At 59.6% G+C, this 54,238-nt stretch carries 60 protein-coding genes (1 of these 60 cut by a window edge); 24 read left to right on the top strand and 36 right to left on the bottom strand.

Annotation, left to right across the window (positions count from 1 at the left end; translation table 11 throughout):
- A protein-coding gene (locus ACWR1S_RS21140; RefSeq protein ID WP_454564839.1) for a homoserine kinase crosses the window boundary here: on the top strand, positions 1 to 365 show its final stretch. The gene continues 589 nt to the left of window position 1, outside the view; the window shows 365 of its 954 coding nt (coding positions 590-954); its start codon lies off the left edge, out of view; its stop codon occupies positions 363 to 365.
- 103 nt (positions 366 to 468) lie between these two features.
- On the opposite strand, the gene ACWR1S_RS21135 is transcribed toward ACWR1S_RS21140, so the two are convergent.
- Positions 469 to 1,389, bottom strand: coding sequence for a zinc ABC transporter substrate-binding protein (locus ACWR1S_RS21135; RefSeq protein WP_449122503.1), 921 nt, complete (start codon positions 1,387 to 1,389; stop codon positions 469 to 471).
- Between the two features lie 66 nt (positions 1,390 to 1,455).
- Between ACWR1S_RS21135 and ACWR1S_RS21130 the strand changes: the two genes are divergently transcribed.
- Genes ACWR1S_RS21130 through ACWR1S_RS21115 form a run of 4 tightly spaced genes read left to right on the top strand, consistent with a single transcriptional unit; the run spans position 1,456 to position 4,255 of the window.
- The gene (locus ACWR1S_RS21130) at positions 1,456 to 1,938 is read left to right on the top strand and encodes a Fur family transcriptional regulator (protein WP_007911760.1); all 483 of its coding nucleotides are present in this window, start codon (positions 1,456 to 1,458) and stop codon (positions 1,936 to 1,938) included.
- Positions 1,938 to 2,723, top strand: a complete 786-nt coding sequence (gene znuC / locus ACWR1S_RS21125) for a zinc ABC transporter ATP-binding protein ZnuC (protein ID WP_008081224.1) — start codon at positions 1,938 to 1,940, stop codon at positions 2,721 to 2,723. The genes ACWR1S_RS21130 and znuC overlap by 1 nt, the downstream gene beginning before the upstream one ends.
- Positions 2,716 to 3,504, top strand: coding sequence for a zinc ABC transporter permease subunit ZnuB (gene znuB, locus ACWR1S_RS21120; protein ID WP_007911758.1), 789 nt, complete (start codon positions 2,716 to 2,718; stop codon positions 3,502 to 3,504). The genes znuC and znuB overlap by 8 nt, the downstream gene beginning before the upstream one ends.
- A gap of 37 nt (positions 3,505 to 3,541) precedes the next feature.
- Entirely contained in the window at positions 3,542 to 4,255 is a 714-nt protein-coding gene (locus tag ACWR1S_RS21115) for a PA5502 family lipoprotein (RefSeq protein ID WP_454564838.1), read from the top strand.
- Between the two features lie 123 nt (positions 4,256 to 4,378).
- Here the strand turns inward: ACWR1S_RS21115 and katE are convergent, their stop codons facing one another.
- Positions 4,379 to 6,520 carry a catalase HPII gene (katE, locus tag ACWR1S_RS21110; RefSeq protein ID WP_454564846.1) on the bottom strand — a complete coding sequence of 714 codons (2,142 nt, stop codon included), beginning with the start codon at positions 6,518 to 6,520 and terminating at the stop codon, positions 4,379 to 4,381.
- Between the two features lie 260 nt (positions 6,521 to 6,780).
- Between katE and ACWR1S_RS21105 the strand changes: the two genes are divergently transcribed.
- The 3 genes from ACWR1S_RS21105 to ACWR1S_RS21095 all read left to right on the top strand — a co-directional run bounded on the left by ACWR1S_RS21105 (position 6,781) and on the right by ACWR1S_RS21095 (position 9,310).
- Positions 6,781 to 7,788 (top strand): methionine ABC transporter ATP-binding protein, encoded by a 1,008-nt coding sequence (locus ACWR1S_RS21105; RefSeq protein WP_454564837.1) that lies wholly within the window; start codon positions 6,781 to 6,783, stop codon positions 7,786 to 7,788.
- Positions 7,788 to 8,462 (top strand): methionine ABC transporter permease, encoded by a 675-nt coding sequence (locus ACWR1S_RS21100; RefSeq protein WP_454564836.1) that lies wholly within the window; start codon positions 7,788 to 7,790, stop codon positions 8,460 to 8,462. The genes ACWR1S_RS21105 and ACWR1S_RS21100 overlap by 1 nt, the downstream gene beginning before the upstream one ends.
- A gap of 77 nt (positions 8,463 to 8,539) precedes the next feature.
- Positions 8,540 to 9,310, top strand: a complete 771-nt coding sequence (locus tag ACWR1S_RS21095) for a MetQ/NlpA family ABC transporter substrate-binding protein (protein ID WP_454564835.1) — start codon at positions 8,540 to 8,542, stop codon at positions 9,308 to 9,310.
- 251 nt (positions 9,311 to 9,561) lie between these two features.
- Here the strand turns inward: ACWR1S_RS21095 and ACWR1S_RS21090 are convergent, their stop codons facing one another.
- From ACWR1S_RS21090 to ACWR1S_RS21070, 5 genes are read right to left on the bottom strand one after another with little or no spacing between them, the layout of a single operon-like run.
- The gene (locus ACWR1S_RS21090; protein ID WP_007911741.1) at positions 9,562 to 10,197 is read right to left on the bottom strand and encodes an SCO family protein; all 636 of its coding nucleotides are present in this window, start codon (positions 10,195 to 10,197) and stop codon (positions 9,562 to 9,564) included.
- Complete coding sequence (gene cyoE / locus ACWR1S_RS21085; RefSeq protein ID WP_454564834.1) at positions 10,194 to 11,093, bottom strand: heme o synthase; 900 nt, start codon at positions 11,091 to 11,093, stop codon at positions 10,194 to 10,196. The genes ACWR1S_RS21090 and cyoE overlap by 4 nt, the downstream gene beginning before the upstream one ends.
- Complete coding sequence (locus ACWR1S_RS21080) at positions 11,081 to 12,160, bottom strand: COX15/CtaA family protein (RefSeq protein ID WP_159813365.1); 1,080 nt, start codon at positions 12,158 to 12,160, stop codon at positions 11,081 to 11,083. The genes cyoE and ACWR1S_RS21080 overlap by 13 nt, the downstream gene beginning before the upstream one ends.
- 10 nt (positions 12,161 to 12,170) lie before the next feature.
- A complete protein-coding gene (locus ACWR1S_RS21075; protein WP_454564833.1) occupies positions 12,171 to 12,764 on the bottom strand; it encodes a hypothetical protein in 594 nt (197 codons plus the stop codon).
- Positions 12,730 to 13,470, bottom strand: coding sequence for an SURF1 family protein (locus ACWR1S_RS21070; RefSeq protein ID WP_454564832.1), 741 nt, complete (start codon positions 13,468 to 13,470; stop codon positions 12,730 to 12,732). The genes ACWR1S_RS21075 and ACWR1S_RS21070 overlap by 35 nt, the downstream gene beginning before the upstream one ends.
- A gap of 71 nt (positions 13,471 to 13,541) precedes the next feature.
- Between ACWR1S_RS21070 and ACWR1S_RS21065 the strand changes: the two genes are divergently transcribed.
- The gene (locus ACWR1S_RS21065) at positions 13,542 to 13,745 is read left to right on the top strand and encodes a twin transmembrane helix small protein (protein WP_007911731.1); all 204 of its coding nucleotides are present in this window, start codon (positions 13,542 to 13,544) and stop codon (positions 13,743 to 13,745) included.
- 9 nt (positions 13,746 to 13,754) lie between these two features.
- On the opposite strand, the gene ACWR1S_RS21060 is transcribed toward ACWR1S_RS21065, so the two are convergent.
- The 4 genes from ACWR1S_RS21060 to coxB all read right to left on the bottom strand — a co-directional run bounded on the left by ACWR1S_RS21060 (position 13,755) and on the right by coxB (position 18,135).
- Positions 13,755 to 14,642, bottom strand: a complete 888-nt coding sequence (locus ACWR1S_RS21060; RefSeq protein WP_454564831.1) for a cytochrome c oxidase subunit 3 — start codon at positions 14,640 to 14,642, stop codon at positions 13,755 to 13,757.
- Positions 14,643 to 14,667: 25 nt separating this feature from the next.
- The gene (locus ACWR1S_RS21055) at positions 14,668 to 15,219 is read right to left on the bottom strand and encodes a cytochrome c oxidase assembly protein (protein ID WP_016986464.1); all 552 of its coding nucleotides are present in this window, start codon (positions 15,217 to 15,219) and stop codon (positions 14,668 to 14,670) included.
- A gap of 116 nt (positions 15,220 to 15,335) precedes the next feature.
- Positions 15,336 to 16,922 carry a cytochrome c oxidase subunit I gene (ctaD, locus tag ACWR1S_RS21050; RefSeq protein WP_016986466.1) on the bottom strand — a complete coding sequence of 529 codons (1,587 nt, stop codon included), beginning with the start codon at positions 16,920 to 16,922 and terminating at the stop codon, positions 15,336 to 15,338.
- An 82-nt stretch (positions 16,923 to 17,004) separates the two neighbouring features.
- A complete protein-coding gene (coxB, locus tag ACWR1S_RS21045) occupies positions 17,005 to 18,135 on the bottom strand; it encodes a cytochrome c oxidase subunit II (protein ID WP_454564830.1) in 1,131 nt (376 codons plus the stop codon).
- Between the two features lie 369 nt (positions 18,136 to 18,504).
- Between coxB and ACWR1S_RS21040 the strand changes: the two genes are divergently transcribed.
- Positions 18,505 to 19,137 (top strand): hypothetical protein, encoded by a 633-nt coding sequence (locus tag ACWR1S_RS21040; protein ID WP_454564829.1) that lies wholly within the window; start codon positions 18,505 to 18,507, stop codon positions 19,135 to 19,137.
- A gap of 127 nt (positions 19,138 to 19,264) precedes the next feature.
- On the opposite strand, the gene ACWR1S_RS21035 is transcribed toward ACWR1S_RS21040, so the two are convergent.
- The 3 genes from ACWR1S_RS21035 to ACWR1S_RS21025 form a co-directional block, all read right to left on the bottom strand.
- Complete coding sequence (locus ACWR1S_RS21035) at positions 19,265 to 20,791, bottom strand: SulP family inorganic anion transporter (protein ID WP_454564828.1); 1,527 nt, start codon at positions 20,789 to 20,791, stop codon at positions 19,265 to 19,267.
- A gap of 90 nt (positions 20,792 to 20,881) precedes the next feature.
- On the bottom strand, positions 20,882 to 21,610 hold the full coding sequence (locus ACWR1S_RS21030) for a carbonic anhydrase (protein WP_007911720.1): 729 nt from the start codon (positions 21,608 to 21,610) through the stop codon (positions 20,882 to 20,884).
- Positions 21,611 to 21,847: 237 nt separating this feature from the next.
- On the bottom strand, positions 21,848 to 22,906 hold the full coding sequence (locus ACWR1S_RS21025; RefSeq protein ID WP_454564827.1) for a PA0069 family radical SAM protein: 1,059 nt from the start codon (positions 22,904 to 22,906) through the stop codon (positions 21,848 to 21,850).
- A gap of 223 nt (positions 22,907 to 23,129) precedes the next feature.
- Here ACWR1S_RS21025 and ACWR1S_RS21020 point away from each other — a divergent pair, with 223 nt between their 5' ends.
- Positions 23,130 to 23,432, top strand: a complete 303-nt coding sequence (locus ACWR1S_RS21020) for a hypothetical protein (protein ID WP_322845432.1) — start codon at positions 23,130 to 23,132, stop codon at positions 23,430 to 23,432.
- Positions 23,433 to 23,501: 69 nt separating this feature from the next.
- Here the strand turns inward: ACWR1S_RS21020 and ACWR1S_RS21015 are convergent, their stop codons facing one another.
- From ACWR1S_RS21015 to ACWR1S_RS21005, 3 genes are read right to left on the bottom strand one after another with little or no spacing between them, the layout of a single operon-like run.
- Positions 23,502 to 24,803 carry a c-type cytochrome gene (locus tag ACWR1S_RS21015; protein ID WP_454564826.1) on the bottom strand — a complete coding sequence of 434 codons (1,302 nt, stop codon included), beginning with the start codon at positions 24,801 to 24,803 and terminating at the stop codon, positions 23,502 to 23,504.
- A 12-nt stretch (positions 24,804 to 24,815) separates the two neighbouring features.
- A complete protein-coding gene (locus ACWR1S_RS21010) occupies positions 24,816 to 26,600 on the bottom strand; it encodes a GMC family oxidoreductase (RefSeq protein ID WP_454564825.1) in 1,785 nt (594 codons plus the stop codon).
- A 2-nt stretch (positions 26,601 to 26,602) separates the two neighbouring features.
- On the bottom strand, positions 26,603 to 27,349 hold the full coding sequence (locus tag ACWR1S_RS21005; protein ID WP_454564824.1) for a gluconate 2-dehydrogenase subunit 3 family protein: 747 nt from the start codon (positions 27,347 to 27,349) through the stop codon (positions 26,603 to 26,605).
- A 303-nt stretch (positions 27,350 to 27,652) separates the two neighbouring features.
- Between ACWR1S_RS21005 and ACWR1S_RS21000 the strand changes: the two genes are divergently transcribed.
- Positions 27,653 to 28,297 (top strand): dual specificity protein phosphatase family protein, encoded by a 645-nt coding sequence (locus ACWR1S_RS21000; RefSeq protein ID WP_454564823.1) that lies wholly within the window; start codon positions 27,653 to 27,655, stop codon positions 28,295 to 28,297.
- A gap of 49 nt (positions 28,298 to 28,346) precedes the next feature.
- Here the strand turns inward: ACWR1S_RS21000 and ACWR1S_RS20995 are convergent, their stop codons facing one another.
- Together ACWR1S_RS20995 and prlC are read right to left on the bottom strand one after the other, a co-directional pair.
- Entirely contained in the window at positions 28,347 to 28,634 is a 288-nt protein-coding gene (locus ACWR1S_RS20995; RefSeq protein ID WP_454564822.1) for a YheV family putative zinc ribbon protein, read from the bottom strand.
- Positions 28,631 to 30,682: an oligopeptidase A gene (gene prlC / locus ACWR1S_RS20990; RefSeq protein ID WP_454564821.1), complete on the bottom strand. Its 2,052-nt coding sequence runs from the start codon at positions 30,680 to 30,682 to the stop codon at positions 28,631 to 28,633. The genes ACWR1S_RS20995 and prlC overlap by 4 nt, the downstream gene beginning before the upstream one ends.
- Before the next feature lie 88 nt (positions 30,683 to 30,770).
- Between prlC and ACWR1S_RS20985 the strand changes: the two genes are divergently transcribed.
- Positions 30,771 to 31,316, top strand: coding sequence for a gamma carbonic anhydrase family protein (locus ACWR1S_RS20985; RefSeq protein WP_454564820.1), 546 nt, complete (start codon positions 30,771 to 30,773; stop codon positions 31,314 to 31,316).
- Positions 31,317 to 31,345: 29 nt separating this feature from the next.
- On the top strand, positions 31,346 to 31,996 hold the full coding sequence (locus tag ACWR1S_RS20980) for an HAD family hydrolase (protein ID WP_454564819.1): 651 nt from the start codon (positions 31,346 to 31,348) through the stop codon (positions 31,994 to 31,996).
- 100 nt (positions 31,997 to 32,096) lie between these two features.
- On the opposite strand, the gene ACWR1S_RS20975 is transcribed toward ACWR1S_RS20980, so the two are convergent.
- Positions 32,097 to 33,173 (bottom strand): aminopeptidase, encoded by a 1,077-nt coding sequence (locus ACWR1S_RS20975; RefSeq protein ID WP_454564818.1) that lies wholly within the window; start codon positions 33,171 to 33,173, stop codon positions 32,097 to 32,099.
- Positions 33,174 to 33,232: 59 nt separating this feature from the next.
- On the opposite strand from ACWR1S_RS20975, the gene ACWR1S_RS20970 reads away from it, so the two are divergent.
- The gene (locus ACWR1S_RS20970; RefSeq protein WP_116028658.1) at positions 33,233 to 33,655 is read left to right on the top strand and encodes a PA0061/PA0062 family lipoprotein; all 423 of its coding nucleotides are present in this window, start codon (positions 33,233 to 33,235) and stop codon (positions 33,653 to 33,655) included.
- Between the two features lie 40 nt (positions 33,656 to 33,695).
- Positions 33,696 to 34,115, top strand: a complete 420-nt coding sequence (locus ACWR1S_RS20965; protein ID WP_454564817.1) for a PA0061/PA0062 family lipoprotein — start codon at positions 33,696 to 33,698, stop codon at positions 34,113 to 34,115.
- 6 nt (positions 34,116 to 34,121) lie between these two features.
- Here ACWR1S_RS20965 and ACWR1S_RS20960 read toward each other — a convergent pair whose 3' ends face one another.
- Positions 34,122 to 34,361 carry a DUF1161 domain-containing protein gene (locus tag ACWR1S_RS20960; protein WP_034152272.1) on the bottom strand — a complete coding sequence of 80 codons (240 nt, stop codon included), beginning with the start codon at positions 34,359 to 34,361 and terminating at the stop codon, positions 34,122 to 34,124.
- A 242-nt stretch (positions 34,362 to 34,603) separates the two neighbouring features.
- The gene (locus ACWR1S_RS20955; RefSeq protein WP_034152273.1) at positions 34,604 to 35,035 is read right to left on the bottom strand and encodes an OsmC family protein; all 432 of its coding nucleotides are present in this window, start codon (positions 35,033 to 35,035) and stop codon (positions 34,604 to 34,606) included.
- A 242-nt stretch (positions 35,036 to 35,277) separates the two neighbouring features.
- Here ACWR1S_RS20955 and ACWR1S_RS20950 point away from each other — a divergent pair, with 242 nt between their 5' ends.
- Positions 35,278 to 36,279, top strand: a complete 1,002-nt coding sequence (locus ACWR1S_RS20950) for an LLM class flavin-dependent oxidoreductase (RefSeq protein ID WP_454564816.1) — start codon at positions 35,278 to 35,280, stop codon at positions 36,277 to 36,279.
- Positions 36,280 to 36,543: 264 nt separating this feature from the next.
- Here the strand turns inward: ACWR1S_RS20950 and ACWR1S_RS20945 are convergent, their stop codons facing one another.
- On the bottom strand, positions 36,544 to 36,768 hold the full coding sequence (locus tag ACWR1S_RS20945) for a DUF1161 domain-containing protein (RefSeq protein ID WP_435034243.1): 225 nt from the start codon (positions 36,766 to 36,768) through the stop codon (positions 36,544 to 36,546).
- Between the two features lie 127 nt (positions 36,769 to 36,895).
- Positions 36,896 to 37,111: a dodecin gene (locus tag ACWR1S_RS20940; RefSeq protein WP_007911688.1), complete on the bottom strand. Its 216-nt coding sequence runs from the start codon at positions 37,109 to 37,111 to the stop codon at positions 36,896 to 36,898.
- Between the two features lie 157 nt (positions 37,112 to 37,268).
- Here ACWR1S_RS20940 and ACWR1S_RS20935 point away from each other — a divergent pair, with 157 nt between their 5' ends.
- Complete coding sequence (locus ACWR1S_RS20935; protein WP_095190284.1) at positions 37,269 to 37,595, top strand: DUF883 family protein; 327 nt, start codon at positions 37,269 to 37,271, stop codon at positions 37,593 to 37,595.
- On the opposite strand, the gene ACWR1S_RS20930 is transcribed toward ACWR1S_RS20935, so the two are convergent.
- Entirely contained in the window at positions 37,568 to 38,485 is a 918-nt protein-coding gene (locus ACWR1S_RS20930) for a LysR family transcriptional regulator (protein ID WP_454564815.1), read from the bottom strand. The two genes, ACWR1S_RS20935 and ACWR1S_RS20930, sit on opposite strands and share 28 nt — an antisense overlap.
- A gap of 114 nt (positions 38,486 to 38,599) precedes the next feature.
- Here ACWR1S_RS20930 and trpB point away from each other — a divergent pair, with 114 nt between their 5' ends.
- From trpB to ACWR1S_RS20915, 3 genes are all read left to right on the top strand, one after another.
- A complete protein-coding gene (gene trpB / locus ACWR1S_RS20925) occupies positions 38,600 to 39,832 on the top strand; it encodes a tryptophan synthase subunit beta (RefSeq protein ID WP_034152277.1) in 1,233 nt (410 codons plus the stop codon).
- On the top strand, positions 39,832 to 40,644 hold the full coding sequence (gene trpA, locus ACWR1S_RS20920) for a tryptophan synthase subunit alpha (RefSeq protein ID WP_454564814.1): 813 nt from the start codon (positions 39,832 to 39,834) through the stop codon (positions 40,642 to 40,644). The genes trpB and trpA overlap by 1 nt, the downstream gene beginning before the upstream one ends.
- Before the next feature lie 122 nt (positions 40,645 to 40,766).
- On the top strand, positions 40,767 to 41,222 hold the full coding sequence (locus tag ACWR1S_RS20915) for an anti-virulence regulator CigR family protein (protein ID WP_454564813.1): 456 nt from the start codon (positions 40,767 to 40,769) through the stop codon (positions 41,220 to 41,222).
- Between the two features lie 46 nt (positions 41,223 to 41,268).
- Here the strand turns inward: ACWR1S_RS20915 and ACWR1S_RS20910 are convergent, their stop codons facing one another.
- The 11 genes from ACWR1S_RS20910 to ACWR1S_RS20860 form a co-directional block, all read right to left on the bottom strand.
- Positions 41,269 to 43,230, bottom strand: coding sequence for a DUF7844 domain-containing protein (locus ACWR1S_RS20910; protein WP_454564812.1), 1,962 nt, complete (start codon positions 43,228 to 43,230; stop codon positions 41,269 to 41,271).
- Positions 43,227 to 43,547 (bottom strand): DUF2388 domain-containing protein, encoded by a 321-nt coding sequence (locus ACWR1S_RS20905; RefSeq protein ID WP_034152281.1) that lies wholly within the window; start codon positions 43,545 to 43,547, stop codon positions 43,227 to 43,229. The genes ACWR1S_RS20910 and ACWR1S_RS20905 overlap by 4 nt, the downstream gene beginning before the upstream one ends.
- Before the next feature lie 44 nt (positions 43,548 to 43,591).
- On the bottom strand, positions 43,592 to 43,909 hold the full coding sequence (locus ACWR1S_RS20900) for a DUF2388 domain-containing protein (RefSeq protein ID WP_454564811.1): 318 nt from the start codon (positions 43,907 to 43,909) through the stop codon (positions 43,592 to 43,594).
- A gap of 107 nt (positions 43,910 to 44,016) precedes the next feature.
- On the bottom strand, positions 44,017 to 44,334 hold the full coding sequence (locus ACWR1S_RS20895; protein WP_007911658.1) for a DUF2388 domain-containing protein: 318 nt from the start codon (positions 44,332 to 44,334) through the stop codon (positions 44,017 to 44,019).
- 134 nt (positions 44,335 to 44,468) lie between these two features.
- Positions 44,469 to 44,678: a DUF1127 domain-containing protein gene (locus ACWR1S_RS20890; RefSeq protein ID WP_454564810.1), complete on the bottom strand. Its 210-nt coding sequence runs from the start codon at positions 44,676 to 44,678 to the stop codon at positions 44,469 to 44,471.
- Between the two features lie 257 nt (positions 44,679 to 44,935).
- On the bottom strand, positions 44,936 to 45,151 hold the full coding sequence (locus tag ACWR1S_RS20885) for a DUF1127 domain-containing protein (protein ID WP_007911656.1): 216 nt from the start codon (positions 45,149 to 45,151) through the stop codon (positions 44,936 to 44,938).
- A gap of 321 nt (positions 45,152 to 45,472) precedes the next feature.
- Entirely contained in the window at positions 45,473 to 46,966 is a 1,494-nt protein-coding gene (locus tag ACWR1S_RS20880) for an acetyl-CoA hydrolase/transferase family protein (RefSeq protein WP_008081132.1), read from the bottom strand.
- Positions 46,967 to 47,180: 214 nt separating this feature from the next.
- Positions 47,181 to 48,614 carry an NAD(P)(+) transhydrogenase (Re/Si-specific) subunit beta gene (locus tag ACWR1S_RS20875; protein WP_454564809.1) on the bottom strand — a complete coding sequence of 478 codons (1,434 nt, stop codon included), beginning with the start codon at positions 48,612 to 48,614 and terminating at the stop codon, positions 47,181 to 47,183.
- Positions 48,614 to 48,934, bottom strand: coding sequence for an NAD(P) transhydrogenase subunit alpha (locus ACWR1S_RS20870; RefSeq protein ID WP_003187417.1), 321 nt, complete (start codon positions 48,932 to 48,934; stop codon positions 48,614 to 48,616). The genes ACWR1S_RS20875 and ACWR1S_RS20870 overlap by 1 nt, the downstream gene beginning before the upstream one ends.
- 15 nt (positions 48,935 to 48,949) lie before the next feature.
- Positions 48,950 to 50,071: a Re/Si-specific NAD(P)(+) transhydrogenase subunit alpha gene (locus ACWR1S_RS20865; protein ID WP_454564808.1), complete on the bottom strand. Its 1,122-nt coding sequence runs from the start codon at positions 50,069 to 50,071 to the stop codon at positions 48,950 to 48,952.
- Between the two features lie 434 nt (positions 50,072 to 50,505).
- The gene (locus ACWR1S_RS20860; protein WP_454564807.1) at positions 50,506 to 51,405 is read right to left on the bottom strand and encodes a LysR family transcriptional regulator; all 900 of its coding nucleotides are present in this window, start codon (positions 51,403 to 51,405) and stop codon (positions 50,506 to 50,508) included.
- A gap of 158 nt (positions 51,406 to 51,563) precedes the next feature.
- On the opposite strand from ACWR1S_RS20860, the gene ACWR1S_RS20855 reads away from it, so the two are divergent.
- From ACWR1S_RS20855 to ACWR1S_RS20845, 3 genes are all read left to right on the top strand, one after another.
- Positions 51,564 to 52,745, top strand: coding sequence for an acyl-CoA dehydrogenase (locus tag ACWR1S_RS20855; protein ID WP_007953903.1), 1,182 nt, complete (start codon positions 51,564 to 51,566; stop codon positions 52,743 to 52,745).
- Positions 52,746 to 52,758: 13 nt separating this feature from the next.
- Complete coding sequence (locus ACWR1S_RS20850) at positions 52,759 to 53,979, top strand: CaiB/BaiF CoA transferase family protein (RefSeq protein ID WP_454564806.1); 1,221 nt, start codon at positions 52,759 to 52,761, stop codon at positions 53,977 to 53,979.
- A 25-nt stretch (positions 53,980 to 54,004) separates the two neighbouring features.
- Positions 54,005 to 54,238 (top strand): hypothetical protein (locus ACWR1S_RS20845; RefSeq protein WP_454564805.1); only part of this gene is annotated, 234 nt, incomplete at its 3' end.

Below are 54,238 nucleotides of genomic sequence, written 5' to 3'. Positions count from 1 at the left end.
ACGCGATGTTTGAAGGCACGCACCTGACCGGGCTGATCGACTTCTACAACGCCTGCTCGGGGCCGATGCTGTATGACGTGGCGATTGCCTTGAATGACTGGTGTTCGGACGAGGACGGTCTGATTGATGGCCCGCGTGCTCGCGCATTCCTTGGCGCTTATGCGGCGCTGCGACCATTTACGGCGGCGGAGGCTGAGTTGTGGCCGACCATGCTGCGTGTGGCCTGTGTGCGGTTCTGGTTGTCGCGGTTGATCGCGGCGGAGCAGTTTGCCGGGCAGGATGTGTTGATTCACGATCCGCAGGAGTTTGAACAGCGCTTGGCGCAGCGGCAGCAGGTTCACACACCTTTGCCTTTCGCGCTTTAAGATCAAAAGATCGTCCGAACGCGGCCCGAGCCTTCGGCAGCTCCTACATGGGATTGGTGTACATCCTGTAGCTGCCGAAGGCTGCGATCTTTTTTTAGGGGGGCTACAGAGATTCCAGGCACCCGGCCAGATCGTTACCCAGCTTCTCCAACACCTGCTCATAGCCCTGAGCCGTCGCCGGGGTGTACCCGCCCAACGCATCCAGCTCAGCCAGTTTCACCGGCAGGCCAGCCACCAGCGTCTCCGCCAGACGCGGACGCAACGGCGGCTCGCTGAATACACAGGTCTTGCCCACTTCCTGCAAGCGCTTGCGCATCGCCGCGACATGCTGCGCGCCTGGCTGCACTTCCGCAGCCACGCTGAACACGCCGGTGTGCTTCAGGCCATAAGCCTCTTCAAAGTAATCAAACGCCTCGTGGAAGACGAAGTAAGGCTTGCCTTCAACGCTGGCCAGACGCTTTTTCAAACGCTGATCCAATGCATCCAGACGCTCATCAAACGCCTTGGCATTGCTCTGATAACGCTCGGCGTTGGCCGGATCTGCGGCGCTGAGGTCAGCGGCCATCTTGTCGGCGATCACCCGCGCATTGACTGGCGACAACCACAAATGCGCATCCAGCGTGCCCGGACGATGATCGTGATCATGCTCGTCGGCCTCTTCGGCGTGGGAGTGGCTGTCTTCAGCAAAACGACGCAGTTTCATCCCCGGCAAATCCTGCACCGCGACGCTCGGCAGCGTACGACCGTTCAGCACGCGCGGCAGGAAACCTTCCATGTCCGGGCCGATCCAGTACAGCAGATCCACCGATTGCACCTTCCGTACGTCGGATGGGCGCAGCGCGTAATTGTGTGGCGAGGCACCCGGCGGCAACAGCACTTCGGGAATCGCCACACCGTCCTGTACGGCCGCTGCAATCAGCTGCAACGGCTTGATGCTGGTGAGGACTTTGACCTCGGCCTGAGCCGAACCGATCAGCAGAAAACTGGCGACAAAAGCCACAAAAACAGAAAAAAGTCGGGACACGATGACCACTCAAGGAGGCGAGAACGGGTAACATAATAACGTCTCTATCAAAACTCGTCGCCGCCCATGCCTATTACACCGATTGCCAGCCGTCCCCACGACCACTCTCATTGCGTGCACAGCGCTTTGTCCGAGGCCGATACCTTGTGCGCCCAGAAAGGCTTGCGCCTGACCGCGTTGCGCCGCCGGGTGCTGGAATTGGTGTGGCAAAGCCACAAGCCGCTGGGCGCCTACGACATTCTTGCCGTGCTGAGCGAGCAGGACGGCCGCCGCGCCGCGCCGCCGACCGTGTACCGCGCGCTGGATTTCCTGCTGGAAAACGGCCTGGTGCACCGCATCTCCTCGCTCAACGCGTTCGTTGGCTGCGTGCACCCGGAACACGCGCATCAGGGCCAGTTCCTGATTTGCCGCGATTGCCACGCTGCCATCGAACTTGAGCAAAAAGTGATCAGCGACGCGATCATCAACAGCGCCAAGGACGTTGGTTTCATCGTCGAAGCGCAGACCGTCGAAGTCGTCGGCCTGTGCTCCGGTTGCCAGGGGGCTTGATGAGCAATGCGCTGATCCGTCTGGAGCAGGTCGCCGTCACATTTGCCGGGCAGACCGTGCTGGACAACATCGAGCTGAGCGTCGAGCCGGGGCAGATCGTCACCCTGATCGGCCCCAACGGTGCCGGCAAGACCACGCTGGTGCGTGCCGTGCTTGGCCTGTTGAAACCGGACAGCGGCAGCGTCTGGCGCAAGCCGAAACTGCGTGTCGGCTATATGCCGCAAAAACTTCACGTCGATCCGACCTTGCCGCTGTCGGTGCTGCGCTTTCTGCGGCTGGTGCCGGGCGTTGACCGTCCGCGTGCGCTGGCGGCATTGAAAGAAGTCGGCGCCGAACACGTCATCGACAGCCCGGTGCAAAGCGTTTCCGGCGGTGAAATGCAGCGTGTGCTGCTGGCTCGGGCGCTGCTGCGCGAACCGGAATTGCTGGTACTCGATGAGCCGGTGCAAGGCGTCGACGTCGCCGGGCAAGCCGAGTTGTACAGCCTGATCACCCGTCTGCGCGACCGCCATGGCTGCGGCGTGTTGATGGTGTCCCACGATTTGCATCTGGTGATGAGCACCACCGATCAGGTGGTCTGCCTCAACCGTCACGTCTGCTGCTCCGGGCATCCCGAGCAGGTCAGCGGCGATCCGGCGTTCGTCGAACTGTTCGGCAAGAACGCGCAGAGCCTGGCGGTCTATCACCACCATCACGACCACGCGCATGACCTGCACGGTTCGGTGGTCAAAGGGCCGGTTATTGGCCAACCTCACGTTCACGGAGACAACTGCAAGCATGGCTGATTTTCTGTTGTATGCCCTGCTTGCAGGTCTGGCGCTGGCGATCGTTGCAGGTCCGTTGGGTTCGTTTGTGGTCTGGCGGCGCATGGCCTATTTCGGCGACACCTTGTCCCACGCCGCACTGCTCGGCGTGGCGCTGGGCTTTCTGCTGGATGTCAGCCCTACCGTTGCGGTGACCGTAGGCTGTCTGTTGCTGGCGGTGCTGCTGGTCACGCTGCAACAGCGCCAACCGCTGGCGTCCGACACGCTGTTGGGAATTCTCGCACCGAGCACGCTCTCTCTCGGCCTGGTGGTACTAAGCTTCATGCATGAAGTGCGGATCGACCTGATGGCCTATCTGTTCGGCGACCTGCTGGCGATCAGCCCGACCGATCTGGCATGGATCCTCGGCGGCAGCGCGGCGGTGCTGGTGTTGCTGGTGACACTGTGGCGGCCATTGCTGGCGATTACCGTGCACGAAGAGTTGGCCAAGGTCGAAGGCCTGCCGGTCGCCGGTCTGCGCATGGCACTGATGTTGTTGATTGCGGTGGTGATCGCGGTGGCGATGAAAATCGTCGGGGTGTTGCTGATTACCTCGCTGTTGATCATCCCGGCGGCTGCGGCACAGCGTCACGCCCGTTCACCGGAACAGATGGCACTGGGCGCGAGCCTGCTGGGCATGCTCGCCGTGTGTGGCGGGCTGGCGCTGTCGTGGTTCAAGGACACCCCGGCCGGGCCGTCAATCGTTGTGACGGCGGCCGCACTGTTTCTGCTGAGTTTTGTTCTGCCCCGTCGTGGGGTGTAGACTTGGCCGCTTTTTGCGCAAATAGAGAGTCGCAGGAATGAAGCCGTTCGCCTCCCGTTATCTGCTCCTTGTCGCATTTTCAGTGCTGCTGGGCGCCTGCCAAAGCACGCCGCCGGTGGCCGAAGTCCCCGATGCGCGGGCTACGGCCATCGCACAGCTGGAGCAAAGCCTGGCCAGCAGCGAACTGGCCACTGCCGAAGACCAGTTGGCCGCTTTGCAGAAAGAAACCCCCAACGATCAATCCCTTGAGCAATACCAGCGGCAGCTGGCCGAAGCGTATCTGCGTCGCAGCCAGATCGTGCTGCAGAAGGGTGATGTGAATGCCGCCGCCACAGCGTTGAGCCGTGCCCGTGCGTTGATGCCGAAGGCCCCGGCGCTGACCGGTGGCGTGAATGGCGCCATCACTGAAGCGCGCAAGGCTGAGCTGGAAAAGGCTGAAGCCGCGCTGCTGGCCGCCGAAGCCAAGCCGAAAGCCAAGGTGATCGATCCGACCGCCGAGAGCACTACGGTTGCATTGAATATCACCGATAGCCGCAAACTTCGCCGACAACTGGATGCGATCGCCGCTGATGTGGTGAATTATGAGTGTGGGGTGACCATTCAGGCGCCACGCACCAATGACTATCCGTGGTTGGCGACGTTGCTGAGCAAGCGGGTGAAGAAACTGAACCCGGATTTTGATCTGAAGATTGAGAAGCAGATCGTGCGTACCGTGCCGGCGCAGATGGTTTTGAGCCCGCGTAAACCCTAAAAAGCTTCGCGAGCAAGCTCGCTCCCACATTTGATCTCGGTCTGACACAAAATCTGTGTTCACCAGAGATCCCTTGTGGGAGCGAGCTTGCTCGCGAAAGCGTACTTTCAACCAACGAAGATCTTAAGCTGGAATGGCCTTGGCCTTAGGCTCCCGCTCCCAAACCCGATGCTGCCCGATCGCCGCAAAAAACGGTTTGGTCAACGCCGGCACATCCTTGCCTTGCAGCAATCCGTCATCCGCCTCCAGTTTCAGCAGATCCTGCAAATGCCTGGCATCCCCGTGCAACGCAATCGCCTTCAAATGCTTGTAAGCCTCCAGCAGGTAATGCAACGCCACGCCGTCGCCGCTCAACGCCTTGATCGACGCCGCGCCACCCGGGACAAACACCGCATCGAAGATCACCGAAGGCATGCCTTCCATCGAAGCGTCTACCGGCAATGATTTGCCGTCGGCAGTTTTCACCGGTGCCGAAGTCGGACCGAGCAACTTGGCATGCGCACCTTCCGCTGCTAGCGCTTTCTTCATTGCATCAATCGCCGCACCATCGACGCCGTTCGCAGCCAGAATCGCTACTTTTCGCGTCTTGATGTTCTCTGGCAGCAAATTCGCCTGACTCAACGCCGGCGAGTGATCAAACGATACCTTGCGCACATCCACCGTGCCTTTGCTCGGCGCTGGCAAGCCCAGATTGGCCGCCACACGCTTGGCCAGTTCCAGATCGATATTGGCGAGGATTTCGTTCACTTCCCGCGCACGGATGTGCTCGCGCTCAACCTTGCCCAACTCAAAGCTGTAGGCAGCAATGATGTGTTCCTGCTCATGCTTGCTCATGCTCTTGAAGAACAGTCGGGCCTGAGAGAAGTGATCACTGAACGACTCACTGCGCTGGCGGATCTTGTTCGCGTCGATGCGCTCCGGATAGCTCTCGAAACCACCGTCCTGCGCAGCCGGCGGGGTTTCTTTCGGCCAGCCACCATCAATCGAGTTCGGCTCATACGAGGCGCGACCCTTGTCGATCACCGTGCGGTGCTGCGCATCACGCTGGCCGTTATGGAACGGCGCGACCGGGCGGTTGATCGGCAACTCATGAAAGTTCGGCCCACCGAGTCGGCTGATCTGCGTGTCGGTGTAGGAAAACAACCGACCTTGTAGCAACGGATCGTTGGAGAAATCGATGCCTGGCACGATGTGGCCAGGGCAGAACGCGACCTGCTCGGTCTCGGCAAAGAAGTTGTCCGGGTTGCGGTTCAGGGTCATTTTGCCCAGCGGCGTGATCGGCACGATTTCTTCGGGGATCAGCTTGGTCGGGTCGAGGATGTCGAAATCGAAGTCGTGCTCGTTTTCCTCCTCGATGATCTGTACACCCAGCTCCCATTCCGGATAGTCGCCCATCTCGATCGCTTCCCAGAGGTCGCGACGGTGGTAGTCGGTGTCTTTGCCGGCGAGCTTCTGCGCCTCGTCCCAGACCAGCGAGCAAGTGCCGGCAGTGGGGCGCCAGTGGAATTTGACGAAGCGCGATTTGCCCTCGGCATTGATCAGGCGGAAGGTGTGCACGCCGAAGCCCTGCATGCTGCGCAGGCTTTTCGGGATCGCGCGGTCGGACATGGCCCAGATGACCATGTGCGCCGATTCCGGCACCAGCGAAACGAAGTCCCAGAACGTATCGTGCGCCGAACCGCCAGTCGGGATTTCATTGTGCGGCTCGGGTTTCACCGCGTGAACGAAGTCGGGAAACTTGATCGCGTCCTGAATGAAAAACACCGGCATGTTGTTGCCGACCAGGTCGAAGTTGCCTTCATCGGTGAAGAACTTCACCGCGAAACCGCGTACGTCACGCACGGTGTCGCCGGAACCACGCGGCCCCTGCACCGTGGAAAAACGCACAAACACTGGCGTCTTTTTCCCCGGATCCTGTAGGAAACCGGCCTTGGTCAGCGCCGAATGGTTCTCGTAGGCCTGGAAGAAACCATGCGCGCCGGTGCCGCGGGCGTGGACGATGCGTTCCGGAATCCGCTCATGGTCAAAATGCGTGATCTTTTCGCGCATGATGAAGTCTTCAAGCAGCGACGGTCCGCGCGGGCCGGCCTTGAGGGTGTTCTGGTTATCGGCAATCTTCACGCCCTGATTGGTGCGCAGGGCCTGGCCAGTGGCGTCGGAGCGAAATTTTTCCAGGCTGTCGAGCTTGGCATTGGTGTTGGCACGATCCGGGGTATCGGTTCCGGCCATCTGGCTTTTGTCGGACGTAGGCTTCTTGCTCATCAGTCGTAAACTCCTCGGTTGACCCCGTGGTTTGCCGGGGACTCTTGAGTGGTTCCCGGGCACGGCACCCAGGGTTTTCAAGTCGCTTACTTAGTGACTGATGGGCTGCTTTGGACGTTCCTTTTTTATGACCTTTGATCTTGTTATTGCCAAATCGAAGGTTAATTGCGAAATAAATGCTAAGAACCTCTATACGGACAGGCTAAAATGCGCGCCCGGCTAACCGCTGATCCTTTTCTAACGCGCCCCACAAGGTTCGCTACGTGATCGAGTTTCAAAACGTCCACAAGACTTACCGCGTCGCCGGTAAGGACATTCCCGCGCTGCACCCGACCAGTCTCTCCATCGAGAACGGGCAGGTGTTCGGCCTGATCGGCCATTCCGGTGCGGGTAAAAGTACCCTGCTGCGTCTGATCAATCGCCTGGAAGACTCCAGCGGCGGCAAGATCATCGTTGACGGCGAAGAAGTCACCGCACTGGACGCCAACGGCCTGCGCCGTTTCCGTCAGCAAGTCGGGATGATCTTCCAGCACTTCAACCTGCTCGCCTCCAAGACCGTGGCCGACAACGTTGCGTTGCCGCTGACCCTGGCCGGCGAACTGTCGGGCAGCGACATCGACAAGCGTGTGGCCGAGTTGCTGGCGCGGGTTGGCCTGTCCGACCACGCCAAGAAGTACCCGGCGCAATTGTCCGGCGGCCAGAAGCAGCGCGTCGGCATTGCCCGCGCTCTGGCGACCAAGCCGAAGATTCTGCTCTGCGACGAGGCCACCAGCGCCCTCGACCCGCAGACCACCGCGTCGGTTCTGCAACTGCTGGCCGAGATCAACCGTGAACTGAAACTGACCATCGTCCTGATCACCCACGAGATGGACGTGATCCGTCGCGTCTGCGATCAAGTGGCGGTGATGGACGCCGGCGTGATCGTCGAGCAAGGTTCGGTGGCCGATGTGTTCCTGCATCCGCAGCACCCGACCACCAAGCGTTTCGTCCAGGAAAGCGAGCAGATCGACGAAAGCGAGCAGCGTGATGACTTCGCTCACGTGCCGGGCCGCATCGTGCGTCTGACCTTCCAGGGCGAAGCGACCTACGCGCCGCTGCTCGGTACTGTCGCCCGGGAAACCGGCGTCGACTACAGCATCCTCGCCGGTCGCATCGACCGCATCAAAGACATTCCTTACGGGCAATTGACCCTCGCCGTCACCGGTGGCGACATGGAAGCGGCCTTCGCCCGCTTCACCGCCGCTGACGTTCACATGGAGGTATTGCGCTAATGGAAGACCTGATCAGTTTCTTCACCAATATCGACTGGTACGAAATCTGGCTGGCCACTGGCGACACCATGCTGATGCTTGGCGGTTCGCTGCTGTTCACCGTGCTGCTCGGCCTGCCGCTGGGCGTGTTGTTGTTCCTCTGCAGCCCGCGTCAGTTGCTGGAATACCGTGGCCTCTACGCGTTCCTGTCGCTGGCGGTGAACATCCTGCGTTCGCTGCCGTTCATTATTCTGTTGATCGTGATGATCCCGTTCACCGTGCTGATTACCGGCACGTCGTTGGGCGTGGCCGGCGCGATTCCGCCGTTGGTCGTGGGTGCTACACCGTTTTTCGCGCGTCTGGTGGAAACCGCGCTGCGTGAAGTCGATCGCGGCATCATCGAAGCGACTCAGTCGATGGGCGCGACTACCCGGCAGATCATCATGAACGCCCTGCTGCCAGAAGCCCGTCCGGGCATCTTCGCGGCGATTACGGTGACGGCGATTACACTGGTGTCCTACACGGCAATGGCCGGTGTGGTTGGCGCCGGTGGTCTGGGTGACTTGGCGATCCGTTTCGGTTACCAGCGTTTCCAGACTGACGTAATGATCGTCACCGTGGTGTTGCTGCTGATTTTGGTGCAAGTGCTGCAGATGGTCGGTGATCGACTGGTCGTGCATTTCTCGCGCAAATAACCGGTTTTGTAATCAAGAGATGAGCCGGCCATTCGCTGGCAGGCGCCAGACGGGCGCTTTGAAAAGGAGTTAGCTGAATGAAAAAACTGATCGCTGCTTTTGCTGCCGTTGCAGCATTCTCGGCCCACGCCGAAACCCTGACCGTTGCCGCCACCCCGGTGCCGCACGCAGAAATCCTCGAGTTCGTGAAGCCGGCCTTGGCCAAAGAAGGCGTGGAGCTGAAGGTCAAGGTCTTCACCGACTACATTCAGCCGAACGTACAGGTCGCGGAAAAGCGGCTGGACGCCAACTTCTTCCAGCATCAGCCTTATCTCGATGAGTTCAACAAGGCCAAGGGCACCCACCTGGTCGCTGTGGCCGGTGTACACCTGGAGCCACTGGGCGCCTACTCGAGCAAGCTCAAGGATCTGAAGGATCTGCCAAGCGGCGCCAACGTGGTGATCCCGAACGATGCCACCAACGGCGGCCGTGCGCTGTTGCTGCTGGCCAAGGCGGGCGTGATCACGTTGAAGGATCCGACCAACATCCTGTCGACCGTCAAAGACATCGCGACCAACCCGAAAGACCTGAAAATCCGTGAACTGGAAGCCGCGACCATCCCGCGCGTGTTGACCCAGGTTGATCTGGCGCTGATCAACACCAACTACGCGCTGGAAGCCAAGCTCGATCCGTCCAAGGACGCGCTGGTGATTGAAGGTAACGATTCGCCGTACGTGAACATCCTCGTGTCCCGCCCGGACAACAAGGACAGCGACGCGATGCAGAAACTGGCTGCAGCGCTGCACAGCCCGGAAGTGAAGCAATTCATTACCGAGAAGTACAAGGGCGCGGTGTTGCCGGCGTTCTGATTTGGCTGGCTGCAATGAAAAAGGGGACGCCATGTGCGTCCCCTTTTTTGTGTCTGGTGTTTGGCTTTGGACCTGCTGTGACGCTGCCCCTCACCCCAGCCTTCTCCCGAGGGAGAGGGGCCGATCTTCATGCTTTTCGAGCCTGAGTTCGACTCACAATTGCAGGTCGGCGCAACTCGAACAAACACCTCGGTCAGTTCCCTCTCCCTCCGGGAGAGGGTTAGGGTGAGGGGCTTTTCGCTCTTCAGCTTTTATTTGCGGTTAAGCATGACCGGGAGTTGCGCAACCAATTTGGCATTATTCAACGGCGCCCGAATAAACCCACGCTGCGTCCCGTCCGGGCCGATCACCGCGAGATTGCCGCTATGGTCGACGGTGTAATTCGGCTTACTGGTATCCGCCGGAATAAACGGAATACTCACCGCATTCGCCACCTTCTGCAGCTCTTCAATCGAGGTCGGCGTCAGGCCGACAAACTGCGGATCGAAGTAACCCAGGTACTGCTTCAACTGTTTAGGGTTATCGCGGTTCGGATCAACGCTGACCAGCACGATCTGCAACTTGTCCACAGCGTCTTTCGGTAATTCACTCTTGATCTGCCGCAGTTGCGCCAGCGTGGTCGGACAGATGTCCGGGCAGAAGGTATAGCCGAAGAACAACAGACTCCACTTACCTTTCAGCTCATTGATCGCGACCGGTTTGCCGTCCTGATCGGTCATCGTCACGTCCGGCAGATTGCGGCTCTGCGGCAGCAGGATAATGCCGGCGTCGATCAGCGCAGTCGGGTCGCCCTGGCCCTTGCCGCTCAGCACTTTGTTGACGGTAAGTCCCAGGATCAGCGCGATCACGGCGACGAGGATGAAGACGGTTTTCTGGGTTCGAGTCATAGGTTCAACAGTAAGTAGTGGTCTACGAGCAGGGCGATGAACAGCAGAAACAAGTACCAAATAGAGTACTTGAAGGTGTTGATCGCCGCGTGCGGCCGAGTGCCACGGTACAGCACCACGGCCCATAGCAGAAACCTTGCGCCGAGAGCGAGCGCGCAAATCAGGTAGAGCACACCGCTCATGTGGATCACGTACGGCAGCAGGCTCACCGCCAGCAGCGCGAAGGTGTACAGCAGAATGTGCACTTTGGTGTAGTGCTCGCCGTGGGTGACCGGCAGCATCGGGATGTCGGCCTTGGCGTATTCCTCTTTGCGATGAATCGCCAGCGCCCAGAAGTGCGGCGGCGTCCAGGCGAAGATGATCAGCACCAGCAACAACGGTTCGGCGCTGACGTGACCGGTGGCGGCGGTCCAACCCAACAGCGGCGGAGCGGCGCCGGCGAGGCCACCGATGACGATGTTCTGCGGCGTCGCGCGTTTGAGGAAACCGGTGTAGATCACTGCGTAACCGAGCAGCGAGGCCAAGGTCAGCCAAGCGGTCAGCGGATTAGTGAAAGTCAGCAACAAGGCCTGACCGAGCAGCGCCAGTACCAGCGCAAACGTCAGCGCCGCCGCCGGCGAAACCCGGCCCTCGGCCAACGGCCGTTTGTGCGTACGCGCCATCACCGCATCGATGCGCCGATCCACCACATGATTGACCGCCGCCGCGCCACCGGCACACAGCGCAATCCCCAGATTGCCGAACACCAGCACCGTCCACGGCACCCCGGCGCGGGTCGCGAGGAACATGCCGACCAGCGAGGTGATCAGCATCAACACCACGACTTTCGGTTTGGTCAGCTCCAGATAATCACGCCAGATCGCCTGATGCGGGCGTTCGCCAATCAGAATCGCCACGGCGTTTCTCCTTTAATAGTGATGGGCGCGGCAGAGTGTTTGCGCGGGCTCAGGCGCCAGCGTGCGAGCACCGGTTGTTTGACCCGAACCAGACTGGTGCGCGCGTGATAGTTGACCAGCACCATGGTCAGCAACAGCGCCGCACCGCCGGCGTTATGCGCAACCGCCACCGGCAGCGGCAGATGGAACAGCACGTTGCTGATGCCGAGGGTGATTTGTGCGGCGAGGGCAATCAGCACGAGGCCGGCCAGCCGTGTCATGCCGACCACTTTCAGTTGCCACGCCAGACCGAGCAGCACCAACGTCACCAGCAGCGCACCAATGCGATGAGTCAGGTGAATCGCCGTGCGCGCATCACTGTCGAGTTGCCCGCCGAGATAATTCGGGCCGATGTGTTGCGTCAGGTGAAAGCCATTGGCGAAATCTGCCGGTGGCAGCCACTGCCCGTGGCAGGTCGGGAAGTCGATGCAGGCTACCGCCGCGTAGTTGGAACTGACCCAGCCACCGAGGGCGATCTGGCCGATCACCAGCAACAGTCCCGCCGTCGCCCAATACTGCAGACGCTTGGGCACGGTCAGCGCCGGCAGCACGCCGGACAGTCGCAACGTCAGCAAAAACAGCAAACTCAACGTCGCAAAACCGCCGAGCAGATGCCCGGTGACCACTTGCGGCCAGAGCTTGAGCGTCACCGTCCACATGCCGAACGCCGCTTGGGCAAACACCACCGCCAGCAGAAACAGCGGCAGCTTCAACGGTTGCCCCGGATGACGACGGTTAACCCACGCGCGCCCGGCGAGAATCGAAATCAGCAGGCCGAGGGTGCCGGCGAAGTAGCGGTGGATCATCTCGTTCCAGCCCTTGTGCGCCTCCACCGGCGAGTCGGGGTAATGCAGTTCGGCATGGGCCAGTTGCGCTTCGCTTTTCGGCACGCTGATAAAGCCGTAGCAGCCCGGCCAGTCCGGACAACCGAGGCCGGCGTGGGTCAGGCGCGTGTAGGCGCCGAGCAGCACCACAATCAGGGCCAGCAGGGTGGCAAACAGCGCGAGGCGAAATCCAGGTTTGGCCATGACGATGCCCTTATCCGATGTTCGACAGTTTCAGCAGATGACGCAGGTCGTTGAGCAGATCCTTGCCTTTCACATTCGGCTCGTAGCGCAGCACGAGGTTGCCGTGCGGGTCGATGATCCATAGTTGTGGCGTGGCTTTGTCGCCAGTGGTTTTGCTGAACACACCAGCGTCCAGCGGATAGCGTTGCAGCTGTGGATATTCGCGGCTCAGCTTGGCCTCGTAATTGGCGCTCAGCGGTTGCGCAGCGGCGAGGGCATGGCTGGCGCGGCCGGCGTCACGACCGAGGCCGATCTGGATCTGCCGCGCCAGATACACCAGTTGCTGGCAATCCACCGCGCAATCCTTCGGCGCGGTGACCAGCATCTGCCAGCGTTCTTCATCGGCCTGCACGCCGAGGTCGGTGCGGGTCTGGCCGTTGCCGATCAGTTCGCCGTGATAGCTGCGTCCGTCCGGCACCCAGAACTGCAATTTGTACATGCCGGTGGCGAGCACCATCGGGCCGATCACGCCGAGCAAAATCAGCAGCAATTGAATGCGCCCGCGACGACGGGTGGCGGCAGGTTTCGCCTCAGACATGCTGGGTGGATTCATGGCCGTTCCCATGGTGGTTCTCCTTTGCGTTGTGCAAGCCCAAATAGACGTAGAGGCCGAGCAGGGCGGTGGCCATGGCGAACCACTGCACGGCGTAACCGAGGTGTTTTTCCGGGCCCATGGCAACCACCGGCCAATCGGCCTCGTAGCTGGCCGGGCCGGGTTCGGCGCGTAATTCGTAGGCGAAACCGTCGCGGTCGAGGGTTTTCCACAGCTTGGCGGGCTCGACGGCGGTGATGGTTTGCGGCCAGGTGTTGCTGGCAGGGTCGGCGTGCAACTGGAAGGTCGCGCCGGGGGCGACGTAGACCCAGGCATCGATATTCAACGCCGCAGTGGGCGTGGTGAATTGCGGTGGCACGCGGCGATCCGGCCACGGCAACCAGCCGCGATTGACCAGCAGCCATTGGCCGGTGCGTTGATCCTGAAACGGTTGCAGCAGTTCGACGCCGACCTTGCCGTTACGCTGACGGTTATCCAGCAACAGACTGTGCGCCGCATCGAACTGGCCGTGCAGGTGCACGCGGCGATACGCCGGATCGGCGCTGTTCAGCAACTCGCTGCTGGCCATTGGTTCGGCAGCGCGGCGTTCGGCGTAACTGGCGAGCAGGGCGGTTTTCTCAGCGCCCCGGCTCAGTTGCCAGAAACCCAGCGATACCAGCAGCGGCAGCAACAACGCCACCGCCACGGTCGGTATCACGCCCGGACGAAAGCGCTTCATGGCTGGGCCACAAAGTCAGTCGTTGCGATCGCTATACTCAACTGCATCGCCTGTCCCCCGGAGTTCTTCCCATGCTCAAAACAGCCATCGTCCTGATGCTGATTGCCACGGTGATCAGCCTGTTCAGCGGCCTGTTTTTCCTGGTCAAGGACGACAGCAGTTCCAATCGCCTGGTCATCGCCTTGAGTGTTCGGGTGGCATTGGCCGCTGCCACCGTCGGCTTGATCGCCTGGGGCTTTTACAGCGGCCAATTGGTGTCGCATGCGCCTTGGTAGCTCTGGTCCTCAGAGCACGTAAACGAAGATAAACAGGCCGATCCAGACCACGTCGACGAAGTGCCAATACCAGCTTGCCGCTTCGAAGCCGAACTGATGCTCGTTGTCGAAGTGGCCCTTCATGATGCGCATCAGCATCACAAACAGAATGATCGTGCCGATGGTCACGTGGGCGCCGTGGAAACCGGTGAGCATGAAGAACGTCGCGCCATAAATGCCCGAACCGAGGGTCAGGCCCAGTTCGTGATAGGCGTGCATGTATTCCTCAGCCTGGAAACCGAGAAACGCGCAGCCGAGCAGCACGGTGATCGCCAGCCAGATTTTCAGAGCGCCGCGATGGCCCTTTTTCAAGGCATGGTGGGCGATGGTGATGGTCACGCTGGAGCTGACCAGCAGAATCGTGTTGATCAGCGGCAGGCCCCACGGGCTGATGACTTCCTTCGGTGGCGGGAACAGTTTCGGATCCGGCGTGTGCAGCAGCGGCCAGGTGAACTGGAAGTTCGGCCAGAGCATGTGCGCGATGCCCTTGGTGCCTTCACCGCCGAGTGCCGGTCCGGAGACGTGGCGCACATAAAACAGCGCGCCGAAGAAGGCGACGAAGAACATCACTTCGGAGAAGATGAACCAACTCATGCCCCAGCGGAACGAGCGATCCAGCTGCGGGCTGTAGAGTCCCGCGCGGCTTTCCTTGATCACCGTGCCGAACCAGCCGAACAGCATGTACGCCAGCAACAGGCCACCGACGAAAAAGATGTACGGGCCGTGGGATTCCGGGCGCGCCGCCTTCAGATCGTTGAACCAGGTGGCGAGGCCGTACACGGTGATGGCCATGCCGAAGGTGGCGATGATCGGCCATTTGCTCTGGGCCGGAACGTAATAATGCTCATGAGTTGCCATTTATTGTTCTCCTTATCGGGCACGCTCAACCGCCAGTGTTTACAGCCACCGGCGGATGTCGGGCGGTGATATCGAACAGCGTGTAGGACAGCGTCAGGTGCTTCACATCCTTGGGCATGTCGCGGTCAACAATGAAGCGCACTGGCATCTCGATCTGCTGACCGGGCTGCAGCACCTGCTGGGTAAAGCAAAAGCATTCGGTCTTGTGGAAATACGCCGCGGCGTTGCTCGGCGCGATGCTCGGCACGGCTTGCGCACTCATCGGTTTGTCGGTGGGATTGCGCGCGATGAAAATCATCTCGTTGACCGCGCCGGGGTTGGCGGTGAGTTCGTCATGTTTGGGGTAGAAGTCCCACGGCATGTCGACGTTGTTGGTCGACAGAAACTGCACACGCACCTGGCGCGAGGTGTCGACCACTTGCTCACCCTCGTACTGCCCGGCGGTCTTGCCGTTGATGCCGAAGGCTTTGCACATCACGTCGTAGATCGGCACCAAGGCAAAACCGAACACAAACATCGCCACCACCACGCCGAGGAGGCGGGTGACGAGTTTTTTCATCGAGATCGAGTCAGCCATGATTCATGCCTCCCCACCAAACCCTGTAGGAGTGAGCCTGCTCGCGATGGATCCACCGCGGTGTGCCTGACACACCGCCATCGCGAGCAGGCTCACTCCTACAAAAGTCAGGCTTTTCATTTCACTTCCGGCGGTGTGGTGAAGGTGTGATACGGCGCCGGTGACGGCACGCTCCACTCCAGGCCTTCTGCGCCATCCCACGGTTTGGCCGGTGCTGGCGGGCCGCCGCGAATGGTCTTGATCACGATGAACAAGAAGAAAATCTGCGTCGCGCCAAACATGAACGCGCCAATCGAGGAGACCATGTTGAAGTCGGCGAACTGCAGGTTGTAGTCCGGAATCCGTCGCGGCATCCCCGCCAGTCCGACGAAGTGCATCGGGAAGAAGGTCAGGTTCATGCCGACAAACGACAGCCAGAAATGCAGCTTGCCGAGGGTTTCGTCGTACATGTGCCCGGTCCATTTCGGCAGCCAGTAGTAGGTTGAGGCGAAGATCCCGAAGATCGCTCCCGGCACCAGCACGTAGTGGAAGTGCGCGACGACAAAGTAGGTGTCCTGGTACTGGAAGTCCGCCGGGGCGATGGCCAGCATCAGTCCGGAAAAGCCGCCGATGGAGAACAGGATCACGAACGCCACGGCAAACAGCATCGGTGTCTCGAAGGTCAGCGAGCCTTGCCACATGGTGCTGGCCCAGTTGAACACCTTCACCCCGGTCGGCACCGCGATCAGCAGCGTGGCGTACATGAAGAACAACTCGCCCACTAGCGGAATGCCGACCACGAACATGTGGTGCGCCCAGACAATGAACGACAGGAACGCGATGCTCGCCGTCGCGTAGACCATCGAGGTGTAGCCGAACAGCGGCTTGCGCGAGAAGGTCGGGATGATCGAGCTGACGGCGCCGAAGGCCGGCAGGATCATGATGTACACCTCGGGATGGCCGAAGAACCAGAACACATGCTGGAACAACACCGGGTCACCGCCACCGGCGGCACTGAAGAAACTGGTGCCGAAGTGGATGTCCATCAGCATCATCGTCACGCAGCCGGCCAGTACCGGCATCACCGCGATCAGCAGGAACGCGGTGATCAACCAGGTCCAGACGAACAGCGGCATTTTCATCAGCGTCATGCCGGGGGCGCGCAGGTTGAGGATGGTCGCGATCACGTTGATCGCGCCCATGATCGAACTGATCCCCATCAAGTGGATGGCGAAAATGAAGAAAGTCACGCTTTCCGGTGCGTAGGTCGTCGACAGCGGCGCATAGAACGTCCAGCCGAAGTTCGGCCCGCCACCGGGGGTGAACAGGGTCGACACGAGGATCAGGAACGCCGCCGGCAACAGCCAGAAACTGAAGTTGTTCATCCGCGGCAGGGCCATGTCCGGCGCGCCGATCATCAACGGGATCATCCAGTTGGCGAGGCCGACGAAGGCCGGCATCACCGCACCGAAGACCATCACCAAACCATGCATGGTGGTCATCTGGTTGAAGAACGCCGGCTCGACGATCTGCAATCCGGGCTGGAACAGTTCGGCGCGAATCACCATCGCGAACGTACCGCCGAGCAGGAACATGCAGAACGCAAACCACAGGTACAGCGTGCCGATGTCCTTGTGGTTGGTGGTCAGCACCCAGCGCATCAGGCCTTTGGCGGGGCCGTGGGCGTGGTCGGCATGACCGTGGTCATCGATTACAGCGCTCATGGCCGGTCTCCTTTACATGAACAGGCGAGGTGGTTCGGGGCGCCGAGCCGCGAACCGTGGTGGGTAGATGCGATAGGCCGGCTCATTTGTCCCCCGCCTGTTTCATCTCCAGCACTTCTTTTGGCGTGACCATGTCGCCCTTGTTGTTGCCCCAGGCGTTACGTTCGTAGGTCACGACCGCTGCGATATCGACTTCCGACAGCTGCTTGCCGAACGCGGCCATGGCGGTGCCCGGTTTGCCGTAAACCACGCGATGCAGGTGATCGGCCTTGCTGCCTTTCATGATCAGTTCCGAGCCCTTGAGCGCCGGGAACATCGGCGGCAGGCCCTGACCTTCGGCCTGGTGACAGGCAACGCAGGTGGTGTGATAGATCTTGTCGCCGCGTTCCTTGAGTTCGTCGAGGGTCCAGTCCTTGCTGGTCAGCTCTTTGAGCTGCGCGGCCTCGGCTTTGCGCTCGGCGAGCCACTTGTCGTAGTCGGCCTTCTCCTTGACCTCGACGACGATCGGCATGAACCCATGGTCCTTGCCGCACAGTTCGGCGCACTGGCCACGGTAGATGCCGGGCTTGTCGATGCGCGTCCACGCCTCGTTGACGAACCCCGGAATCGCATCGCGTTTCACCGCGAAGGCCGGCACCCACCAGGAGTGAATAACGTCGGCCGAGGTCACGAGGAAGCGCACTTTGGCGCCGGTCGGCAGCACCAACGGCTTGTCGACCTCGAGCAAGTAGTGCTCGCCCTTGGTTTCCTTGTTGTGGATCTGTTCGGCGGGGGTGGCCAGGTTGCTGAAGAATTCGACGTCCTGGCCCAGGTATTTGTAGTGCCACTTCCACTGATAACCGGTGATCTGGATATCGATATCCGGCTCACTGGTGTCGTACATCTTGATCAGGGTGGCGGTCGCCGGCACGGCCATCGCCACCAGAATCAGGAACGGTACGACGGTCCAGAGAATTTCGACGGTGGTGCTTTCGTGGAATTTTGCGGCGACCTGCCCGGTAGAACGGCGGTGCACCATCATCGACCAGAACATGGCGCCGAAGACGATGATCCCGATCACCACACAGATCCAGAAAATGGTCATGTGCAGGTCGAATACTGCGTGACTGATTTCAGTCGCTCCAGGCGCCATATTCACAGTCCATGCGGCGTGCGCCGGACTGAAAATCGACCACAACAGGAGGCCCATCCAGACGTGTGGATGTCGCATCATTGCGGGTTCCCCTTATCGTTCTTGTTATCCCGCCGGCTTTCGCCTGCGGCAAGGGAGCGGCTGCATCAGACTACGAACTTGAATCGCCGGGCCTTGCTGCGGGTGCAGTCGGGCGTCATCAGCTAACTCCATTCACTGGCGAGTATAGACAGCGACGGGAAATTGCAATGTGTGGACGTAAATGATCTGAAACAGCGGGTACTTGCATTCGAGGGCACGAATGGAGAAGGATGCAGACGAGTGGTGGCAAATCGATATAACGCAGGTGCATCAAGGATGAAATAATTATGACAAATGCGTCTTAGCATTTTTCGTAAGCCAGCTAAGTTATGTCTTCCCTATTTCATTGCCTTGTTTCCTGGAGTTTTCATGAACACCGCCGCATTGCGCGAGCAGATCCAAAAAGCCCGACAAACCGAAAACGAAACCGGACGGCTGACCCGTCAGCTGGAAGAACAACTGCCTCACCTGCACCCGTCGATCCAATTGCCGGAGACGGACGCCAAGGCTGTATTGACGCGCTTTGTCGAAGCTTACATCGATGAAGTACCTGACCTGCTGGACGCAGCCAATGAAGTCGCCAGGGAAGCGGGAATCGAGTCACAGATCAAACCGGTGTTGAAAATTGCCGAGCAGTATTTCCTCCAGCCTCCGGTTGGCCTGGAACATCTGCTGGACGAAGCCTATCTGGCGCACCGCTTTGTCGAAGAGGTCAACGACCTGTACATCAAGCATTTCGGCCAGCCACTGATCCCCTTGGACATGACGGTCGCCAATCTGATTGCCCACCAGTTACTCGGTGAGAAATTTGCCAACGAACTGGATGAAGTCGTGCACCACGCGGTGGACAGCATGCTCGACGATGACAGCTTTGCACTGGAATCGGTGGAAGCCTACCGCGAAAAACTCAGCAGCCCGGATACCGGCGCCGCGTGGAAACGCTGGCCGTGCATGGGCCGTCGACTGGGTGTGGGACTGGAGCTGGATCAGCCTGCTGCCTGAGTTACACACAATCCAATGTAGGAGTGAGCCTGCTCGCGATGGCGATAGATCAATCAACCTTTGTTGACTGACCCACCGCCATCGCGAGCAGGCTCACTCCTACAGGGGTTGAGTTCAACCAGCAAATTTAGCCGGCCGCACCGATCCCGGTGGTGGTTCGAATCCGTCCCTCAAGCCTGCGCTTCAGCCCCCGCGACTCAATTAACAGCTTCGAGCCCTTCGCCGCATTTGCCCGGCCCCATTCTTCCAGCAACTCCAGACACGAATGGTCGATGTAGCTCAGATTGTTGAGCGGCACATGCACCGTGGTGCCCTCTGGAATACTGCCGAGTACCTGGGTCAGCGCCGGTACCTTGAGGAATGTCGCTGCGCCGACCAGACGCAACTCCATCTCACCGTCCTGCGGCAGATCGATCAGGCTGATCTTCAACCGCGACGCCTTGAAGGCAAGTTTCAACATCGTCAGACCGAAACCGATCAACACGCCCGTCAGCAGGTCAGTGAAGATGATTGCCAGCGCCGTCGCCGCGTAGGTGAACATCGGCATCCGCCCATAGCGACCCAAGCCTCGAAACGCTTTGAGATCGACCAGTTTGAACCCGGTGTACACCAGCACGCCCGCCAGACTCGCCACCGGAATGCTTTGCAGCACACTCGACAGCAACAGCACGAACGCCAGCAGCCACAGGCCATGGAAGATCGTCGAATACCGCGTGGTCGCGCCGGCCTGGACGTTGGCCGAACTGCGCACGATCACCCCGGTCATCGGCAGTGCCCCGAGCAGACCGCAGAGCATGTTGCCGACACCTTGCGCCGACAGTTCCCGGTCGAAGTCCGAACGTACGCCGCTGTGCATGCGATCCACTGCTGCGGCGGACAGCAGGGTTTCCGCGCTGGCGATAAACGCCACGGCGAACGCGGCGATCAATAGCGTCGGGTCGGCCAGGCTGAGCAGGTCCGCCGGTTTCAGCCAATCGATGGCTTCCGCCAGATTCGCCGGTACTTCAACGCGTTTCACCTGCAACGCCAGCAGCAGACTTGCGCCTGTTGCCAGACCGACACCGAGCAATGCACCCGGAACGAAGCGCAACGAATGTGGGCGGAATTTTTCCCACAGCCACATCACCGCAATCGTCGACAGCCCGAGCAGCCCGGCCTGCCAGCCAAACGACGGCAAGGCCTGGGCTACTGCCGCCGGAAACGCCGTGAGGTTATCCAGGCCAGAGGGCTTCGGCGACGCATCAAGCATTACATGCACCTGCGACAGCACGATCAACACGCCAATCCCCGCCAGCATCCCGTACACCACCGCTGGCGCCGTGACCCGAAACCAGCAACCCAGCTTCAAGCGCCCGGCCACCAGTTGCAGAAAACCGGCGAGCAGCAGAATCGGCCCGAGCATCTCGATACCGTGCTGACGCACCAGTTCAAACCCCAACCCCGCCAGACCCGCCGCCGGCCCGCTGACCTGTAACGGCGATCCCGCCAGCCAGCCGACCACCAGACCACCGATGATCCCGGTGATCAAACCCTTGGCCGGCGGCAATCCCGAGGCGATCGCAATACCCATGCACAGTGGCAGGGCGACCAGAAACACAACCACTGAAGCGAGCAGCTCCCGTGGCAACACCGCTTTCAATTGAGCCGCACGCATGGCGATTCTCCCGAAGTTTTCTTCAGGCATGGCGAGGCCGGGTCGCTGAATCAGCGACCGGCGTCAAACCACACAGATGTTTAGGAGGATTTAGAAGCGCGCTTTGGGCGTCGCCACCGGAATTGGATGGCTGCCGTCGAGCGGCAGGAAACGTCCCTGATCCGCGTCGTAAGCTTTGATTTCGCTGGTTTCGATGTCGTAGACCCAGCCATGGATGAACAGATGACCGTTCGCCATGCGCGAGGCTACCGAAGGATGGGTACGCAAGTGCTGCAGTTGGGCAATGACGTTTTCCTCGGTGAGGATCGGCATGCTTTCTTTTTCGTCGGCGCAGTTACAGTTTTCATGCACCATGGTTTTCGCGACTTCAGCGTGGCGCAGCCAGGCTTTGACCGTGGGCATTTTTTCCAGGCTGTCCGGATTGAGCACCGCACGCATGGCGCCGCAATCGGAGTGGCCGCAGATGATGATGTGCTGCACGCCGAGCGCCAGTACCGCGTATTCGATTGCGGTGGAAACGCCGCCGTTCATCTGCCCGTAAGGCGGTACGACGTTGCCGACGTTACGGGTCACGAACAGATCGCCGGGCGAGCTGTGGGTAATCAGCTCGGGGACGATGCGCGAGTCAGCGCAGGTGATGAACATCGCCTTGGGCGCCTGGGCCGTGGCGAGTTTCTTGAAGAGTTCTTCCTGCTGTGGGAAGACCTCATGATGAAAATGCAAAAAGCCGTCTACGATCTGTCGCAGCGCTGCATCGGCGGATTCCGCTTCAGGGGTTTGCGCCGACGCAGCCAACGGCTGTTTATCCTTGTCACTCATGATTCATCCTCTTTGGCGGATTAGGGGAGTCATTCCCATGTATTCCGGTATGAAGCCAGTGGCTGTTTAAACATCCGGGTCATCCCGACCCGTCAGTCACTCGATGAACAAGGTAGCCGCCGAAACTTAACTCAAACTGAATCAAACGCTCTAGAACGTGTGTTCCAGGTCACAAAAAACGTGACTGAGTGATTTCGGCGGAAGGATTCCAACCCCTCAACCATAGGCCAATTGTCGCTAAATCAAAGACATCTGGCGACCCGGCGGACAGAAGGCGGTGCAATCGAGGTTATAGCCCTCGCGATGATTCAAGCCAAGACGCTTGATGGCTTTGGCAAATCGTTGCGCGAGCAGGTCGGCGAACACCCCTTCGCCGCGCATGCGCGCGCCGAAACGGCTGTCGTAGAGCTCGCCGCCTCGGCTCTGGCGGATCAGGCTCAGCACATGCGCGGCGCGTTGCGGATAGTGCGCGGCGAGCCATTCTTCAAATAGCGGCGCCACTTCCAGCGGCAGGCGCAACATCATGTAGGCCGCGCTTTGTGCACCGGCGGCGTGGGCTTCGTTGAGCAGGTTTTCGATTTCACTGTCATTGATCATTGGAATCATCGGTGAACACAGCACACCAACGGGAATGCCTGCTTCGCGCATCACCCGGATCGCGCGCAATCGTGCCTTGGGTGCAGCGGCGCGCGGTTCGAGGATGCGTTTGAGTTCGTCATCGAGCGTGGTCAGGCTGATCATCACGGCTACTAACCGTTGCTGCGCCAGTTCGGTGAGCAGATCGAGGTCGCGCAGGATCAGCGAACCTTTGGTGACGATGGTCACCGGGTGCTTATAGCGCAGCAGCACTTCGAGGGTCTGGCGGGTGATTTTGTGTTCACGCTCGATTGGCTGGTACGGATCGGTATTGGAACCGAGATTGATCGGCGCGCATTGATAGCCGCGTTTGCTCAACTGTTCTTCCAGCACCTGCGCAGCATTGGTCTTGGCGATCAGCTTCGTTTCGAAATCCAGCCCGGGCGACATGTCCCAATAGGCGTGGCTGGGCCGTGCATAGCAATAGATGCAGCCGTGTTCGCAGCCACGGTAGGGATTGATCGAGCGATCGAAGGGCAGATCTGGCGACGTGTTGCGGGTGATGATGGTTTTTGCGGTTTCGATCATCACCTCGGTGCCTTGCGTCAGTGGCACTTCCTGATACCAGCCGTCATCCTCCGCCACCGAACGGTTCGGCGCGAAGCGGTTGTGCGGGTTGCTGGCGGTGCCGCGACCGCGGGGCGGGAGAGCGTTGATCATTGGGCGGGCTCCTGATCTGTATATGCATACAGTACATGAGCGTGCTCGGTGTGATCCAGTACCGTTCAGCGATGGGGCTTTGAATTCTAGAGTTTATATAGAGGTGCAAAGGATAAATACAACCCGAGATACATATGCTCGATTGTCGCGACAAGTTATCGAATATAGTCTTGGCCACTTCCATCGGCACTTGTCCGATAATTAGATTAAAAGGATTTAATTCATGTCTTTTCTCAATCAGCGTGGCGTCTTTATGCAACTGATGCTGCCCAATGCATCGGAGCCCAATACCATTGTTTCGATGCAACTTGCGCGCAAGGAGCTGGGCTGGAACGCCGAGCAGGAACTGCCGACCGAGACTCTGGTTGACTCGATCTACGTGGTGGCGGTGTCCAGCGACCGTGGCAAGACCTTCACTATTCGCACCAACAAGAAAGATGTCGACGGTGATGGCGATATTGATAACGATGACAAGGCGAAGTTGATTGCGCTGGCCAAGGCTTATGTAAGTATTGTTAATCCTTGAGATCGAAGTTTGTTGCGATATACGTATATTAAAAACCCTGCATGAACGGTTCATGCAGGGTTTCTGCTTTTAATGATGCTCTGTTACTTGGCCAAGATCATCAGTGGATGTTGTTTTCATATCGTCACTGCGTAAGCCGGCAACCTCTTTGGCACTGACCGGCGCGCCTTTGTTGCCCCAACTGCCACGGATGAAGCTCACCACATCCGCCACTTCCTGATCCGACAGTCGCCAGGCAAAACCCGGCATGGTGAAGGTCGACGGCGCCGTGTGCGTGGCTGGCAACGTACCGCCCTTGAGCACGATGTGAATGAGCGAAGTCGGGTCTTCCGATTGCAGCACCGGATTGCCCGCCAGCGCCGGGAACACCCGAGTGTAGCCGTGGCCGTCAGTGCGGTGGCACGCCGCGCAGTTGTCGATGTACACCGACGCACCACGCTGGCTGTCGTCGCCGTTCCACAAGGCTTTGGCCGCTTTCTCATCGTATTGGTGCGGTTGATCGTTTGGATCATTGGCCGGCAGTGATTTGAGATAGCGGGCAATCGCGGTCAGATCGGCGTCGGTCATGTATTGCATGCTGTGGGTGACCACATCGCTCATGCCGCCGAACACCGCGCTGCGGTCGCTGCGCCCGGTCTTTAGGAATTGCACCAGTTGCTCTTCGCTCCAGCCGCCGAGGCCATCCTTGTGATCGCCGCGCAGGCTCTTGGCGATCCAGCCTTCCAGCGGCGCACTGCCGGCGAGGAAGTTGCTGCCATCGGCCGCGCTCAGGGATTTTTCCTGCATGGTCAGGGCGCGTGGCGTATGGCAGGCGCCGCAATGGCCGAGGCCTTCGACCAGATACGCGCCACGATCGATCACCGGGTCGGTACTCGTCGCCTTGTAGTCCTCGACCTTCGGCGCAAACATCCAGCGCCAGCCCATCAGCGGCCAGCGCATGCTCAACGGCCAGGGAATGTCGCTCGCCTTGTTTTCCTGTGCCACCGGTTCTACGCCGTGCATGAAGTAGGCGTACAGCGCCTGCATGTCGGTTTCGCTGACACGCGCATAGGACGGATACGGCATCGCCGGGTACAACGTACTACCGTTTTTGGCGACGCCATGGCGCACGGCCTGATCGAAGTCCTCGAAACTGTACTCACCGACGCCGGTTTTATCCGGGGTGATGTTGGTCGAGTAGATCGTGCCGATCGGCGTTTCCATTGGCAGACCACCAGCGAACGGCTTGCCGCCCTTGGCGGTGTGGCAAGCCACGCAGTCACCGGCGCGGGCGAGGTATTCGCCCTGTTTGATCAACGCTTGATCAACGTCAGCCGCATGAATCGAGGCACTGCCGAGCAGCGCCAAAGTCGCGATAACGAAATTCTTCATGGTCATCGCTCCTTAAGCCTGAACCAGCGGGCCGGGGTTTTTCAGGTACTGCTCGCGGATCGCTTTCGCCGACCAGTAGGTCAGTGCAGCCACCAGCCCGGTCGGGTTGTAGCCCAGGCCTTGCGGGAATGCCGAGGCACCCGGAACGAAAACGTTGTGCACGTCCCAGCTCTGCAAGTAGCGGTTCAGCGCGCTCTTCTTTGGATCGGTGCCCATGATCGCGCCACCGTTAAGGTGAGTGGTCTGGTACGACGCCGTATTGAAGTGGTCACCGACTTTCTTGCCGATCACCGCGATGGCTTTCGGGCCCATCGCCTCGGCAACCTTGCCCATTTTCTCGACCATGAAGCGGTTCATCTTGATGTCGTTTTCCTGCCAGTCGAAGGTCATCCGCAGCAGCGGCAAGCCGTAGGCATCGCGGTACACCGGATCGAGATCGAGGTAGTTGCCACGGTAGGACTGATGCGCGCCGTGGGCGTCCATCGACACCTGGTGGGTGTAGTAATCGGCGGTCGCGCGTTTCCAGTCACTGCCCCAGGCCGGGGTGCCCGGCGGGTTCGAAGTGCCGGCAATCGGTCGGCTGCCAGCCTGGTTGACCCACATCGGCGAGCCGCCGACGAAGCCGTGCGGGCCGTGGTCGAAGTTGTCGGCGTTGAAGTCGTCCAGCGCCACTCCGTTGCCGCCGGCGCCGATGAAGTTGTTGGTGTGGGTGTCCTTGTCGAAGAACGCCTTGATGGTCGCCATGTTCTGGTAGGCAAAGTTACGCCCGACCACGCCTTCGCCAGTGATCGGGTCGTACGGCTTGCCGATCCCCGAGAGCAGCATCAGACGCACGTTGTGCAACTGGAACGCGCCGAGGATCACCAGATCCGCCGGTTGCTCGATCTCGCGACCCTGAGCGTCGATGTAGGTCACGCCGGTGGCTTTGGATTTCGTGCTGTCGAGGTTGACCCGCAGCACGTGCGAATTAGGCCGCAGCTCGAAATTCGGCAGCGGCTTGAGCGCCGGCAGAATGTTCACGTTCGGCGAAGCCTTGGAGTACATGTAGCAGACATAACCGCTGCAGAAACCGCAGAAGTTGCACGGGCCCATTTGTGCGCCGTAAGGGTTGGTGTACGGCCCGGAGGTGTTTGCCGAAGGCAAGTTGTAAGGCTTGTAACCGACCTCTGCAGCCGCTTTGCCGAACAGTTGTGCGGACACCGTATTCTTCTGTGCTTCCAGCGGGAACGGGTTGGAACGATCCGGCGCGTACGGGTTGCCGCCCTTGCCCTGACCGACCAGTTGGCCTTTCACCGTCCAGGCCTGGCCGGAGGTGCCGAAGACTTTTTCGGCGAAATCGAAGAATGGCTCCAGCTCTTCATAACTGACGCCGAAGTCCTGGATGGTCATGTCCTTGGGGATAAAGCTTTTGCCGTAGCGCTCTTCGTAGTGGCTGCGCATGCGCAACTCGATCGGGTCGACGCGAAAGTGCACGCCCGACCAGTGCAGGCCGGCGCCGCCGACGCCGTTGCCCGGCAGGAACGCGCCCAACTGGCGGTTCGGCAGGGCGATGTCGTTGACGCTGTGGCGAATGGTGACGGTTTCTTTGGAGATGTCCTGAAAGAGTTTTTTACGCACGCTGTAGGTGAGTTCGTCGATCACCTGTGGATAGTTGCCGTCGGGGTAGGTGTCCTGCATCGGCCCGCGCTCCAGCGCCAGCACGTTGAGACCCGCTTCGGTCAGCTCCTTGGCCATGATCGCGCCGGTCCAGCCGAAACCGACGATGACTGCGTCAACCTTCTTCATTACCGTTGCCATGCTTACGCCCTCTCGCCGCGAATCGAAACTGCCGGGAAGGGGTATTGCTCGTTGCGTTCCACCCAATCCATGAAATCGGCGCGGGCGCCGGGGAAGCCGATCATGGTCCAGCCGACCATGCCTTTGTTGCCGCCGTGGATCGGGTCGCAGAAGAACCCTTCCTTGGTGTTTTGCAGCAGCAGGTTGAAGAAAATCTTCGCCGGAACCGCGTCAAACTGAGGTTTGCCGGCTTCGAGTTGCTTGAGCAAATCGTCTCGGGTAGCGCTGTCTTGCTCGGCAAATACCTTACCGTTGAGGGATTTTGCCCACTGATCCGTGGCGGCGATGCCGAGGCGATAGATCTCTTTGGGCACCAGTTTGCTCTGCCAGCCCATTTCCGGCGCGGCGTCGGCGTTGAACGGGCCTTGCATGTACCACAGCGCACCGGCGGCGTACGGCGTGTTCATCTGCCGGTCGATGTATTCCGGCACACCGGCTTCGAGCGCGCCCGGGCCTTGGGCATCGTTGGGGATCAACTGCGCGACGGCAGCGTTGATGAACGCCCATTCTTCGGCAGTGAAATAGCTCGGCTGATAAACGCCGGCATCAGCACGAGCCGGTTGCGGCACGGGTGCAGCCGGCGTGGCTTCAGGCGCTGCTTGCAGGACGCTGCTGCCCAGACCGGTACCAGCCAGGGTGACCACCGGGATCAGGGTCAGGGATTTGCGCAAAAAATCACGCCGCGGGTTGTCTCGACTTTCATCAGACATGGGGTGCACCTCATCAGGCATCAGGGGTAGCCGTTTCTGCGAACGGCTTGAGGATTTATCGTCGAGACGGATTCGGTCTGACCCGGAAAAGGGAGACGCGTCTGCAACATCGTGTGACAAATGGTAGCAGGCTAAGCTTCGGGATGAACCGATTCAGCGGAAAAAAGAGCGGTTTTTATTAGCGGCGCTCAATGAAACAGCGCTGATTCACGATTCTTTGACAAACGGCTCACGGGGCTTTGACTGCTCAACATCGAAGCTGCGGTTCCTCTCATCGATGAATCCCGACACGGTTACCCGAGCATGTCCCGAGTGCGTTTTTTTCCTGCTTTGTGTTTATCGCTTGTAGCGCTGTTGCACTGGATGCCGGCCCAGGCTGCAGCGGCAACGACTGTCCGCCCGAGTGATTGGGCACAACCGGTCGAAGTGCAATACAACCTGTTCCAGATGTCGCCGACGCTCTATCGCAGCGCGTTGCCGGATGGCGGCGCCGTGCCGTTGCTGAAAAATCTCAAAGTCACCACGGTGATCAACTTCCTGCCGGAAGCCGACAGCAACTGGTTGTCGGAGCCGGGCATCAATCAGGTGCAACTGCCGTATCGCACCAATCACGTTGACGACGCCGATGTGCTCAAGACTTTGCGGGCTATTCAGTCTGCCGAAGCCAATGGCCCGGTGTTGATGCATTGCAAGCATGGCTCCGACCGCACGGGTCTGATGGCGGCGATGTACCGTGTGGTGGTTCAGGGCTGGAGCAAAGAGGATGCATTGAGCGAGATGACCCAGGGCGGATTCGGCGAGAGCGGGCACTTCCGCGACAGCGTGCGCTATGTGATGCAGGCCGATGTCGACAAGCTGCGCACGGCGCTGGCCAATGGCGATTGCAGCACCAGCGCGTTCGCCACTTGCTCGATGAAGAGCTGGTTTCAGTCCGTCAACCTGAAGTAATCCGCGACCTTCCACGACATTGCATCGTGGAAGGTTTTCAAGCCGCGGCTCAGTCTTCGGATTTCTTCTTCAGCTTCGGATTCGGAAAGAACTGCACCGCCTGCACGGTCTTGTCCGGCGCAGGTTTGTTCAGCGCGCTGGTGTTGACCCGCGTGCCCAATTCTTTCGGCACCGACAGCCCTTGCTCGTTGAGCGTGTCGGAGTAACCACAGGCCACGCATTCACGGTGCGGCACGCTGTCTTCATTCCACATCATCAACTTGTCCGGCTCGCTGCACGCTGGGCAGACCGCCCCGGCGATAAAACGTTTTTTGGTAATCACAGGCCCGTCACTCATGCTGCCGCGTCCTCACTCAGGCCGCTGTGGCGCAACAGTGCGTCAATCGACGGCTCACGGCCACGGAAGTCGACGAACAGCACCATCGGTGCCTGCGAACCGCCGCGCGCCAGAATCGCTTCGCGGAAAGCGCGACCGGTTTCTGCGTTGAGCACGCCGTCTTCTTCGAACTTCGAGAAGGCATCGGCCGACAGCACTTCCGCCCACTTGTAGCTGTAGTAACCCGCCGCGTAACCGCCGGCGAAGATGTGCGCGAAGCTGTTCGGGAAGCGGTTATAGGCCGGTGGACGCATGACAGACACTTCGTCACGCACGCCTTCCAGCACCTGCGCAACGCTGCGACCATCACCGTGGGTGGCGTGCAGTTCGAAGTCGAACAGCGAGAACTCCAGCTGACGGACCATCATCAGGCCGGACTGGAAGTTTTTCGCCGCGAGCATTTTTTCCAGCAGATCCTGCGGCAGCGGCTCGCCGCTTTCGTAATGGCCGGAAATCAACGCCAGACCTTCCGGCTCCCAGCACCAGTTTTCCATGAACTGACTTGGCAACTCGACCGCATCCCACGCCACGCCGTTGATGCCGGAAACACCGGCGTGATCAACGCGGGTCAGCAGGTGATGCAGGCCATGACCGAATTCGTGGAACAGCGTGGTCACTTCATCGTGGGTCAACAGTGCAGGTTTGCCGCTGTCGGCCGGGGTGAAGTTGCACACCAGATTGGCCACCGGGCTTTGCAGCACGCCGTCGACGGTGCGGCGACGGTCACGGGCGCCGTCCATCCAGGCACCGCCACGCTTGTTGGCGCGGGCATAGAGATCGAAGAAGAAGCGACCGACGTGCTGGCCGTTTTCCTTGATTTCGAACAGGCGCACGTCCGGGTGCCAGGTGTCGAAGCCTTTCTGTTCGGCGATCTCGATGCCGTACAGACGCTGGACGATGGCGAACAGGCCGCCCAGCACTTTGTCGATCGGGAAGTAGGCGCGCAGGGTTTCCTGAGCAACGCTGTAGCGCTGTTCACGGAGCTTTTCACCGTAGAAACCGCTGTCCCAGCTTTGCAGATCGGCGCAGCCCTGTTCGGCGGCGTAGGCGCGCAGCTGTTGCAGATCCTGCGCGGCAAACGGTTTGCTGCGCTTGGCCAGATCGCGCAGGAAACTCAGCACCTGATCGCTGGACTCGGCCATTTTGGTGGCCAGGCTCAGCTCGGAGAAACTGGCGAAGCCCAACAGTTTGGCCAGTTCCTGACGCAGGTCGAGGATCTCTTCCATCACCGGGCCGTTGTCGTTCTGACCGGCGTTCGGACCTTGATCCGAGGCGCGGGTGCAGTAGGCGGCGTAGACTTCTTCACGCAGCGCACGGTCTTGCGCGTAGGTCATCACCGCGTAGTAGCTCGGGAATTCCAGGGTGATCAGCCAGCCATCGAGGCCTTTGGCCTGTGCGGCGGCGGCCATTTGCGCCTTGGCCGAGTCGGTCAGGCCGGCGAGGGCGGCTTCGTCGGTGACGTGCTTGGTCCACGCCTGCGTGGCGTCGAGCAGTTGGTTGGAGAAGCGGCTGCCCAGCTCGGACAGTTTGCTTTGCACTTCGGCGTAGCGTTTCTGTTCGGCTTCCGGCAGGTCGATACCCGACAGACGGAAGTCACGCAGGGCGTGTTCGAGAATAGTCTTTTGCGCCACGTCGAAATTGGCGGCTTCAGGGCTGTTGGCCAGTGCTTCATAAGCCTGGAACAGTTCGCGGTTCTGGCCCATCTCGGTGGAGTAGGCGCTCAGGGCTGGCAGGCATGACTCGTAGGCTTCGCGCAGTTCGGCGCTGTTGCACACGGCGTTGAGGTGGCTGACCGGGCTCCAGGCAGCGCCGAGGCGGTCATTGAGTTCGTCCATCGCCAGTACCAGACCGGCCCAAGTCGGGTTCTGAACCTGAGTCTTGAGGATGTCGGCAATGGCGGCGCGGTTGTCGGCCAGGATCGTTTCGATGGCGGGCAGGACGTGTTCGGCACGGATCGTGGAGAACGGCGGCAGGTCGTAGGACTGCAGAAGAGGGTTGTTCACGCTCACGGTTGGCACCTTGGCTGGGGAAACATTGCCCCATCTTAATTACAATCGGCATCATCCGCAGCTATCGGCGACAGAGAGAGAAATTATCGTGTCCGTTCGCAAGTACCAGAATCACACCCCCAGCCTTTGCAAAGGCGCGTTTGTCGACAGCTCGGCGGTGGTGATCGGCGACGTCGAAATCGGTGAAGACAGCTCGGTCTGGCCGCTGACCGTGATCCGCGGCGACATGCACCGCATCCGCATCGGTGCGCGCACCAGTGTGCAGGACGGTTGCGTGCTGCACATCACCCACGCCGGCCCGTTCAATCCGGACGGCTTCCCGCTGCTGATCGGCGACGACGTGACCATCGCCCACAAAGTCATGCTGCATGGCTGCAGCGTTGGCAGCCGCGTGTTGATCGGCATGGGCAGCATCGTCATGGACGGTGCGGTGGTTGAAGACGACGTGATCATCGGCGCCGGCAGCCTGGTGCCGCCGGGCAAGCGCCTTGAAACTGGCTTCCTGTATGTCGGCAGCCCGGTGAAACAGATTCGCCCGCTGACCGACAAGGAAAAAGCCTTCTTCACCTACAGTGCAGCGAACTACGTGAAACTCAAGGACCTGCATCTGGCCGAAGGCTACGACACACTCTGAATCGAAATCGCGACCGCTCAGGAATACCCATGCATTACCAAACCGTACTGTTCGACCTCGATGGCACCCTGACCGACCCGCGTGAGGGCATCACCCGCTCCATCCAGTTCGCCCTCGCCAAACTCGGCATCGATGAGCCGGATCTGACCAGACTGGAACACTTTATCGGCCCGCCGTTGTTGCAGGCGTTCATGCAGTTCTACGATTTTGATGAAGCCAAGGCGTGGCAGGCGGTGAATTTCTATCGTGAGCGCTTCAAGGTCACAGGCCTTTATGAGAACCGTGTGTTCGACGGCGTTACGCCGTTGCTGGAAACCCTGGGCGGCCAAGGACGGCAGTTGTACATCGCGACTTCGAAGCCATGGGAATTCGCCCGCGAGATTGCCCGGCACTTTGATTTTGCCCGGCACTTCAAGGTGATCTACGGCAGTGAGCTGGATGGCACGCGGACCAACAAGGTTGAGCTGATTGCGCATCTGATCAAGGAAGAAGGGCTGGATCCGGCGGATACGCTGATGATTGGCGATCGCAAGCACGACCTGATCGGCGCGCGCAGCAATGGGCTGGATGCGGCGGCGGTCGGTTATGGGTTTGGCAGTTTTGAAGAGTTGAATGCCGAGGCGCCGGCTTATCACTTCGAGACACTGGATCAGTTGCATCAGGCGTTTCTGCAGCGCTGATTAAATTGCCTTCGCGAGCAAGCTCGCTCCCACATTTGGAATGCATTCCCCCTGTGGGAGCGAGCTTGCTCGCGAAGGGGCCGGCTCAGCCAATGCGAAATCAGGATTTTGCCAACGCTTTCAGCGCCGCTTTGCGCTCAGCCACCGGCAGCCCACCCAACTTCTCAACCTGCGCATAAAACCTCAGCCAATCCCCCCCAACCTGCTTGAACAACGCCGAAAACGCCGGCACCCACTGGTCATACAGCCCAAACGGCAACAACCGCGCATTGTTCAACGGCGCATTCACCCAGGCGTCATAACGCTTGTCCCCGGCCCACTGACTGTCCTTCATTACCCGATAATCCCGGCGAAACTGTTCGAACTCGGCTGCTTTGCGCTCGCGCATTTGCTCAACCGGCATTGACTGCGCGTAGAGCTTTTCCAGCCGTGAGCGGGTATCTAGGACCAATTCTATAAACTGATCGCGCTGCTTCAGCCGTGAATCGGTGTCCGCCGGCAACCCCCGAAACGCGCGCCACTGCCGCGTGCCTTCCTGCTCGACAAAGGTGGCAAAGGACTCGTTGAACTCGGTGTCGTCCTTCACATAAAAGCGTTGGTGCGCCAGCTCATGAAAGATCAGCGTGGCCAGACGCTCATCGCCCCAGCCCATCATCGAATTGAGGATCGGGTCGTTGAACCAGCCCAGTGTTGAATAAGCCTCAACGCCGCCAATCGACACGTCCATGCCCTGCAAACGCTGGATTGCCGCTTCACCGCGCGCCGCGCTCTGGTTGTAATAGCCGCGATAGGCCACACACCCGGCAATCGGGAAGCAATGGTTCTGCGGCGTCAGGGAGAACTCTTGAGTGGCGAACACATTCCACACCACGTACGGGCGATGGATGTCGGCGTAAAGCCGATAGCTCTGGTTATCCGGCAGGTGCAGATGCTCGCTGGCAAAGGCGCGGGCCTTTTGTGATTGCGCCAGATGTGCGCGCAGTGTTGCGTCACGGCTCGGGTCGTTGATCACCTGTTCCACCGGCTCGCGCGCGCGCAGTAATTGCAGCTGACCGCTGGCCAACTGAGCGTAATAGCTGACGCTGGCGCAACCGTTGAGCAACAAAAACAACACACCCGGAAACAAAACCCGAAAAACGCGATCAAGTAACCCAAGGCTTGGAAACGGCCTGCTCAAAATAAGAAATCCCCCGGAGAGTCTGCCCGCAAGACTATCCCGCCTTAAGGAGCACCGCTATGCGCATGTTGATGCTGTCAGGAGGCCTGCTGACGCTGGCCGGTTGTGCCGGATTCGGAATGCCCGATCCCGACCCTTCGCAAGCCTGGATCGACCTCGATGCCCGGCAACAGGACACGACCTTGCAAGCGATGAAGGTCGATAGCAGCGTGACCGACGACAAACGCTACTTCGAAGTGCAGCCCGGCAGCCATGAATTGAAGGTGCGTTATCAGTTTCCGGTGGCCGCGACCAACATCGGTCCTGACGCTGAGCCGCTGTGGCGCGATTGCCAGTTGAACGTGAAATTCAAGGACTTCAATGCCGGCCAGCGTTATCAGTTGCAGGCTGGCAGTATCGGCTTCAGGCCGTGGGCCAAGCTCTATGACGAGCAGCGCAAAGTGGTAGGCCAAGGCACGCCGGCAGGCTGTCAGAGCAGCTGATCGGCGCTATGCTGAATATTCAGATCTGTGGATATCCATCATGCGCCAGTTGCTGTTGTTGCTCATTGCCAGTCTTGTGGCCGGTTGTCAGACGCCGTTGCCACCGGTCGATCCGCAGATGGCCTGGGTCGATTTTTCGACGCCGACACCCGGCGGTAAAGTGCTGATGGCCGAGCGCCTCGACAAACAACGACTGAATGACGGGCGCTTCTTTCAGGTCACCCCCGGCAGTCACGAATTGCGCGTGCGGTTCGATTTCGAAGTGTTTGGTGGTGGCGGCAGCTTGATGAACGGCCCGGTGGAGCGGCTGTGCTACCTGTACATCCGCTATGACCATTTCGAGGCCGGGCAGCGTTATGTGCTGGAGGGGCGTTCGCTGGCGTTCACCCCGAGTGCCCGGCTCTACAACGCCAAGCGCGAAATCGTCGCCGAGGATTACGACTACGACTGCATTATCTGAGTCGACTCAGCTGTCGTTCTTCTGATAGATGATCGCTTTGGTGCCGTTCTCACATGAACCGACCACCATGGCGATGTCATGTTTTGCCGCTTCTTCCTTGCTTACGATTTCCAGTGTGTAGGACGGCACTGCTTTGGCCTGAATCTTGATTTCGATCTCTTTCTTGAGTTCTTCGCAGTCTTTGGGCGCCGCAATGACAGAAGTGGCCAGTGCACTGCAGAGAATCGCCAAGCCAATACGTTTCATGAGTGAAGCTCCCTGAGGCAGCGCGCACGGGCGTGCGCTGAAGCTGCTGTCACTTATTCGACCATATTTTTACAGCGAGGGTTCTGACTTCGCTCACAAGTTGTGCTGAAGTTTTCAAACCTAGTGTTGATTTTGAAATTGCCTTCGCGAGCAGGCTCGCTCCCACATTTGGAACTGTGTGCCACACGAATCCCTGTGGGAGCGAGCCTGCTCGCGAAGGCGTCAGACCGGCCAGCGACAAATCAACTGACCAGCGAAGCCTCAAGCGTAATCTTCGCATTCAGCACTTTCGATACCGGGCACCCTTCCTTGGCCTTGTTGCTCAGCTCTTCGAATTGCGCCTGAGTCGCCCCCGGGATTTTCGCCTTGAGGATCAGCTTCACCGCGGTAATCGCGAACCCGCCATCCACCTGATCGAGCGTCACTTCAGCCTGAGTATCAATGCTGTCGGCCTTCAGGCCCGCATCGCCCAGAATCATCGAAAACGCCATGGAGAAGCAGCCGGCATGGGCTGCGCCGATCAGTTCCTCCGGGTTGGTGCCCTTGCCGCCCTCAAAGCGGGCCTTGAAGCCGTAGGGCGCTTCTCTGAGGACACCGGTTTCGGTGGAAATCGAGCCAATGCCGGTTTTCAGATCGCCTGCCCAATGCGCGGATGCTTTCTTCACGATAGCCATGTCTGCCTCCTCAAGATCTGGCGCGGAAACGCCGCGCCGTCGTGGTTGTTGCTTGCAAGGCTTCTGAGGATAGACGCCGGAACAAAGTTCAGCCCGGCTGAATCGTTGACTTTTTTAGTAGGAAATTTCGTCACTGCTATTGAAACTCGGGTATATGCCCTCATTGCACAAAACACGCTTATGGATTTGGCAGGTTTTCGTTCGCAAGAAAAACCTGCCTCCTCACTCGGAGACGCAGGTTTATGAAACAACTGTCCGACGTAAAATTTTCCACCCTCGATCTGGTGCCGGTGCGCGAAAACGGCAGCCCGGCGCAGTCGCTGCGCAATTCGCTGGATCTGGCGCAGCACGTCGAGAAATTCGGCTACACGCGGTTCTGGGTGGCCGAACACCACAACATGGACGGCATCGCCAGTTCTGCGACCTCTGTTCTGCTCGGCTATTTGGCCGGCGGGACCTCGACCATTCGTGTCGGCTCCGGCGGCGTGATGCTGCCCAACCATGCGCCGCTGGTGATCGCCGAGCAGTTCGGCACCCTCGAAAGCCTGTACCCGGGCCGGATCGACCTCGGCTTGGGCCGCGCACCGGGCTCCGATCAGATGACCGCCCGCGCCCTGCGCCGTGAACGTTCCGGCAGCGCTGATGACTTCCCGGAAGACGTTGCCGAACTGGTGCGCTACCTCGGTCCGCGCACCCCTGATCAGCGCGTGATCGCGATGCCGGGCACCGGTACCAATGTGCCAATCTGGCTGCTGGGTTCCAGCCTGTTCAGCGCGCAATTGGCTGGTGAGCGCGGCTTGCCTTACGCCTTCGCCTCGCATTTCGCCCCGCGGTTCATGCACGAGGCGATCCGCATCTACCGCAATCACTTCAAGCCGTCGGCGGTGCTCGACAAGCCGTATGTGATGCTCGGTGTACCGCTGGTGGCGGCGGATACCGATGAGCAAGCCGATTACCTGGCGACGTCGGTGTACCAGCGCATTCTTGCGTTGATGCGTGGGCAGAGCCTGGTGCAGCGTCCGCCCGTGAAAACCATGGATGGCTTGTGGCTGCCGCATGAGCGCGAGGCGGTGGGGGATTTCCTTGGTCTGGCGATGGTCGGCAGCCCGCAGAAGATTCGCGCCAAGCTGGAGGTGCTGGTTGAGCAGACCCAGGCGGATGAGCTGATTTTCACCAGTGATCTGTATGAGCATGCTGATCGCGTGCATTCGTACGAATTGTTGGCGCAGGTCATGAAGGGCTGAAAAGCCCCTCACCCTAGCCCTCTCCCGGAGGGAGAGGGGACTGACCGGGTTGAATGTTCGAGATGCGCCGACCTGAAATATCCAGTCGAACTCAGGTTTCGAAGAGCCCCCGATCTGCTCCCTTTCCCCTCTACCCCTTGGGGGCGGTCCGACGTTTCGGGAGGGCTGGGGTGAGGGGGTTCGATTTCAAATCCACCAAAAATCCCAAATCCCGGAAACAAAAAAGCCGACGCCTTCACGTCGGCTTTTGTATTTCAGGCGCAATCAACCACGCTTGTAGACGATTTCCTTGGCGCCACCTTCACATTTGCCAACGACCTTGCCGTCAGCGGCCGCGCCCTTATCAACAATCTCCAGCGAATACCCGGAAACGCCCTTGGCATCCAGCTTCGCCGCAATCTCGCTTTTCAACTCTTCACATGGCTTACCGGCAGCAAACGCACCACCCGCAAGGCTCAACAAACCTACTGCCAACATGAACTTCTTCATCGGTCGCACTCCCTGGTCGGATTAAAAGAGGCGGGCATCGAGCGTTCACCCGATGCACTCACCCTGTAGCGCTTTGCCATTCCTATGGCACTCGGCCAGCGCGCAAGTTCAGAAGACTAGACCAAACTCAGCTACTGGCAATGCGAAAGCCGACTTTCAGCGTCACCTGAAAGTGCGCAGCCTTGCCGTCCTTGATGTGGCCACGGGTGTCGACCACTTCAAACCACTCAAGGTGCTTGATGCTCTTGTTGGCTTCGGCCAGCGCGTTGTTGATGGCGTCTTCGATGCTGCTGGCGGACGAACCGACCAGCTCGACTTTCTTGTACGTGTGATGGTCACTCATAACGATCTCCTTGGCGTGTGGAATTGAGACTAGCAGTGAATCTGCACTGTTGATTTCGGTGGCTTCGTGCAGGCGAAGTTCAGATTTTCTGCACTTTCTCAAACCGCTGAAGTCCCAACCAACACACGCCACTCATCACCAATGCAGGAGAGCCACCATGGCCAACACCTCTTTACGTAAAGCCTCGTTGCAAAGCATGGAAGCCGAGATCGAGAGTCTGCTCAAGTCGTTGGAAAGTCTGAAGGACGACGCTTCGGACGAGTCGCGCAAGACCCTCAAGGCGCTGAAAAGCAATGCCGAAAGTGCGCTGAAACATTCGCGTCACCTGCTCAGCGATGCCTATGAAGAAGTCAAGGTTAAAACCCGCGAAACGGGGATTGCTACCCGTGATTACGCGCAGGAACATCCGTGGACGACGGCCGGCGTCGCAGTTGGTGCGCTCGGCTTGCTCGCGGCTTACTTGCTGTTCAAGCGCGGCGAGTGATCGCTCTGGCGCAGCTCGTTCTTGAGCCATTGCGCCAGTTGCCGGGCGCGGCCGTCTGCGGCGCGCTTGGGTAGCCACAACGCCAGTTGCGCCGGGGTTTCACAGAAGCCCCACGGCGCAACCAGGCGACCGGCCTTCAAATCTTCTGTTACCAGCGGCTCCGGCGCGATGGCCACGCCAAGGCCTGCCACTGCTGCTTCCAGCAAGTAATACAAATGCTCGAAACCCTGCCCTGACTTCAACGCTTTCGCGTCGAGGTGGTTTTGCTGTGCCCAGGTCGGCCAGGCTTGTGGCCGCGAGGTGGTGTGCAGCAATGGTTCACTGAGCAGCGCTGAGGCTGGCGCGGTTTGCAGGCGCTGATAACCGCTAAACAGCGGACTCATGACCGGACCGATGCGTTCCGCGGCCAGTTCATAGACCTGCATGTCTGCAGGCCATGGTGGTTCGGCGAACAGCAGCAAAGCATCCAGCCCCGGACGTCTTGGATCGAGATCGCCTTCACCCGCCGATAGATGCAAACGCAAATCCGGCAGATCGGCATTCAATCGCCCCAAACGCGGAATAAACCAGCGCGCCAGCAGGCTTCCAGAGCAGCCGAGTACAAACGGCGCATCCGCCGTGCTTTGCGTCAATTCAGCGCAAACACTGCGCAAGCGATCAAACGCCTCGCCACTGGCATCACGCAAACGCATGCCGGCATCTGTGAGTTTCAAGCCGCGTCCATCCTTGACGAACAGGCTGACGCCCAAGTGCTCTTCCAGCACCTTGAGCTGACGACTGACCGCGCCATGGGTAACGTGCAGCTGCTCGGCAGCCTGACTGACGCTGTTCAGACGGGCGGTCGCCTCAAAGGCGCGCAGGGCGTTCAGCGGAGGAAGGTCGTGGCTCATGGTATCTGTGAGTTTTCCTGACAGGTTGTGGCGATCTTATCGGTTTTCAGCCTGGAAGGTCAGGGGTAGAGTGGTCGTCATTGTCTCTTGACCCGAATTCACCTGGAGCGACTCATGACCCAGACTTCGAACACTTCCAATCTGCGTAACGGCCCGGACGATAACGGCCTGTTCGGCTCGTTCGGTGGCCGCTACGTGGCGGAAACCCTGATGCCGTTGATCCTCGATCTGGCCCGCGAATACGAAGCGGCCAAGGAAGATCCGGCGTTCAAAGAAGAATTGGCCTACTTCCAGCGTGATTACGTCGGACGTCCAAGCCCGCTGTATTTCGCTGAGCGTCTGACCGAGTTTTGCGGCGGCGCGAAAATTTATCTCAAGCGCGAAGAGCTGAACCACACCGGCGCGCACAAGATCAACAACTGCATCGGCCAGATCCTGCTGGCGCGGCGCATGGGCAAAAAACGCATCATCGCCGAGACCGGCGCCGGCATGCACGGCGTGGCCACTGCCACCGTCGCCGCACGTTTCGGCCTGGACTGCGTGATCTACATGGGCACCACTGACATCGAACGTCAGCAGGCCAACGTCTTCCGTATGAAACTGCTGGGCGCTGAAGTGATTCCGGTGGTTGCCGGTACCGGCACTCTGAAAGACGCGATGAACGAAGCCCTGCGTGACTGGGTGACCAACGTCGACAACACCTTCTACCTGATCGGCACCGTGGCCGGCCCACATCCATACCCAGCGATGGTTCGCGACTTCCAGGCCGTGATCGGTAAGGAAACCCGTGATCAGTTACAAGCGCAGGAAGGTCGTCTGCCGGACAGCCTGGTGGCGTGCATCGGTGGCGGTTCCAACGCGATGGGCTTGTTCCACCCGTTCCTCGACGACAAGAGCGTTGAGATCATCGGCGTTGAAGCCGCCGGTTACGGCATCGAAACCGGCAAGCACGCGGCGAGCCTCAATGGCGGTGTTCCGGGTGTGTTGCACGGTAACCGCACCTTCCTGCTGCAGGACGACGATGGCCAGATCATCGACGCCCACTCGATTTCCGCCGGCCTCGACTACCCAGGCATTGGCCCGGAGCACGCCTGGTTGCATGACATCGGCCGCGTTCAATACACCTCGGTGACTGACGACGAAGCTCTGGATGCGTTCCACAAATGCTGCCGCCTGGAAGGGATCATCCCTGCCCTGGAAAGCGCCCACGCCTTGGCTGAAGTGTTCAAACGTGCACCGAAGCTGCCGAAGGATCACCTGATGGTGGTCAACCTGTCCGGCCGTGGCGACAAAGACATGCAGACCGTCATGCACCATATGGAACAGTCTAAGCAGGAGAAACACTGATGAGCCGCCTGCAAAGCCGTTTTGCCGACCTCAAAGAACAGAACCGCGCCGCGCTGGTGACCTTCGTCACCGCCGGTGATCCGGACTACGACACTTCGCTGGCGATCCTCAAAGGTTTGCCGGGTGCCGGTGCCGACGTGATCGAGCTGGGCATGCCGTTCACCGACCCGATGGCCGACGGCCCGGCGATTCAACTGGCGAACATCCGTGCCTTGGGCGCCAAGCAGAACCTGGTGAAAACCCTGCAAATGGTTCGTGAATTCCGCGAAGGCAACAGCGACACGCCGCTGGTGCTGATGGGCTACTTCAACCCGATCCACATGTATGGCGTGCCGCGTTTCATCGCTGATGCGAAAGAGGCTGGCGTCGACGGTCTGATCGTGGTCGACATGCCGCCGGAGCACAACGCCGAGCTGTGCGACCCGGCGCAGGCTGCGGGTCTGGATTTTATCCGCCTGACCACGCCGACCACAGACGATGCGCGTCTGCCGAAAGTGCTCAATGGCAGCTCCGGTTTCGTTTACTACGTGTCGGTGGCCGGTGTGACCGGTGCCGGTGCAGCAACCCTGGAGCACGTCGAAGAGGCGGTGACCTGTTTGCGTCGTCATACCGATCTGCCGATCAGCATCGGTTTCGGCATCCGCACTCCAGAGCAAGCGGCGTCCATCGCGCGTCTGGCTGACGGTGTTGTGGTGGGCTCGGCGTTGATCGATCACATCGCCAACGCGACGACGCCAGCGCAAGCCGTCGACGGCGTTTTGAGCCTGTGCTCGGCACTCTCCGAAGGCGTGCGTAAGGCCCGCGTCAGCTGAAGGTAAAGTTCCTGATACAGAGGAATTAGCGCCTCGCGGCACAGACTAATTGAGCAAGACCGAGGGATTCAGAACCACGTTCTGAATCCCTTTTTGCTGTTTGTGCCGTGAGGAAAGACCCGATGAAAATGCCGAAACGTCTGATGGCCGGACTGGGCGTGCTGTTGATCAGTGCGACTCCGCTGCTGGCCAGCGCTGATCCGCGCGACGATCACGACCACGGCGGCCCACAGCAGGGCCAGCACGATAACCGCGGCGACAATCACGGTGATGATCACCGTGGTCCGCAAAATGATCATCGAGGTGGCCCGCCGCCGCACGACTTCGGCCCGGTGCGTCAGACCATTCGTGACAATCATGGCTACTTTGTGCGCGGTGCGCCGCCACCTCCGGGCATTCATCTGGAGCGTGGGCGGCCATTGCCGCACGGCTATTACGGCGAGCGTCTGGATAGTCGCGCGTTGGGTCGTTTGCCGGTGTACCCGGGTTATGAATGGCGCCGCGCTGGGGGCGACATCGTGCTGATCGCGGTGGGCAGCGGGATCGTTTACGAAATTCTCGATGGCGTTTTGTATTGATCGGCAGGCAATAAAAAAGACCGCAGCCAATGGCTGCGGTCTTTTTTCAGGGCAGCTCCAGTCCGCCGGAGGCCTTGTGCAGTTTGCGCAGATGCGCGCCGATCTGCTTCACATTCTCCTCACTGGCCGCAATTTCGGCGGCCCGCTTGGGCTCCAGCAACTTGCGCACTTCTGCGTCCAGATCACCGGACAGTGCCAGCAACTTCTTCTGCCGCTGACTGCTCTCCGCTTCCAGTCGAGTGAACTCTGTCGGCTGCGGTAGTCCGTAACCCTTGGCGTCGAGCAATTCTGCCGGACGGCTGAGGAACCCGCTGTTAGCGAGGATTTCCTGCAAGGTCGCGTTGGCCTTGTCCATGCCGCCGTTTTCCAACTCCCGCGCACCGAGGTAGCGTTGCTTGACCTCATCCTGAGCCAGCAACAACTGGCGTCGATAACTCGCCTGCTCCAACAAAAGCAGGGCGGCGCTGGTGCGCAAGTCGGCGCGCTCAAACCACTCACGACGTTCTTCTGCGGTGAGCGACAGCCATTCCTCAACGGTGGTCTGTTTGATCGGCAACTGCTTTTTCAATACATCAAACATCGCCTGATAGCGATCGCGGTACGAGTCGAAGCGATAACCCAGACGCAGCGCTTCTTTCGCATCATCCAGCACGCTGGTGTCCGCCAGACCACGGCCCTTCATTACTTCCAGTAAGCCGTTGGGCATGATGCTGTCCAGTCCGACGAACTGATTGTTGTTACTGCCGCTGCGCAACAGCTTCAGGCCTTCTACCGCGCAGTTGTTGGAAAGGAAGAAGTAGTTGCCGTCATAACTCCAGTGCATTTCGGCGGCGTGTTCGACCACGCCTTCGATCTCGTCGCGGGACAGGTTCAGCGGCACCGAGGCGAGGCTGCGCAATTCGGTCTTGGTGTATTCGTCGATGACCTGCGCGAGCGGCAACACGAACAGGCGCGACGGGTATTTGCCGACCAGGCCGTCCCAGCTCGACAGCTGTACATCGCCGACAAAGGCGCGGTAGGACAACACCAGATGCTGGTCCAGATCGAGTCGGCAATCCGGCCCGCGCGGGCGCCCCGGTGCGCAGATCACCAGGCGCAACATGCTGTGGCCCCAGCGGCTGACCCAGTTCTGATTGGCCTCGGCCAGCAGATAGTCGACGGCATACACCCGCTCGGGATCGACCTGCCCCAAGGGTTGCTTGGCGAAGTCGTTGCCGGCATTGAGGAAGGCGAAGGTCTTGCTGCAGGTGTCCTTGGCCGGTGGCGCCCAGCCGAAGTGCTGCTGGTAATAGCGATACAGCGCCGGGCGGCGGCAGGCATAACTCGGGTCGAGGAGGAAATACTCCATGTTGACCGCGACGAACTCCTTCGGGCTGGAGATTTCGTACAGGTCCGGACTGCGGGCGATTTGCCGATTGTGCTGCTCGCGCTCACCGCGACGACCAACGTATTGCTGCCAACCGGCGAGGTCGAGCAGGCGCGGATCATCGCTGAGGGTGAAGCGCCGGCCGTTCTGGCCGCGACACTCGTCGGGAATACCGATCAGCCCGGCGCTGTCGAAACGGCGGGTGCAACGCTGAATCAGCGTGCGCTCGGCGTCCGGCCACAAGCGCGCGCGGTCATAAATGTGGGTGATTTCATGCAGCACCGTGGCGAGCAATTCCTGACGCACAGTGCCGTGGGGGCGATTGGTTTTTTCTTTGGCGGCGCTGCCATCCGTGAGACCGGCGAGCAGTTTGCGATTCAGATCGAGTTCGGCCACCAGCGTGGCCTGGCCGTAGGCGTTGCTGGGCATGTCGTCGGTCCAGCCGACATCGATGCGCCGATCCAGCCGCTCGATAAAACTCGGCGGCAGTTTTTGCATCGCCTCATCGATCAGCGCCTGGCTGGCCTGTTGTTGGGCGGGGCTCAGACCGTCGGCCTTGAGCCGCAATTGCAGGCTGGCGTGGGCGCTGTTGCCCAACAGCAACAACGCCCCGGCCAGCAGCCAGGTGCCGAGTGACTTCACAGTGCGAGGATGGCTTCGGCGAGAACTTGGTCGCTGGCGTCGCGCGCTTCCGGTACGCGAGTGCGCAAGGTATTGAGCGCGGCTTCCAGGTGTGCGCCACGGATATCACCATTGGACGCTACGAAACTGGCAGCGTCGTCGTGGGCTTCGCGGATGATTTTCGAATCGCGAATCGACGTGGTGGTGTCGGAGGTGAAATCGATAGTGCGCTGGGAGGCACGAACGATGATGTTACTGGTGGCTACCAGGGTGTGTGCCTGGGCCACGTCGGCCAACAAAAACAGGCCAAGGGCGGCAGCAATCAGCGGGCTACGCATGGAACGACTCCGGAAGGGCAAGGATAACTGGGGGTACAGGATAACTATTGGACGAGAATTGCTTCTGCCAGTTCAAGGTCGCTGACATGAAGTTTCGGCCGGGTTTTGCGCAAGTAATGCAGCGCGGATTCCAGGCGAGCACCTCGCCATTCACCGTCACTGGCAACAAATGCGGCCGCGTCATCGTGGGCGGCGAGCAGCAGTTTACGGTCGAAAGGCGCAGAAGACACCATGCTGGTGGCGTAACCACTGACGACGGTGCCTTGGGTCGACGCATTGAAGGCATCGAAGGCATCGACGGACGTCGCCCCGCAGGCGGTGAACAATAAGGAAGGGATCAGCAGATTTGGAAGAAAGCGCATTGGACTCGGTAACTGTTGGCGAGCCCAAAGGCTAGCGCAATGCCCGGGCCAGAGCCAGCGCCGAAACATCGGGACACGCCCGGCGTGTCCCGAATCGTGTCTGTCGCTTAGATCGTCAGAATAGCTTGAGCCAGCTGTGCGTCAGTGGCTTGCAGTTGTGGCGCCTGGTGACGGATGTGATCCAGCGCGCTTTCCAGTTTCACGCCACGGATTTCGCCTTCGCTGGCCACGAAGCTGGCAGCGTCGTCACGGGCGGCAAGAACGATTTTGTCGTCACGGAAGGACGAGGTGACGTCGGAAGTCGCGTCGGACGAGGATTTCAGCGCACCGACAACAGCGTCGGTGGTGACGATGAAACTGGTGGCGCTGGCGTTGGCAGCCACGGCCAGCAAGGCGGCAGCACTGAGCAGACGAAGACGGGACATGGTGTAACTCCTGTGGATAAACCGTAGAGAGAGGTGGCTCGGTATCTGAGGAGTCAGACGCCAGTGACACAGCATTCGCCACGTTCTGCGTGGATATTAGGCCGACAGGCGACTTTCGCACAGTGGGCAGAATGCTAGCGCCAGAAGGGTTTATCCAGTTCATTCACGCGGTCGGCGTGGCTGAGGCCGAGATCAGCGAGATCACGATTATCGAGTTGAGAGAGCAGGCGCCGCGTTCTGGCGCGCTCCAGGCTGTCCCAGAGGCCGTGAAACAGGCGCCGCAGAGTGCTGGGGCGAACAGCCGGTTGGCTGAAAATCACTGAAACATCCTGTAAGTCATTCATGGCGTATTCCGTTTACCAGTGAAGGCGGAAGGTCATGTTGAGCCTGTCGCAGACAAAGATGCAGATACACCCGAGTGAAATTGTACTGGTTCAGATCGTGATTATTTGAAACTGTATCTGTCGAAGGTATGTATAGGTGTATCGGGATTTTCCAATGCCGAAAACGACAAAACCCGTCGTGGTTTCCCACGACGGGTTTTGCTTGTTCAATTCGGGTTGCTGGCGGTGGGTCTAACGACCAGAGCCAGCGACGCTACTTAGCGCCAGAACGGCTTGCTCAGCTCTTCGTAGCGTTGTGCTTCGCTGATACCGGCGTCAGCCAGCAAACGCGAATCCAGACGAGCCAGTTGATGGCGGCTGGAGATGCGGCGCTGCCACAACATCAGGTTGGCGATAACGCGCAGAGGCAGGGAAGCCTGGGTGTTTACAGCTTTGTCTTCGAAGAACAGTTCGGAACTGAGTGTACGTTCCATGGTTGACATCCTTCCGCTTGTGGCGGGATCAGGTAGTGGTTTGACTGGTGCCCATGATCCTCTCGTTTGCCAAGTCTCTCTAGATACAGTTCAACTGTATTGTGAGTGACCAGTTAACTGTTTATAGGGGGTGTACGGGTCAAAATTGAGCAAACTGTACCTGTCTGCACTGAGGTGGTGCATTTTTGCTCCATTCACTCGAAAATGTAGGCAAAGCCTGTAGGAAATGACCGGTACAGCAGTACAGTTTTTGTCAGGTTTGAGGCTTGCGAAGGTCCGCTGCCGCAAACTGTATTTGCGTCAGCGGTTTATCTGTGCGAATCAGACAGCGAGCATGCGCCCGGTTTCTTCCAGATTCATGTGCCAGCTCAACGCTTCCCGCAGGATGTGCGGGGTGTGACCACCGATTGCACAAGCCGCCGTGAAGTAATCGTTGAGCGCCTGGCGGAAGTCCGGGTGCACACAGTTATCGATGATCACCCGCGCGCGCTCCCGTGGCGCCAGGCCGCGAAGGTCCGCCAGGCCGACCTCGGTCACCAGAATGTCGACGTCATGCTCGGTGTGGTCAACGTGGCTGACCATCGGCACCACGCTGGAAATCGCGCCGCCCTTGGCGATCGATTTGGTCACGAACACCGCCAGGTGCGCGTTGCGCGCAAAGTCACCGGAACCGCCGATGCCATTCATCATCCGCGTGCCGCAGACGTGAGTGGAATTGACGTTGCCATAGATGTCGAACTCCAGCGCCGTATTGATCCCGATAATGCCCAGACGACGAACCACTTCCGGGTGGTTGGAGATCTCCTGCGGACGCAGCACCAGTTTGTCTTTGTACTTCTCGAGATTGCCGAACACGTCGCTGTTGCGGCGCTCCGACAGGGTGATCGAACTGCCCGAAGCAAAACTCAGCTTGCCGGCGTCGATCAGGTCGAAGGTCGAATCCTGCAACACTTCGGAGTACATGGTCAGGTCTTCGAACGGCGAATCGATTAAGCCACACATCACCGCGTTGGCAATGTTGCCGATGCCGGCCTGCAACGGGCCGAGCTTGTTGGTCATGCGCCCGGCGTCGACTTCCTGTTTGAAGAAGGTGATCAGGTGCTCGGCGATGGCGTTGGTATCCACGTCCGGCGTTGACACGGTGGACGGCGAATCCGACTGCTGCGTAATAACGATGGCGACAATCTTCTCCGGCGGAATCGGAATCGCGGTGCTGCCGATGCGGTCGTCGACTTTTACCAGCGGGATCGGCGTGCGCGTCGGGCGGTAGGTCGGGATATAGATGTCGTGCAAGCCTTCGAGGTTGGCGTTGTGCGCCAGGTTGATCTCGACGATCACCTGTTTGGCGAAAATCGCGAAACTCGCCGAGTTACCCACCGAGGTGGTCGGCACGATGTGGCCTTGTTCTGTGATCGCCACGGCTTCGATGACCGCGATGTCCGGCAGCTTCAGCTGCTGGTTGCGCAGTTGCTCGACGGTTTCCGACAGATGCTGGTCAATGAACATCACCTGGCCGGCGTTGATTGCCTTGCGCAAGGTGCTGTCGACCTGGAACGGCATGCGCCGCGACAGCACGCCGGCTTCGGTCAGTTGCTTGTCGAGGTCGTTGCCCAGGCTGGCGCCGGTCATCAGGCTGATCTTCAGCGGCGTGACCTTGGCCCGCTCGGCCAGTGCATGAGGGACGGCTTTGGCTTCGCCGGCACGGGTAAATCCGCTCATGCCGACGGTCATGCCGTCCTCAATCAGAGCGGCTGCGTCGGCGGCGCTCATCACTTTATCCAACAACGAAGGCAGGCGAATACGGTCACGGTACATGGATTATTATCTCGGGAAGCGAGTAGCAGGATGCGCAGTCTAGTGAATTTGACGGGCGCCTGTCCCGCTACCAAGGTCGCAAACGAGGCGTCTATTCAGCGGGTTTCAAGTAAAACACCGTTACTGGATCTGCAACAACGCGGCAAATTGTCCGACTGTTTACGCAAACAAAAACGCCCCGACAGGTCGGGGCGTTTGGTCTTGCAGCGGGGAATTACTCGACCGCTTTGACCATGTCTTCGATGACCTTCTTCGCGTCGCCGAAAACCATCATGGTCTTGTCCAGGTAGAACAGTTCGTTGTCCAGACCGGCATAGCCGCTGGCCATCGAGCGCTTGTTGACGATGATGGTCTTGGCCTTGAACGCTTCGAGGATTGGCATGCCGGCAATCGGCGATTTCGGATCGTTCTTCGCCGCAGGGTTGACCACGTCGTTCGCGCCGAGCACCAGCACCACGTCGGCCTGGCCGAACTCGGAGTTGATGTCTTCCATCTCGAACACCTGATCGTAAGGCACTTCGGCCTCGGCAAGCAGAACGTTCATGTGCCCCGGCATACGGCCGGCAACCGGGTGGATCGCATACTTCACGGTCACGCCACGGTGGGTCAGCTTCTCGGTCAGCTCCTTCAGCGCATGCTGCGCACGCGCTACTGCCAAGCCGTAACCCGGGACGATGATCACGGTGTCAGCGTTGGTCAGCAGGAAGGTTGCGTCATCAGCTGAACCGGATTTCACCGGACGAGCTTCTTTCGCGCCGGCCGGGCCAGCATCAGCCGTGTTGCCGAAACCGCCGAGCAGTACATTAAAGAAGGAACGGTTCATCGCCTTGCACATGATGTACGAGAGGATCGCGCCGCTCGAACCCACCAAGGAACCGGCAATGATCAGCATCGAGTTGTTCAGCGAGAAACCGATACCCGCCGCCGCCCAGCCCGAATAGCTGTTGAGCATCGACACCACGACCGGCATGTCCGCGCCGCCGATCGGGATGATGATCAGCACGCCCATCACGAACGCCAGCGCCAGCATCAGCGCGAACGCAGTGAGGTTGCCGGTGAGCATGAAGGTCAGGCCGAGTGCCAACGTGGCCAGACCCAGCACAGCATTCAGCTTGTGTTGACCAGTGAACTGTACGGGTGCGCCCTGGAACAGGCGAAACTTGTACTTGCCCGACAGCTTGCCGAACGCAATCACTGAACCGGAGAAGGTGATCGCACCGATGGCTGCGCCGAGGAACAGCTCCAGACGGTTGCCCGCCGGAATCGAGTCGCCCAGTTGTTTAACGATGCCCAGCGATTGCGGCTCAACCACCGCGGCGATCGCGATGAACACTGCCGCGAGGCCGATCATGCTGTGCATGAAGGCGACCAGTTCCGGCATCTTGGTCATTTCAACGCGTTTGGCCATGATCGAACCGGCAGTACCGCCGACCAGCAGGCCAACGATCACGTAGCCGATACCGGCAGTCGCGAGCTCAGCGCCGAGCTTATAGATGAGGCCGACGGTAGTCAGAATGGCCAAGGCCATGCCGAGCATGCCGAACAGGTTGCCGCGCCGCGAGGTGGTCGGGTGCGACAGGCCTTTGAGGGCCTGGATAAAGCAGATCGACGCGATCAGGTAGAGCGTCGTGACGAGATTCATGCTCATTACTTCGGCGCCTCTTCTTTTACTTTCGGGGCTTTCTTCTTGAACATCTCAAGCATGCGGCGGGTGACCAGAAAGCCACCGAACACGTTGACCGCCGCCAGTGCCACGGCGAGGGTGCCCATGGTTTTGCCCAGCGGCGTGACGGTCAGTGCAGCAGCGAGCATGGCGCCGACGATCACGATCGCCGAAATGGCGTTGGTGACCGCCATCAACGGCGTGTGCAGCGCAGGTGTAACGTTCCAGACCACGTGGTAACCGACATAAATCGCCAGCACGAAGATGATCAGGTTGTAGATACCGGGGGAGATAAGCTCTTCCATCGTCTGAATCCCTGCTTAGGCGTTTTTGCGGATGACTTGGCCGTCGCGGCACATCAGGCACGCGGCGACGATGTCGTCTTCGAGGTTGACGTCGAACTGACCTTCTTTGGTGAAGACCAGCTTGAGGAAGTCCAGCAGGTTGCGTGCGTACAGTGCCGAAGCGTCTGCAGCGACTTCGCCGGCCAGATTGGTCGGGCCGCAAATGGTCACGCCATTCTCGACCACGACCTGATCAGCCACGGTCAGCGGGCAGTTGCCGCCCTGAGCCGCCGCGAGGTCGATGACCACCGAACCCGGTTTCATCTGCGCCACGGTGTCCGCGCTCAACAGCGTCGGTGCCTTGCGGCCCGGAATCAACGCGGTGGTGATGACGATGTCGGCCTGTTTGGCGCGCTCGTGCACGGCCTGGGCCTGACGCTGCATCCAGCTCACCGGCATTGGTCGCGCGTAACCGCCGACACCGACGGCGCATTCACGCTCTTCATCGGTCTCGTAAGGTACGTCGACGAACTTGGCGCCGAGGGATTCGATCTGCTCTTTTACCGCCGGACGCACGTCGGACGCTTCGATCACCGCACCCAGGCGTTTCGCCGTGGCGATCGCCTGCAACCCGGCCACACCGGCGCCGAGAATCAGCACGCGCGCCGCTTTCACGGTGCCCGCGGCCGTCATCAACATCGGCATGAAGCGTGGGTAGTGGTGAGCGGCCAGCAACACGGCCTTATAGCCGGCAATGTTCGCCTGCGACGACAACACATCGAGACTCTGCGCGCGCGAGGTGCGCGGCGCCGCTTCGAGGGCGAACGCGGTAATGCCGCACTCGGCCATCTTCGCGATGGTTTCGTTGTTGAACGGGTTGAGCATGCCCACCAGCACCGTGCCGCGCTTGATCAGCGTCAGTTCGGCATCGCTCGGGGCGACCACTTTGAGAATCAGCTCGGCGCCAAACGCGTCATTGGCACTGCCAATGGTTGCGCCTGCCGCTTCATAGGCACTGTCGACCACACTGGCTTTTACGCCGGCGCCGGTTTGCACAGTGACCTTATGACCTTGGCTGATCAGCTTTTTAATGGTTTCCGGGGTTGCAGCAACCCGTGTTTCACCGGTCTGGGTTTCGAGAGGAACACCAATGTGCACGTCAAATCTCCTGCGTGATCTTATTGAGTAAACCCATGCACTACGGATGGTGCGACTGGGGCGGCCGATCAGCACGATCCCGCCAAATCAGGGCGGGGCGCGGCATTTTGCAGGCGAACTTTATGCCCTTCAAGGGATTATGACGGGTGACGGAAAATTAACTACAAGTCATGCCGTGACCGAATGTCGCAGATGGCCGGCTGAATCCCTTGCAGGCCGTGCCTTGTAAGGATTCTGGCCGATTATGGAAAAATTTCTCATCGGTGGCGTGAATAGGCAGTAATGTGTCGTCCATGAAGGCTCAAAGCCACGTAGTCAGGCGCTTGTGGGACGTCTGTACGACTTTCGGATACAGTCTGTTCAATTGCGACAAATACTTATATCTGTAGGGCTTTGGGTTTCCTGACTACGGGGTTAGATATCCATGAAAGCCTTTATCCTTCTAGGCTGTAGCTCTGCGCCTGAGTTACCAGCCAGTCACGAAATGCTTTCAATGACGCTGATTCGACCTTTCGCTCGGGAATCATCAGGTAATAGGCCTTGATGCTGGAGAGCGCCTGCGGGTTGGCAATCACCAGACGGTTCTCGGCCAGTTCACGCTGGATCAGGAACGGTGGAATCAGCGCAATGCCCATGTCGTGCATGGCCGCTTGGGCGAGCATGGAGAATAGCTCGTAGCGCGGGCCTGTCATGTCGCGGGGGATATTCAGGTGTTGCGAGTTGAACCACTGGCGCCAGGCATAGGGTCGCGTGGTCTGTTGCAACAGCGGCAGTTCAGCGATGGCGTCGGCGGTCAGGTGGGTCTTGTTGCCGAGTAGGGCGGGGCTGCACACAGGCATCGGATTTTCGCCCATCAATCTGTGGGATTCGGTACCCGACCAGTCGGCATCGCCGAAGTAGATCGCCGCGTCGAATTCGGTATCGGCAAACAGGAAGGGCCGGGTGCGGTTGGTCAGGTTGACCGTGACTTCCGGGTGCTTGAGCTGGAAATCCTTGAGGCGCGGCAGCAGCCATTGCGTGCCGAAGGTAGGCACCACCGCGAGTTCGATCACATTCGTGCCTTGCTGGCCCATCACTGAGAGGGTGTCGCGCTCAACCGCATCAAGTTGTGTTGCGACCCGCCGGCTGTAGGAAAGTCCTGCTTCGGTCAGTTTCACGCCGCGTCGCGAGCGTCGGAACAGTTCCACGCTAAGGAACTCCTCAAGGCTGGCGATCTGTCGGCAAATGGCGCCTTGAGTGAGGGAAAGTTCTTCGGCAGCGCGGGTAAAGCTCTCGTGGCGTGCGGCGGCTTCGAAGCTGATCAGAGCGGTGGTGCTGGGGATCTTCCTGCGCATGTACATCAACCTCACTAATGCGCCGCATAAAAGGCATTTCGCGACGTTTCGGAGTGAGAAATTAGCACAACAGAATGCGAAATCCTCGTTTGCCGCGACGGCGAACCGCGCCTAGGATCAATGCCACGTTAATTCACCCGATTTGCGAGGACACACTCATGGGCGGTAAAGCTAGCTTCAACTGGATCGATCCCCTGCTGCTGGATCAACAGCTCACCGAAGAAGAGCGCATGATCCGCGACACCGCCGAGCAGTTCGCTCAACAGAGCCTCGCACCGCGTGTCCTCGAAGCCTTCCGTCATGAGAAAACTGATCCGGCGATCTTCCGCGAAATGGGTGAAGTCGGCCTGTTGGGCGCGACCATTCCTGAGCAGTACGGCGGCAGCGGCCTCAACTATGTCAGCTACGGCCTGATTGCTCGCGAAGTGGAGCGTGTCGACTCTGGCTATCGTTCGATGATGAGCGTGCAGTCCTCCTTGGTCATGGTGCCGATCAACGAGTTCGGTACCGAAGCACAGAAACAGAAATACCTGCCGAAACTGGCTTCCGGCGAATGGATCGGCTGCTTCGGTCTAACCGAGCCGAACCACGGTTCCGACCCGGGCGCGATGATCACCCGTGCACGCAAAGTCGACGGCGGCTACAGCCTGACCGGCGCGAAGATGTGGATCACCAACAGCCCGATCGCCGACGTGTTCGTGGTCTGGGCCAAGGACGATGCCGGCGACATCCGTGGTTTCGTACTGGAGAAGGGCTGGAAAGGCCTGAGCGCTCCGGCGATTCACGGCAAGGTTGGCCTGCGTGCATCGATCACCGGTGAGATCGTCATGGACAATGTGTTTGTGCCGGAAGAGAACATCTTCCCGGACGTGCGTGGCTTGAAAGGTCCGTTCACCTGCCTGAACTCCGCGCGCTACGGCATCTCCTGGGGTGCACTGGGCGCCGCCGAGTTTTGCTGGCACACCGCTCGCCAGTACACCCTGGATCGTCAGCAGTTCGGTCGCCCGTTGGCTGCTACTCAGTTGATCCAGAAGAAGCTGGCCGACATGCAGACCGAGATCACCCTGGCCCTGCAAGGCTGTTTGCGTCTGGGTCGTATGAAAGATGAAGGCACTGCGGCCGTCGAAATCACTTCGATCATGAAGCGCAACTCCTGCGGCAAGTCGCTGGATATTGCCCGTATGGCGCGCGACATGTTGGGTGGCAACGGCATCTCCGATGAATTCGGCGTGGCGCGTCATCTGGTCAACCTGGAAGTGGTGAATACCTATGAAGGTACTCATGACGTCCACGCGCTGATCCTCGGGCGTGCGCAAACCGGTCTGCAGGCGTTCTATTAATAGGAGAGCGACCATGGGCGCGCTGTCGCATCTGCGGGTACTGGATTTATCGCGCGTATTGGCCGGGCCGTGGGCTGGGCAGATCCTCGCCGATCTTGGCGCCGAAGTGATCAAGGTCGAGCGCCCTGGCAATGGTGACGACACACGCGCTTGGGGGCCGCCCTTCCTTAAGGACGCTTACGGCGAGAATACGTCGGAGGCGGCTTATTACCTGTCCGCCAACCGCAACAAGCAATCGGTGACCATCGACTTCACTCGACCCGAAGGGCAGCGGCTGGTGCGGGAACTGGCGGCCAAGTCGGACATCCTTATCGAAAACTTCAAGGTCGGTGGTCTGGCGGCTTATGGGCTGGACTATGAATCGCTGAAGGCGATCAATCCGAACTTGATCTATTGCTCGATTACCGGGTTCGGTCAGACCGGGCCGTATGCCAAGCGCGCCGGCTATGACTTTATGATTCAAGGGCTGGGCGGGCTGATGAGCCTGACTGGTCGGCCTGAGGGTGATGAGGGTGCTGGTCCGGTCAAGGTCGGGGTAGCGTTGACGGATATCCTCACCGGTCTGTATTCCACCGTGGCCATATTGGCGGCGTTGGCCCATCGCGATCACGACGGTGGCGGCCAGCACATTGATATGGCGTTGCTGGACGTTCAGGTGGCTTGCCTGGCCAACCAAGCGATGAATTATCTGACCACAGGCAACGCACCGAAGCGCCTGGGTAATGCGCATCCGAACATCGTGCCTTATCAGGATTTTCCTACGGCCGACGGGGATTTCATTCTTACCGTGGGGAATGACGGGCAGTTTCGCAAGTTTGCCGACGTGGCGGGGCAGCCTCAGTGGGCTGACGATCCACGGTTTGCTACTAATAAGTTGCGGGTGGCGAACCGGGCAGTGTTGATTCCGCTGATTCGTCAGGCGACGGTGTTCAAGACTACTGCTGAATGGGTTGCTCAACTGGAGCAGGCGGGGGTGCCATGTGGGCCGATCAATGATCTGTCGCAGGTTTTTGAGGATCCGCAGGTGAAAGCGCGTGGCTTGGCGATAGAGCTACCGCATGCATTGGCGGGGATGGTGCCCCAAGTCGCCAGCCCGATACGTCTGTCGCAGACGCCGGTTGAATATCGCCGGGCGCCTCCTTTGTTGGGTGAGCATACGCTGGAGGTTCTGCAGAGTGTGCTGGGTCTGGGGGCGGGTGCGGTGGCTGAGTTGAAGGCAGCTGGGGTGCTCTGATGATCCCTTCTATATAGAAGGGATCGTGCTTGTAGCTACATGTGAGGTTTTTGGTCGCTTTTTAACCAATCTGCAAGTGATTGAAAGAAAAGCGAAATTAACGGTTGACGGCAGATTTCAGATGTCTATAATTCGCCCCACTTCCGGCGCAGTCGAAACGGAAAACTCCTTGAGATTCAATGAGTTATGTATGTTTCGGCAGCAGGTTGCTTCAGTTCATCGAAGCCAAAAGGAAGTTGAAAAAGAGGTGTTGACAGCA

Source organism: Pseudomonas sp. AIG, from assembly GCF_977020205.1.
This window is presented reverse-complemented; position numbering and strand designations above follow the sequence as displayed.

Excerpts from the sequence above, each read along its gene's own strand:
- ACWR1S_RS21115 (WP_454564838.1), top strand. The coding sequence starts at position 3,542 with ATGAAGCCGTTCGCCTCCCGTTATCTGCTCCTTGTCGCATTTTCAGTG.
- ACWR1S_RS20905 (WP_034152281.1), bottom strand. The coding sequence starts at position 43,547 with ATGCGTAGCCCGCTGATTGCTGCCGCCCTTGGCCTGTTTTTGTTGGCC.
- coxB (WP_454564830.1), bottom strand. The coding sequence starts at position 18,135 with ATGATGCGACATCCACACGTCTGGATGGGCCTCCTGTTGTGGTCGATT.
- ACWR1S_RS20930 (WP_454564815.1), bottom strand. The coding sequence starts at position 38,485 with ATGAGCCACGACCTTCCTCCGCTGAACGCCCTGCGCGCCTTTGAGGCG.
- ACWR1S_RS21005 (WP_454564824.1), bottom strand. The coding sequence starts at position 27,349 with ATGTCTGATGAAAGTCGAGACAACCCGCGGCGTGATTTTTTGCGCAAA.
- ACWR1S_RS20995 (WP_454564822.1), bottom strand. The coding sequence starts at position 28,634 with ATGAGTGACGGGCCTGTGATTACCAAAAAACGTTTTATCGCCGGGGCG.
- ACWR1S_RS20980 (WP_454564819.1), top strand. The coding sequence starts at position 31,346 with ATGCATTACCAAACCGTACTGTTCGACCTCGATGGCACCCTGACCGAC.
- ACWR1S_RS21020 (WP_322845432.1), top strand. The coding sequence starts at position 23,130 with ATGTCTTTTCTCAATCAGCGTGGCGTCTTTATGCAACTGATGCTGCCC.
- ACWR1S_RS20895 (WP_007911658.1), bottom strand. The coding sequence starts at position 44,334 with ATGTCCCGTCTTCGTCTGCTCAGTGCTGCCGCCTTGCTGGCCGTGGCT.
- ACWR1S_RS21100 (WP_454564836.1), top strand. The coding sequence starts at position 7,788 with ATGGAAGACCTGATCAGTTTCTTCACCAATATCGACTGGTACGAAATC.
- ACWR1S_RS20915 (WP_454564813.1), top strand. The coding sequence starts at position 40,767 with ATGAAAATGCCGAAACGTCTGATGGCCGGACTGGGCGTGCTGTTGATC.
- ACWR1S_RS21025 (WP_454564827.1), bottom strand. The coding sequence starts at position 22,906 with ATGATCAACGCTCTCCCGCCCCGCGGTCGCGGCACCGCCAGCAACCCG.
- ACWR1S_RS20950 (WP_454564816.1), top strand. The coding sequence starts at position 35,278 with ATGAAACAACTGTCCGACGTAAAATTTTCCACCCTCGATCTGGTGCCG.
- ACWR1S_RS21000 (WP_454564823.1), top strand. The coding sequence starts at position 27,653 with ATGTCCCGAGTGCGTTTTTTTCCTGCTTTGTGTTTATCGCTTGTAGCG.
- ACWR1S_RS20935 (WP_095190284.1), top strand. The coding sequence starts at position 37,269 with ATGGCCAACACCTCTTTACGTAAAGCCTCGTTGCAAAGCATGGAAGCC.
- ACWR1S_RS20850 (WP_454564806.1), top strand. The coding sequence starts at position 52,759 with ATGGGCGCGCTGTCGCATCTGCGGGTACTGGATTTATCGCGCGTATTG.
- ACWR1S_RS21035 (WP_454564828.1), bottom strand. The coding sequence starts at position 20,791 with ATGCGTGCGGCTCAATTGAAAGCGGTGTTGCCACGGGAGCTGCTCGCT.
- ACWR1S_RS21070 (WP_454564832.1), bottom strand. The coding sequence starts at position 13,470 with ATGAAGCGCTTTCGTCCGGGCGTGATACCGACCGTGGCGGTGGCGTTG.
- ACWR1S_RS21040 (WP_454564829.1), top strand. The coding sequence starts at position 18,505 with ATGAACACCGCCGCATTGCGCGAGCAGATCCAAAAAGCCCGACAAACC.
- ACWR1S_RS20945 (WP_435034243.1), bottom strand. The coding sequence starts at position 36,768 with ATGAAGAAGTTCATGTTGGCAGTAGGTTTGTTGAGCCTTGCGGGTGGT.
- znuC (WP_008081224.1), top strand. The coding sequence starts at position 1,938 with ATGAGCAATGCGCTGATCCGTCTGGAGCAGGTCGCCGTCACATTTGCC.
- ACWR1S_RS20900 (WP_454564811.1), bottom strand. The coding sequence starts at position 43,909 with ATGCGCTTTCTTCCAAATCTGCTGATCCCTTCCTTATTGTTCACCGCC.
- znuB (WP_007911758.1), top strand. The coding sequence starts at position 2,716 with ATGGCTGATTTTCTGTTGTATGCCCTGCTTGCAGGTCTGGCGCTGGCG.
- ACWR1S_RS21015 (WP_454564826.1), bottom strand. The coding sequence starts at position 24,803 with ATGAAGAATTTCGTTATCGCGACTTTGGCGCTGCTCGGCAGTGCCTCG.
- ACWR1S_RS20875 (WP_454564809.1), bottom strand. The coding sequence starts at position 48,614 with ATGAGCATGAATCTCGTCACGACGCTCTACCTGATCGCGTCGATCTGC.
- ACWR1S_RS21055 (WP_016986464.1), bottom strand. The coding sequence starts at position 15,219 with ATGGCTGACTCGATCTCGATGAAAAAACTCGTCACCCGCCTCCTCGGC.
- ACWR1S_RS21075 (WP_454564833.1), bottom strand. The coding sequence starts at position 12,764 with ATGGGAACGGCCATGAATCCACCCAGCATGTCTGAGGCGAAACCTGCC.
- ACWR1S_RS20970 (WP_116028658.1), top strand. The coding sequence starts at position 33,233 with ATGCGCATGTTGATGCTGTCAGGAGGCCTGCTGACGCTGGCCGGTTGT.
- ACWR1S_RS20955 (WP_034152273.1), bottom strand. The coding sequence starts at position 35,035 with ATGGCTATCGTGAAGAAAGCATCCGCGCATTGGGCAGGCGATCTGAAA.
- ACWR1S_RS20880 (WP_008081132.1), bottom strand. The coding sequence starts at position 46,966 with ATGTACCGTGACCGTATTCGCCTGCCTTCGTTGTTGGATAAAGTGATG.
- ctaD (WP_016986466.1), bottom strand. The coding sequence starts at position 16,922 with ATGAGCGCTGTAATCGATGACCACGGTCATGCCGACCACGCCCACGGC.
- ACWR1S_RS21130 (WP_007911760.1), top strand. The coding sequence starts at position 1,456 with ATGCCTATTACACCGATTGCCAGCCGTCCCCACGACCACTCTCATTGC.
- ACWR1S_RS21030 (WP_007911720.1), bottom strand. The coding sequence starts at position 21,610 with ATGAGTGACAAGGATAAACAGCCGTTGGCTGCGTCGGCGCAAACCCCT.
- ACWR1S_RS21060 (WP_454564831.1), bottom strand. The coding sequence starts at position 14,642 with ATGGCAACTCATGAGCATTATTACGTTCCGGCCCAGAGCAAATGGCCG.
- ACWR1S_RS20855 (WP_007953903.1), top strand. The coding sequence starts at position 51,564 with ATGGGCGGTAAAGCTAGCTTCAACTGGATCGATCCCCTGCTGCTGGAT.
- trpB (WP_034152277.1), top strand. The coding sequence starts at position 38,600 with ATGACCCAGACTTCGAACACTTCCAATCTGCGTAACGGCCCGGACGAT.
- trpA (WP_454564814.1), top strand. The coding sequence starts at position 39,832 with ATGAGCCGCCTGCAAAGCCGTTTTGCCGACCTCAAAGAACAGAACCGC.
- ACWR1S_RS21065 (WP_007911731.1), top strand. The coding sequence starts at position 13,542 with ATGCTCAAAACAGCCATCGTCCTGATGCTGATTGCCACGGTGATCAGC.
- ACWR1S_RS21095 (WP_454564835.1), top strand. The coding sequence starts at position 8,540 with ATGAAAAAACTGATCGCTGCTTTTGCTGCCGTTGCAGCATTCTCGGCC.
- ACWR1S_RS20860 (WP_454564807.1), bottom strand. The coding sequence starts at position 51,405 with ATGCGCAGGAAGATCCCCAGCACCACCGCTCTGATCAGCTTCGAAGCC.
- ACWR1S_RS20940 (WP_007911688.1), bottom strand. The coding sequence starts at position 37,111 with ATGAGTGACCATCACACGTACAAGAAAGTCGAGCTGGTCGGTTCGTCC.
- ACWR1S_RS20885 (WP_007911656.1), bottom strand. The coding sequence starts at position 45,151 with ATGGAACGTACACTCAGTTCCGAACTGTTCTTCGAAGACAAAGCTGTA.
- ACWR1S_RS21090 (WP_007911741.1), bottom strand. The coding sequence starts at position 10,197 with ATGACTCGAACCCAGAAAACCGTCTTCATCCTCGTCGCCGTGATCGCG.
- ACWR1S_RS20870 (WP_003187417.1), bottom strand. The coding sequence starts at position 48,934 with ATGGAAGAGCTTATCTCCCCCGGTATCTACAACCTGATCATCTTCGTG.
- ACWR1S_RS20960 (WP_034152272.1), bottom strand. The coding sequence starts at position 34,361 with ATGAAACGTATTGGCTTGGCGATTCTCTGCAGTGCACTGGCCACTTCT.
- ACWR1S_RS21080 (WP_159813365.1), bottom strand. The coding sequence starts at position 12,160 with ATGGCCAAACCTGGATTTCGCCTCGCGCTGTTTGCCACCCTGCTGGCC.
- ACWR1S_RS20965 (WP_454564817.1), top strand. The coding sequence starts at position 33,696 with ATGCGCCAGTTGCTGTTGTTGCTCATTGCCAGTCTTGTGGCCGGTTGT.
- ACWR1S_RS20890 (WP_454564810.1), bottom strand. The coding sequence starts at position 44,678 with ATGAATGACTTACAGGATGTTTCAGTGATTTTCAGCCAACCGGCTGTT.
- ACWR1S_RS21010 (WP_454564825.1), bottom strand. The coding sequence starts at position 26,600 with ATGGCAACGGTAATGAAGAAGGTTGACGCAGTCATCGTCGGTTTCGGC.